The sequence below is a fragment of the Pseudobacillus sp. FSL P4-0506 genome (assembly GCF_038003025.1).
In the GTDB taxonomy this organism is placed as follows: Bacteria; Bacillota; Bacilli; order Bacillales; family Domibacillaceae; genus Pseudobacillus.
The window spans coordinates 57,672-115,342 of sequence record NZ_JBBOOI010000002.1 but is presented as its reverse complement, the minus strand read 5'-3'; the positions used below and the strand labels follow the sequence as shown (position 1 = coordinate 115,342).

Genomic DNA, 57,671 nt, shown 5'->3' with positions numbered 1-57,671 from the left:
TGAAGGTATTTTTGACAATTGGGGGATTTCTCATGGGTAAAGAAACAATACTTATAGTGGATGATGAAAAGGAAATCAGAGATCTTATAGAAATCTACTTAAAGAATGAAGGATACGAAGTATTACTGGCTAGCGATGGTGAAGAAGGCCTAGATATTTTGAGAAATAATGAAGTGCATTTAATTATACTTGATATAATGATGCCTAAAATAGATGGTATTCATATGTGTATAAAAGTAAGACAAATAGCTGAAATGCCGATTATTATGCTATCTGCGAAGACTCAGGATATGGATAAGATTATGGGATTAACAAAAGGAGCAGACGACTATGTAACGAAACCTTTTAATCCGCTAGAATTGGTAGCCCGAATTAAATCACAGCTTCGCAGGTATATGAAGATGAGTGGCGGCATGGCTCAGAAGGAAAATGAAATTGTAATTGGAGAGATGGTAATAAGTGTATCGACACATGAAGTAATGGTTGGGAATCAGGAAGTAAAACTAACGCCAAGAGAGTTCTCAATCCTAGAACTTCTTGCCCGGAATCGTGGCATCGTATTTAGTGTGGACCAAATTTATGAAACAGTGTGGAAAGAACCGTCTTTTCAATCAGACAATACAATCATGGTGCATATTCGAAAAATCCGTGAAAAGGTTGAAGAAAACCCAAGAAAACCAAGGTATATCAAAACGGTTTGGGGAGTGGGATATAAAATTGAAAAAGAAAATTAATCCCATTCATTTTATAAAACGCCTTACTGAAAAGCTGATAACCACTATAAGCCGGAGTATTAGGATTCAGTTAATAACTACGTTTATTGTTTGTGCATTATTGGGTTTTTTTGCATCAAGAATAGCAGCGCCAGTTTTTGAAAACATAAATAAAGAGGCCACGATTGATTATAGACGTGATATGCAAAGCATTAATTGGCAAGCCAAAATTACAGCAGAAACAACAGTTAAAGAAAATACAATGGGAGCCATAAAAAAATTTATCAATGAACAAAATGAATTATTACAACAAAATAGAAACGTTTTAAAAGTGCTTGTTACAGATGAGACTGGAAAAGTATTGTATAAAACACAACAAGCACAGGAAATTCAAATTAATCTGCATGATACCATTAGTAATGTTATGTCCTTTGCTATAAACCACCCAACGTATACAAGTGGGGAGGAACCAGTATGGGAATCGCGTAAAGAGTTCATTGCGTTTTACCCACTTACAATTAAGGATAAGAACTTATATATGTTTGTAAGCGGAATTCCAGAAGGAGAGGTAACCTATAGTACAAAAGAAGGCCCTTTTCCATTTTTTATTGGGATGCTTGTTTTTATTTTTTCTTTCTTTATTATAACGAAGAGAAAGATGAAACAGATTGAAGCAATGGCACATGGTGTAAAAGAGATTGCAAAAGGAAACTTGGCTTACCGTATTGAACAAAAAGGGCAAGATGAAATTGCCTCATTAACGGAACACATCAATCATATGGCTGAAGAACTTATGAACAAAATGGAAAAAGAACGGAGATTGGAGAAGCAAAAAAATGAATTGATTACAAATGTATCACATGATTTAAGAACACCGCTGACCTCCATCATGGGTTATCTGCGCTTGCTGCGTGATGGAAGATTTGAAAATAAAGAAAAAGGTAATGAATATATAAAAATTGCCTTTTCAAAATCGCAGCAATTGGAAAATTTAATCGAGGATTTGTTTGAGTACACAAAGCTTATAGATGGAAATATGTCCTTAGCTCGACATGATGTATGCATCAATAAACTCCTAGGCCAATTAATCGACGAGATCACACCGCAAGCGGAAAATCACGGCTTGTCAATTGTGAAAAGATTTCCTGATGAGCTTTTATATGCTGTTGTCGATTCCGAACAAACGGTACGACTGTTTGACAACTTACTAATGAATGCCATTAAATATAGCAAAGATAACGGAGATATTCAGGTTTTTCTTCAAAGACATCAGCATTATCTTGAAGTCTCCATCTCCAACCAAAGCGATGAATTTACCAAAGAAGAGTTAGAAAACTTATTTGAACGTTTTTACAAAAGAGATCATTCAAGAAGTAGAGTGGCTGAGGGTTCTGGACTTGGCCTTGCAATCGCAAAAAGCATTGTAGAACTGCAAGAAGGAGAGATTAAGGCGGAATATGAAAATGGAGTTGTCCAATTTATTATTTTATTGCCAATGTCACCTGAACAATAATTGTTACCTTAAAGTAGAATCATCCAAAACAAAGCATGTTTTTTCAAGGACCCTTACATTGCAAGGGTTCTTTTTTTTTTGCAAAAGAAATGGTTATTTCTTTCATTTGTTAAGAAAAGCTTAAGAAGTTTCTTCATCTTTTATTAAGGAATGCATTTTATACTTTGGATTATCTTATGTTGTTTCAAAGACAGCCCAAAATTTTAATAGGCAAAGAAAGGTGGAAATAAAAGATGAAGAAATGGTTACTTGGAGCACTCGTAGTGATTATTATGGGGATTGGCGTATTATCCCTTATTGGAGAGGAAAATCGGGATAGGTTTAATCCATTTATTAAAGAAAAAGATGTGTATGTACTTGTAAATAAAGAAGGAAAAACCGACCCTAATTTTAAGCATAGATATATGTTCATGTTAGATGGGGTTGATGAGTCAGGAGAGGTAGGAGAAATTAAAGTAACGTCTTCCGTTAAAGATTTCTCCCAAAATAGTTATTTGAAAGCTCATGTAAAAGGAAAATATGTTTATGAATACGAGATAGTAGCAGAGAAGGACGTGCCTGAAAAGGTAAGAGAAACGCTAAAGAAAAGATAACTTAGTGGAGGCAGGAAATATGAAGAAACCAATTGTTGAAGTTAAAAATGTACAAAAAGTATATGGCAAAAAAGGAGAAAACCAATCACATGCATTAAAAGGATTATCCTTCTCCATTCAAGATGGTGAATTCATTGGAATTATGGGACCATCTGGTTCTGGAAAAACAACATTACTAAATGTCATTTCAACACTGGATAAAGCTACAAATGGTACCGTTGAAATTGACGGCATGGATATCACGAAGATGAAACAAAGTGAACTCACTGACTTCCGATCTCAAAAGTTAGGGTTTATTTTTCAAGACTTCAACTTACTTGAAAATTTAACGATTTATGAAAATATTGCACTGCCACTCTCACTTCAAGGTGTCTCTTCAGGAAAGATTGGTCCGAAAGTGGAAAAGGTAGCGGGGGCATTAGGGATAGCAGCGATTCTTGCTAAATATCCAGCAGAGGTTTCCGGAGGACAAAAGCAACGTACAGCAGCAGCACGTGCAATTGTCCATGAGCCAGCCATTATTTTAGCAGATGAGCCAACTGGGGCGCTTGATTCAAAAAACGCAACAAGCCTTTTACGGTCGATGGAGAATTTAAATGAAGAACAAGGTGTATCAACCTTAATGGTTACCCATGACTCGTTTAGTGCAAGTTATTGTCGGCGTATTTTATTTATCCGTGATGGGGAATTATACAAAGAAATTCATCGCAGTGGTACACGTGAAGCGTTTTATAAAGAAATTTTAGATGTACTTGCAGACTTAGGTACTCAAACAGCGGAAGGTGGTTCATGATGTTATTTAAACTTTCCATATCAGGACTAAAAAGTAAGTTAAAAGATTACATTGTTTTACTTGTTGGTCTAGTTATGTCAATTGCCATTTTCTATATGTTTCAAACATTAGCTCTAAATAAAGCATTTCTTGAAGCAAACGCAACGATTAAGTCAATCGGCTATGTTTTTCAAACAGGCTCCGTCTTACTTGCCATTATAACATTTTTCTATATCTTTTATGCGAATTCTTTCTTGATGTCCCTTCGGCGGAAAGAGTTTGGAATGTACATGACATTAGGAGCGAAAAAAAATAAGATTACACTTCTAATGTTTATAGAAACAATCATTATCGGGACAGTATCACTGGTGATTGGGATTTCAGTCGGCTCAGGGCTTGCACAAGGAATTGGCAAGCTGCTTATGGAGCAGCTTGATTTTACTGCGAATGGTTATCAGGCAATATACGTTCCATCGATGACCGTTACTTGTATCTTCTTCTTTTTGTTATTTATTCTATCCGCCATTATGAATAGTATTAAATTATCGCGAATTTCAATTCTGCAGCTTGTTCACGGAGATACTTACGCTGATTCTATTATTATTAAAGGAAAAATGACTGGTATAGTTGCCCTTTTCTCGCTGATCTTATTAGTAATTGGCTATGCATCCATGGTCTATTTGGAAAATTTGAAGGAATCTGGAATTATGATCGCTATGCTTTCGACAACAGCAGGTACGTATTTGTTTTTTGAAGCCCTTTTTCCGCTGTTTGTTAAAAAGCTAAGAGCAAATAAAGCATGCAACGAAAAAGGTCTTAATGCCTTTACATTGGCACAATTAAATTTCAGAATCAACGGTTTAACAAAAGTATTGTCTACGGTAGCCATGCTAATTGCTCTTGGGGCAGGCGCCATTTCAGGTGGATGGGCTTTTAAAAATAATGTGATGACATCCGCTGATCGTTTCGAAATATATGATTCAGTAATTAACAACCCAACTCCTGAAGAAATGAAAATCCTAGATGATATTCCATTTAAAGAAAAAGGAGAATATCGTTATAAAGTGGACGATCAATTCTTTTATTATGTTAAAGAAGATCTGGAGAAATATCCGCCATTAATCCATGTTAGAAGCGGTGAGGAAAATATGGCTAAACTAAAACGTGTTTCTGAAGATCTTCCTGTGGGCTCTATTTCAGTTTACAGTCAAGAAAACAAGCAAAATACTAAGACAATTCCGGATGAATGGGAAGATGCTTTAACAAATATACAACCTATCTATATAGAGGATCTTAATAAGCCAATAAAAATTGTAGATCTAAAAATGTATCATGAATTAAAAGGCAAAACAGGTATCATTTTTACTGGCAAAACAGATGAGTTTATTGCACATACAAAAGAGTGGAAACAGCTTGATGAATTGCAGTTGGCAAAAAATAAGGATGTTAAAGCAGATGATATGCTAAGTAAATATAAAATCTATAATGAATTCTACACAGTCGCAAGTGGAACAGTATTTATGGGGTTCTTTTTAGGGTTTGCATTCTTAGCGATGATGGCGAGTTGTTTAATGTTTAAAATCCTATCTGGGGCAACATCAGATATTACCCGGTATGAAATGCTTCGTAAAATCGGAGTCCGTCGGGAGTTATTAATTAAGTCCATCTATAAAGAGTTATTCATCGTATTTTTAGTTCCAGCAATTATAGGCATGACTCATGTATTAATAGGAATGAACATTTTTGGATTTATCTTAATTGATCCTTATTATCGCATCTGGCTACCAATTGTTATTTTTTTGACCGTTTACACAGCTTATTATCTTATTACAGTTCATTTATATAAAGGACTTGTTATTCCGAAAAAAATATAACTTTTATAAATTAATTCAAGAACCGGGCACTTTATCGGAGAAAGAAAAAAGCCTAATTTCTCAATGTAAACGCTGAGAAATTGGGTTTTTTAATATAGAACTTTGTTAACGTTGTAAATTCGCATTTTTCTGGTGGTACCCCCTAAAGAACAATTGCTTTTACAGACAATCCATTTAGATTTATCAACTTCACATTCATAAATCACCCAGTTATCTGGACTATTCTCAAATAACTCCTTACATTTTGGACATCTAAAAAAGTATGGCCATAGCCTTTTTTAAGATTCCTACTTCCTGTTTTAACCGAAGGTTTTCTTTCTGAACATCTGCTAACTCTTTCGGTGTCGGGGCCTCTTTCTCCGAATTGATGGGGTTAAAGTCTTTCCCCATTTATAAATCGTTACTTCTGATACACCATATCCGCTGCTTAATTCTTTAACTGAGCTGCCGGAAGGATATAAATCCACAATTGTTTTCTTAAAGTCATCATTATATTTTTTGCCTGTAGGCTTACGTTCCCATTCGGACACATTCTCTCAAAATGATTGTAAGGGCTTAACTAAACTGTGACCACAAAACTATACTAACTCCAGCACTTAAACTAACGGGGGCTTTAGTTAAAGAAGGAATACTAGAAGGACTCTACAGGACAGGGTTCTTTTTGTTTGCCCAAAAATCAACACCATCGTTTAACAAATCTTTCGCTGTAAGGATAAGGTTACGTTCGTAAAAGTATACTTTTGCGCAAAAACCTTTCAGTATGCCTAAGCAACTGAGGCGAAAAGGCTCAGGTCTGTTGTGATGTGACTTTGACATAAAGTTCGATCATTTATAAAAAAGTCTGATCGTTTATAATAAAGTTTGATCAAAAATCCTGTATTGAAGTGCAGGTTTTTTTCTTATTCCGCAAATGGGCCATTTAATTGAATACAACTTAAGTGTATATTTGTAACAGAAGATTTTTCATGCCTTATTAAGCAAGAAAGGAAATGAAAATGCGAATTTTATCAGCCAGCCAGCTACAAGAAAACAAGGTCAATGATTTTTTTATTGAATATTGGGGAAGCCCGGAAATGGTCATTTCGAGCGGGATATTTGATTGTACAAAATTAAAAGGGTTTGCCGTAGTAAACGAAAAAGAAGTAATAGTTGGATACATAACATACGTTATTGGCTCGAATGAGTGTGAAATAATTTCTTTAGATAGCATTGAAGAAGGGAAAGGGATTGGATCGGCTTTACTTCAAAAGGTGGAACAGACGGCAAAAGAAGAAGGCTGCAATATGATAAAACTGATCACCACGAATGATAATTTACATGCGTTAAAATTTTATCAAAAACGAGGCTATTATTTAACAGAACTTTATAGAGGTGCTGTTGTTGAGGCGAGAAAACTAAAGCCTGAAATTCCTGACCTGGGTAATGACGGTATCCCGGTTCTCGATGAAATCCTTCTCACTAAACTGTTAGATTAACGAGCATAGTTAAAGTATTAGAAACAGCTATCTCAATGTCTACTAGAGTTCCAGCTGTTAGGAAAATCAATTACTTCCAGCTTTTTTCTTATCTCTAAACTCTGGTTTAATGCGTCCATAAGCTTCTGATCTCGAGCCTCTAGTTTATGGTCTATGTATTCTTGTTGCTTTTTCATCTGTTCAAGCAATTTCTCATTCATTTCTCTTTGTTTTCTCATCTCTTTTCGAAGTTGTACGAAGGCTTCTCCTTGCTTTTGTATGACTTCTGATAGATTTATGTTCACCTGTTTCTCATCCTCTTCTACAGTTATACTTATGGGTACTCTTAGACTCGACAAAGCATTATCTACTTCTTCAACATTCTTGCCCTCTGAATATAAGTTCCTAATCTTTTGGATAATCTCTATGGATTCATCTGAAACAAGGTAGGAGTTGTATTTTTTTCATGAGAAGATGAGGGGAATGCTTATTCATATACCGCCTGGTTGTTAACCAATTTTCCACTTTTTTATGTTGTTTTATTCTAGCAAATATAAGGGATAACCTCCACTTTTCTCATGAGAATTCTCGCTTGCTCATATATTTGGAAAATCAATAATCATTCGTGCAAGGGTAGAAAAGAGCTTCAATAATTAACTAAATGAGGGTATTGTGGTAATATATGGGTTGCGGTGATTGTGGGATAATTAGGAGGAATTCATTTGTCGAGGGATAATATAAAAGGGTTAATTTTTCTTTCAATTTTATTAGTAGTAGGAGGTTTCATTCTAATGTTTTCAAGTGTTTCCTTTGGAACCTCTTTAGGCGATTCATGGCTTATGAAGCAAAACGAAGGGATGGCTGATACTCATCAATACAACATGATTATTAAGACATATATAAATAACTTTGTCATTATTGGTAGTATATCGTTGTGCTTTGGCTTACTACTAGCTATGCTCACTTATTTTACACCTTTGTTTTTAAGGAAAAATAAGAGGAATTAAAAAAATATCCGGTTTCTATATACATAAACGGTTTTTAGTTAATGAAGAAGGGCATGGAGGGGTTTTTTGATAAAAAGAATGCTTTTGATTTTTATCGCAGTACTTGTTCTTTTATTTCTCATAAGTTCACCGATTATATTTCAGGAAGGAACCCCTGTTCCACTTGCTATTGGCATGGCAAAGTTACAAATCACTGATGAGAGTGTTGTAGGAATCCCAGGTGAGATCAAGCGGGAGCCTCTCTCTTTTTTACCAAAAACAATAAAAATTTGGTTGTCGAAAGTGCCATGTATACAACAAAATATAGAGTTTATACATTTGTGCAATAAGACCTAATGCCACATAATGATGATCGTGTTGTACTCGAAATGATAAAGTCTAAGCTATTTTACTATGTGTTTATTGAATTAACAGAGAAGATCAGTTCGTAAGAGGCAAGTCATAGATGTGCAGAGATAATAAAATTCTTTAATTTACAATAAAGTCATTTAAAAAATAATATAGTTATTTATACTTGTGTTCTACAACTGAGCCAGATTGTTTAAGAAATGAGGAATGATAATGTGAAAAAACGATGGGCTTCTTGGTGGATTGCCAACATTATTTGGGTTGTCCTTTTTGCAGCAGGAACAGTTGTTGTTTGGACAAGAGAGGTTGATGGCGCTGGTGTTACTCAAACACCTGAGCTAAAACTAGTTGCTTTTATAGTATTATTGATTGCGTTTATAATTCCACTGAGTATACAGATTGTATGGCTGGTTGTTAATTTGAAAAAGGTTAAAAAAAATTAAGCAAAAGGCGCAATCCTGAAAAAGGATAGGGGCTATTTTTTCAATCTCCTGTTTGGCTGTTCACAGTACAATTTATCTATATAAGAATAAGTAAAATATTGGAGGTAGTAGTTTGGATTCGATTACTCATACCTTATTCGGACTAACATTGTACGGAGCAGTTGATAAAAGAAACTTGGATAAAAATCATAAACGTGCTTATTTGGTGACAACGGTAGGAGCAAGCTTAATTCCCGATATAGATGTTATTTCTCGTTTGTGGGATACTTCAGGGCAATATCAGATGTGGCATAGAGGTATCACGCATTCTATTTTCCTAACACCGCTATGGGCAGTCTTATTCTTTTTGATTTGTGCTGCCATTTTCAAGATAAAAGATAAAAAGCTATTTTTACTTGGATGGTTGGCTGTGTTTATTCATGACACTAGTGATCTGTTTAATGCTTGGGGGACAGGTTATTTGGAACCTTTTTCAAATAATCGAATTACCTTCGGAACCATCCCCATTATTGATTTTGTATTCTGGATCATCATGGGGATTGCTTTTATTTTATCGAAAAAAAACAAACAAAAGTCGCCTTATTATTTTAAAATGGCTTGGGCATTTATGAGTCTTCATCTTATTATTCAAAGTACTCAAGGGTTCCTCATTTATAACCAATATGATGAAAAATATGATCAGGTCGCTCTTTCTGCTGATTTTGTCCCTTGGACATATTCAGTCATTGTTAAACAAAATGATACCGTGACTATTTTTCAGGATAATCTATTTCAGGAAGAGAAAGAACAATCTGTTTTATTTTCTAATAAAGATGCCGATCTTGACTATTTATTCTCTCAACGTCCTGAAGCCAAAACACTCTATGAATGGTCACCTTTTGTTGTTTTAGTAGATGATGGGAAGGTATTGGGATTATACGATCCACGTTTTTACCGTGATGGACAGTCGTTTCTATTTGAATATATTGAAAAATAAAACGGAGTAGGGTTAACTAATGATGATTCTACTTCTCTCAAGTCATTTATGAACAGCATTATATATAAAAAAATTAGTCTATATCATGAATAACATAGGTAGAAAGTGATCAATCTTTTTTATAAAAACCAATGTTAAATCTGCTGGATAAGAATCGATTTTTGATTCCTCTTTTTTCAAAATCGATTCTTTTTTATTTCTAGCAAAATGCTGGCTTATAGGGCAGTTTTGATCAAACTTACTTTAAAGCAACGCTTTCATTAGAGATTCCCTTTCTGTTAAGTGCTATTTTGCATATCCAACTTTGAAGCTTGAGTGCTAAATTATTTACATTCAATCATTTTTAGAACTATTTAGATCTACCTAGCAAAAAGGCGGCTGCTTATTGTTAAGTAATTACACTCCACTGTAGAAGATCAAAGGCCATTAAAGATGTGGTACATTTATTGAACTTCGGCAGCAGTACATTAAATAACAGAGAAGGATACTTTATGCTATGTAATTGTACATGCTAGAATTAAAGAAAGAAAAATAATTGAGGGACTTAAGATCGGAGTGGTAAAGAGAGTAGCCCAAATTAAAGTTTAGAAGGTGTTGTTTATGCCAGACTGGTCTTATCATCCATTGAAAAAATTTTTACTGGATAAAATAAGCCCGAAAACAAGCAGAGATTTTCTTCATAAATCTATGAGTGCAATAGCATCTACTCCTGGCGGTCGAGGTCTTATTGGGTTTTTAGGGCATATGAATCCCCCAAGGGAATTTCAGAAGGAAATTTATCATACTAGATTTCCTTCTCCTATTGGATTAAGTGGCCATATTGATCCTAATTTGTCAGGTGTTAAAGCCTTCCAAGAGTTAGGGTTTGGATTTGTGGAAATAGGGCCAATCGTATTAAACGAACCTAAAAATCAAATAAAACCAAGAAGAGAAAATAGTCATATTTTGTTTTCTAATCATCAAGAGAAGGTTCCTCTCAAACTGGCAATCAAAAAACTAACAAGATTGAATATTCGAATTCCCGTATTTGCCAAGATAGATGCACAAGTAAAAAGAAATGAATGGGACATAATTGTACAACATTTAACACCTTTTGTAGATGCTTTTGTCGGAACAAGTGAGCAGATTATCCCGTACGTAGAGGAAAGTTTAATATGTTTAGAGCGTTCTTTTTATGTATCTTTTTCTGCTGATGAAATGAGCGAAAAAAAAACAGAAATAGGGCCATTAATACAGCATACAAGTATTGGGGGTATTGTCATAGAGGCTCCTCGTCGAATCGAGGGCAGCTATTGGCATGAAGTTGCAAATGCAAATGAATGCCTAGCTAAATTGGTAAAACAGGTTAAAGATTTACACCCCAAGCTAATGATCATAACTTCTGGTGGAGTGGAGACACCGGAGGAGGCTTGTGCTTTAGTTGGTGCTGGTGCAGATCTGTTAATGTTAACAGATGGATATGTAAAAGCGGGGCCAGGGTTACCGAAGCGAATTCATGAACGATTATTATATGAAAAAGTCCAACCTATTAAAAATCCAAACTGGTACTGGTCATTTCTATTTGGTCTCTCCATATTAGTTGGAGGAATCATCGCCTTATATATTGCATTCACAAGTATTGTCCTCCCTTATGATGAATCGTTTATCGGACTGTCAAAAGCCGATATTTTTCAAATAAATCCTCTCATCTTATCATTTATGTCACATGACAGAATAGCGCTGGCTGGAACAATGATATCTGGAGGAATATTGTATATCCAGCTTGCCCGACACGGAATTAAATATAACATGCATTGGGCAAGGATTGCTTTTCATAGTGCAGCAATCGTAGGATTTCTTGGTATTTTTCTTTTTATCGGCTTCGGTTACTTTGATTGGTTACACGGTTTATTTTGGCTGTTCTTATTGCCGATATATTATTTTAGTTTTAGGGAAGGAAAAAGAGTCACAGGTACCCCGTCCTCCATTCATGGAAAGAATGATAAAGAGTGGCAATACGGCCTTTATGGACAACTCATGTTTATTACACTAGGATTTTTAATATTAGCAGGCGGTATAGTGATCTCTACAATAGGTGTATCCAGAGTTTTTGTGCTAACAGATCTAAGCTTCTTGTGCATGTCATCTCAGATGTTAGATCGTATTAGTAACAATTTGATTCCCCTTATTGCACATGACCGAGCAGGATTTGGCAGTGCCCTTGTAAGTGTTGGTTTGCTTGTTCTAATGATTTCCTTGTGGGGGTTCAGAAAAGGAGAACAATGGGTTTGGAATACCCTTGCTGCCGGGGCATTACCTGCGTTTATAGCGGGGATTGGAACCCATATATATATTGGATATACAACCTTTATACATTTACTTCCCGTTTACTTTTTAGTCATTTTATATGTATTCGGATTAGCATTATCTTATCCTTTCTTAAAAAGGAAATAAAGCCAGCTGTACTCAAAAATGGATACGGCTTTCACATAAGATAATGATAGATCTACAAGAAAATCCTCTCAGCATGCAATCACGTCCGTTTGCTGGAGATCAAAGATCTTTGAAGTTAGTTTTACTCATTGAACTTTTAGCCTCCGCTATTTCAAAAAGAACATCATGAAAGGATAAGCAACTAAACCGAGTACTTATTCAAGAATTCGGCTTGATCACTGAATAAATTAGGAGAGTTCTTTTCATTCATTTTATAAATAAGATTCCATAAAGCGTAAAAGCCCTGCTCCGTGTGAACAGGGCTTTTCGTAATTAAACAATATTCCTATCTTTCTTTATGATTTCAGAGATCAATGTTGATTAAACGAAGTTGTTTGCTGATTCTGTTGGTTTTGCTGAGATTGCTGGGAACTTAATTGTTTTAGTTGCTGCTGAGATTGGTCAATCTGTTGAGTCATTTGATTAAGGACATTAAATAAAAGTTTGTTATAGTCTTTCATTTAAAGGAACAATAAAGTTGTTTTTCGCTGATGAATCCTCATTTTAGGATTTTCTATAATCGTTCATTTATCTTCTATAAATTTTAAAAATCTATGGTTCCATATATTTTCATAAAAATCAATCGTCGCTTTTGCAGACATAAATGGGTTATTCAAAGTAGAGGTTGCTTTCTGTACCATGAAATTTTCGTATCCTAATCCATGAGCAAATTTAATCGTAGCATCCATACAGTATTCTGTTTGAGCACCACAAAATTCAATACTCTGTACAGTTAACTGGTCTAAAAGACTTTTTAAGTTTGTTTTGTAAAAAGAATTCGCATGTATTTTTCTTACAAAAAAATCTTGTTCTTGAACATCTAGATTGGCATGAATAGCCCATGGTTCTTCTTCAGGTACTAATTCTTCATCACAGTGTTGAACAAAAATGATTGGTTTATGTAATTTTCTATATGAAGTGATTCTATCATTTACTTTATTAAGCAAATTTTGTAAATCAAATAAATGATCTCCACTGTAACAAACACCATTTTGTATATCTATAACGATTAAAACATCAGCACAAGTCTCCATTATTTTACCTCTTTCATTTTGCAATATGTTAATGATTCTATCAATTAGGGATATACTATACAAGCAACATAAAAAGGCGATATGAATCTCTAATTTCATATTATTTTTTAAAATAACTATTTTATTTGTTAAATGACTTTATTATTCGTACACAGTTGAGAAGAAGAAATCTTTAGTTAATGCTCACTAATAAAGACTTTATTTATTATCTCCTCTACTTTGAGTAGTCGTTGTTAAAGTCTTTTCTTTATTAAGTCCTCTATATAAGGTTGCTGCGGGTACTCCCGTCGCTTCCTGTATTTCTTTGGTAAGCGGTAAACACAGCACACCTTCTTATCTATATGATCCTATGGCATAATCCTTCCTAAGAAAAACATAGGGAGGATTATAATGAAGAAAGAAGAATTGAGGAGCTTGTGGAAAGAACGGATTCAGGCATACAGGGAAAGCGGGCTGACCGCCAGGCAGTGGTGCGCGGAGAATGGTGTTTCCACTCATCGGCTCTATTACTGGCTAAGAAGGCAGAACTCGGCTGCCTCTGCACCGGCTTCTCCTTCGGAGTGGATGAGGTTTGATGTCACCGATGGACCCGAGGATAAAGCTTCCCTTACCATAAAAGTCGGCGTATGCGAAATTGAAATTAAGGAACCTCTCAATGAAAAGCTTCTGCTCGATGTAATCCGGGTACTAGAAAGCCGATGCTAAATGCGGCCAAAGTAGACTGTGTATATCTCGCCCGTGGAAGCACCGATTTGCGCAAATCGATTGATGGACTCGCTGCGATCGTACAGGAAGGATTCCAGCTCGATCCCTTTTCTCCATGTCTGTTTGTTTTCTGCAATCGGAAAAAGGATAAGCTGAAGATTCTGCACTGGGAGTACAACGGGTTTTGGCTTTATTACCGCAGGCTGGAGAAAGGAATCTTTCAATGGCCCGATCCTTCCTCCGCCCAGCCAATGGCGATCAGCCACCGCCAGCTGAACTGGCTGCTGGACGGCCTCACCCTTGAACAAACGCAGGCACATGGCAGAGTTTCTGCGAAAATAATCGTGTGAAAAAGAGGATTTTGGCGAAAAAAGCCGAATCCTTTTTATTATGAAAAAATTGACCCTTCCCTCTCAGACAATTGAAGAATTAGAAGCGAAAAACGCGGAGCTTCAAAAACAGAATGAAGCGCTCCAAGCCAAACTGAACTGGCTGGAGGAACAATTCCGCCTGAGCCAGCAGAAGAAGTTTGGCTCTTCGAGCGAAAAAACCAGTCCCGACCAGCTCGCCCTTTCTCTTTTCAACGAAGCCGAGGCAACGGCAGATGAGAAAATCGAGGAGCCGGATGTGGAACGAGTGGTTCTGCGGACTAAGAACCGCGAGGGCCAACGGAAAGAGAAACTGGAAAACCTGCCGACAGAAACGATCCACTATCGTTTAGCTGCCGATGAGCAAGTCTGTTTGTGCTGTGGCGGAGCTGTTCATGAAATGAGCACGGAAGTGCGCCGTGAATTGAAAATCATCCCTGCCCAGGTAAAAGTAGTAGAGCATGTGCGCCATGTTTATAGTTGCCGCCAATGTGAGCGCGAAGGAACGGAAACGCCTGTCGTGACCGCAGCTATGCCTGCGCCTATGTATCCAGGCAGCCTGGCCTCTCCTTCCGCCATGGCGTATATCATGAGCCAAAAATATGTAGACAGCCAGCCTCTTTACCGCCAAGAAAAGCAATTGGAGCGTTTGGGTGTCCGCCTGCCACGCCAGACACTGGCAAATTGGATGTTATATGGGGCAAACCATTGGCTCGTGCATCTCTATGACCGAATGCACGCCCATCTTTTGAAGAATGATATCCTGCATGCCGATGAGACGAGCCTGCAGGTTCTTTCCGAACCAGGGCGTCCAGCCAGTTCGAAATCCTATATGTGGCTATATCGGACAGGATCAGACGCTGCCCCGAACATTCTGTTTGATTATCGCCAGACTCGTGCAGGCAAACATCCGAAGGCTTTCCTTTCGGGCTTCCGAGGATATCTCCATGTCGATGGCTATCAAGGCTATAATGACCTGGCCCATGTAAAGCTTGCCGGGTGCTGGGCTCATGCGCGCCGCAAATTCGATGAAGCGATCACGGCTCTGCCTTCAGAAGCAAAAGGCAAAGAGACGCCGACGGCGGCTGAAGAAGGCCTGCAGTTCTGCAATCAATTATTTGCCATTGAACGTGACACCAAGGAAGTGACGCCCGATGAGCGTAAGCTCATCCGCCAAGAGCGCAGCCAGCCAGTGCTGGATGCTTTTTCAAGCTGGCTTCGAATGCAAAGCCAGCGGGTCACACCAAAAAGTGCTCTAGGAAAAGCAATCGCCTATTGCCGGAATCAATGGCCGCGGCTGACCACTTTCTTAGAAGACGGCCGTCTGGAGATCGATAATAACCGCAGCGAGCGCTCTATCAAACCATTTGTCATCGGACGAAAAAACTGGCTGTTCTCCCAATCGATGAAAGGGGCGAAAGCCAGCGCGGTGATCTACAGTATTGTTGAAACGGCAAAGGAGAATCATCTTAATCCATTTGCTTATTTGACGTACGTTCTGGAGCAACTCCCTTTGATCGATAGAACCGATGAACAAGCGATAGACAGCCTCCTCCCTTGGTCGAAGAGCATTCCAGGGGAATGCCGGATTCCTAAGAAAACAAAATAATGACAGCACAAAGGCCCAACCGTTGTCCAGGTGGGCCCTTTTTGACGCTTACTTTCTTTGACACTCATTCTTTGCGAACGATACAGGGCCATTGCTTGATGCAGCTTTTGCTGATTAACCTTTGGTCGTCCGTCTTTTCTTCCTCTAGCACGCGCTGCTTTCAATCCGGCCATCGTTCGTTCACGAATAATATCTCGTTCAAATTCCGCCAGAACTGATAACATTCCAAACATTGCTTTACCTGCAGCTGTACCGGTATCTATTTTATCTTGAATACTGACAAATTCTACTTCTTTCTCACATAGTTCATCTGCAATCTCAATCCGGCGTTTTGTGGACCTAGCCAGACGGTCTAATTTGTAGACCACAAACTTATCCCCGGCACGCAGCATCCTCAATGCCTGTTTTAATTCTTCTCGATTGTCTTGCACGCCCGATACTTTCTCTTTGAAAATTTCATCACAATCAAATTCATTCAAGGCGTCTAATTGTAAATCCAATGACTGATCAATTATACTAACCCTTGCGTACCCAATTATTATAAAACGTTCCCCTTTAAATCATTTTCCTTTCTTCTTTTCTATGAAAAACATCCCTTTTAGAAATATAGATTTTGATATAAGTTTTGATATGAAAATCCTTAAATTTTGAGGATATTTGTCACTTTTGGAGTTATTTTGCACCCGTTTTAAGTGCTATTTTGCACTATAAATCAATATAAAAAGTCCAATTTCTCAACATTAAAATTAAGAAATTGGACCAGTTGCTTACTTCACAAACGCGTCCGATAGTTGAATACCACGCTATTCTTTTAAGGTACTTCCTGAGACATTGACTCTCTTTGGTACAAAGAAATACACGAATACATAAACAAATAAACTTCCAATTAAAAGATAGCAAATTTTAGCAGTAGAAGTATGAATAAGCATAGTGAAATACAGAATAAATAATTGTGCATATAATATAACTAAGACAAACACTAAGAAAGAGTTATTTATCTGGGATTTAGAAATAGGGTAAAGTAATGCACTTTGTTTAATTTCATGTTGTAAAGGAATTACTTGAAGTCCAGTCATAAATAAAATTAGGAGATTAAAAATCCAACCACTTGTTGGTATAGCATAATTAACAAATATGCCAATTAAAGTAAGTCTCAAATAAAGGTAAAAGTAATCATTATATCTTACAAACAAGTGTGAGTATAAATATACGAATGTGCTACTTTGACTATATGGGATATACCTTTTCAGAATCAAAGTAAGCAAACGTCTATTCCTAAAAGAACGTTTAAGATTGGGGACATCCATAAAAAAATTAATAAATTTAAAGTTTTGTAATAATGCACTTTCTTCTTCATCTATTAGCCACTGCCAATTCAGATTTCTTTTTTTTTCTATAAAATAAATTAAATAAACGAAATTTATACTCATTAAAACAAGTGTAAAAATCCAGTCATTTTTTAACAAAAAATAACACATTAAATATATTGAAAAAAACCTATTTAACCTATGTAACACAAATTGTACATGGTTCTCTAACCATTGTTCATCCCACTTCATTAAAATGTTATAAGCAGCAATCCCCACTATAAAAAAAAGAAAGGGAAGATTTACATTAGTTGTGTGCAAAAATAAGGATAAAAAAACAGTTATGAAACTTACCAATTTAATAACATCAATAACAAAACTATATATAAGTGATTTAATAAAATACGACTTTAATCCCCATTCTAATGGCAACAAAAACATTATATCTGCCCTTTTAGTAAATGTACGAACTTTTGTCTGTATTAAAATGTAGGTTACAAATAGTGATAGGATTACTTCAACAGATATTTGAGGAGGTATCCACTGAAGAAATAAATTAAAATAATATATAAAGATACTGCTAATGATTAGAAAAAAATAAACAACATTCGCACCAATTATTGAATAGTACCTGAACATTTTTTTATAATATTCCTGAACCCTTAAACCCCATAATGTTTTTATATCCATAAATATACCTGTACTTTCATGAATTTTACTAAAAACATAGGATGCATCAACTATTTCATCTATCCTCATTGCAATGTATGAGTTGCTTTGCCCTGAATTCATTTCCTAATGTCACTCATATATATTAAAGTTCTTCCACAAACCTGCTTACATTAGCTGAAGTACATGTAACCTACACCAACATAAATTACCATTTTGTTTAGAAGTGTTATTCTATTAAAGGTAGCCTGATTGCGGAACAAAATTAAAAAGCGCCCTTTAAGCAAAATGATAACATGTTAATATTTTACAAGCTAGATATATGTAACAAAACTCGTAGTTTTTGAGCTGCTTTTACGAACATCTTCTTTTAACTGTTACTTTTCATTTGTTTTACCGCTTTTTTTGTCATCGAAAGTGATGTATAGAAGGGGAGCAAGAACGTCATGCGGTTATTTGTATACTAAGAAGATTTTCAACCTAAAAAAGCCGATTCCCCAATTTTTAAGGAATCGCTGATTTAAATTTTACTTTTCAATTGCGCCTATTTGTTAAGTACAAACCATAGAAAATAATATTTCATTATTTAGTATGTATTTATTTTTTCTCTATCAGCATTTTGTTCAATCATATCTGAAATAAAAGTATAAATATTCGGAGGATATTCAGCAATACGATGAACTAAATATAAATACCACTCACTACCATATGTTACATAAACTTTAACTTGGATATTATCCTCCTTTAAAGAGCTTAACAGGTCAGGTTGAACTCCATCCAACATCTCTACTTCAACATTTGGACTATAAAGAAATCCTTTTGTTTTTAGGTCCATCAATATATCCTCATCATGTGTAGCAACAGACAAGGGATGATTGTTATCTATGCACATAGATACAAATTCTATATATCGTTTATTTAACTCTTCGGACCTTGGAATGTATATACCTTCAGACTCTTGATAAGCCCCCTTTACTAAACGTATTTTACCCGAGGCTTTCAATAGATCCATTAGGTCAACAACTGAACGTTTTAAATGAACTTGTAATGTTATTCCAACATTTGAGAATGATTTTGATATCCTTTTATATAGTGATAAAATTTTATCTGTTTTTTGTGATTCTTCCATACTTATCATTAGTTGAATATTTTGCTTTTTCGCTTCTTTTGCTAATTCTTCTAGATTAGTAAATGCTACTTCATCAGAAATCATCATTCCGATATGAGAAAGATCAAATGATACTGTAGCCTTCAATTGATTCTTCCCGAGGTCCTTTATTAGTTCTTTAAACTCATTTTTGGCCAGCATGCATTCTTCTTCGGATGTTGTATTTTCGCCAATAAATTCTAATGAAACCTGATACCCTTTGTTATATAGATTTATAACACGATCGATTCCTTCTGTGCGTGTTTCTCCAGCTATAAATCGTTTAGCCCCTTTAATAAAAATCGGGAAAAGTTCTTTTGAATTACGAAAATAGGCTTTTAGTTCTTGATTTCTAGCAATCGATTTGAGAGATTTGGAAAAGCGACTTTCTTCATTAAGCATAAAATAATCACATCCTTATGTTGTATATATTATTTGGGATTACGTTTTTTTGATGAAGATTTTTTCACCTACAAAAATTAAATTCCTACATTTGAGTTGTATCCCACATAAAATGTGTAGCAATCTATTAAAGCAGATCATTTAGCATTCTTAATAAAAATATCCCTGTATTGTCGGGGGGTTAATCCAATAAATTCCACGAAGAAATTGCTAAAATGGCTTTGATCTGCAAAACCTGTCTCTATTGCTGCATCAAGGGGCTTTGCACCCTGTTCCAATCGTTTCTTTGCTTCATTAATACGTACCGTTTGTAAGTAACGATACGGGGTAATACCCCGTATTCGGGTAAATGAGCGCAACAAAGAATATTTGTTCATATTAGCCATCTTTGCTAAATCATCTAAAGCAATATGTTCTGCATAATGTACTTCTAGGTAGTGACAGACATTTTCGATTTCTTGTTTAATAACTCTCGGTTCTGTATTTTCGATGGTTTCTGTATATTTTTCAATAAGCTGTTGAATAAGAAAATAAAAAGTTTCTTCTTTCTCAAAATCTGATATTTCATCCATAACCATCTGGTGAAGATTATGCAACAATTGAGCTTTTTCACTACGATAGGCAACAGGAGAAGCAAAGGAAGGAAGATAATCTTGCCCTGTAATCTCTTTTGTAACTTTTCGCATGATTTCAGGCTTGATATTCAAACAGCGATAGTCTAATGTTTCATTGTCAATTGATTCGCAGGCATGATTGTCCAGAGGGTTAAAAAATATAATATCACCGGCACCTATTACATATTCTTTGTTTTTACAAGATAATCGTCTTTGTCCACTCTCTATAAACCCAATCACATAATATTCATGGAAGTGATTCGGAAACTTTTGCATGATACCTTCAAAACGGTAAGCTTCTATTTGTAAATCATGATCAAAACATACCGTTCTTTCTTCTTGTTCCATACGAACAACCTCCTTCAATTTCTGTTAATTAGTGTAGCACACTTAGATAAAGCCCTCTTGTAAGATATTGACTAATAAAGAGTGGCACGGCAGATTAAAAAACTGTCATATCATTCCCCATCTTGATTGATACCGGCTTTGGAAGTGATGTGAAAGAAACAGAACATTTAGTTAGAGAAGCAGGCGTTTTGCCAGAAGAATTATATCTTATTGTGAGCACGCACTATCATAGTGACCATGAGGAGGCAATCATATTAAGGCAATTAAGGTTAAGTAAAAATTGCGAAGAAATATACTTAAACTATTGGACCGCATTAGTTTAGCAAGGAGTAATCGAAAATGGAATAGTGCTCCTTCTTTGTTTTATACAAAAATCAATTATTAAAATGTAATAGGGTTTTGAATTTGAAATATTTTACATAGTAAATGAACAGTGGTTGGATGAAGAAAGAGGAGGAGAGCACTTTTCTAATATTTTAGTTGCTCGATCTTATATCAAGATTAAATCACTTTATTTTCTCTTTATATATGATATAGAATTTTTGTATAAATAGGTAAAAATGCTACAATGAATAATAATGCACATAGAGGGATTATAATGAAAAACTCGATTATAGAAGTAATCAAAGATTTGAAAAAAGTGAAAGGGGGGCATATTTGTTATTTCTATAATAATGAAATAACTTACATAAATAATGTCGTTTCCTTTATAGTTACAGGAATAAGGAACGGTAACCACATTTTGCTGGTCGAAAATGATAGAAATATTCTTCTTATAAATAAGCAGTTAGAAAAAGTGCTAAGTAAGAAAGAATGGACCTTCTTGCATGTTATAAATAATTATGACTTTTACTATTTTAATAAGAATTTTAATCCTCATACGATTGTCAATCATTTCTTAGAAAATATAGAACCGTTCCTAAAAAAAGGGGCTTCGATCTGTACTTGGGGACTTATCGAATGGGGGGAAGATAAAGAAATTCACCAATGTATAGAGGAATACGAAAAAGAAGTGGATAAAATAACAAATGAAAAAGGGATTATTTCAGTATGTGCGTATAATGCTGGGAGAACACCTCAATCATTAAAAGAACTGTTAATAAAATGCCACGGGGTAACATTGACAGATGATGAAGCAGTAAAATTGAGATAAAGACAATATAAAGTGAAGTTTTATCCAATCACTATTCTACAAGCAACACGGGACTCAATAAAGTTTCGACTGTTTTTAAAGTTCCATACATATTACAGAGAGTGCCTCCATTTTGATGAGTCTTTTTTCAAAATGGAGTTTTTCTAGTTGTTAAATACAGGTTTACGACCTCACCTCTATCAAACTTTATTTCAAAGCCGCATCTTGTAGGAGTCTTTTTAGATGTTATTCTGATTGTTTTGTCTTTTCGTTACGAAAGCCCCCTTATTGGGTTACTTCAAGTATAAAACCACTCTTAGCAGGTGTCCCAATTCATTAGGGGGCTAAATTTATAATGACTATCCGTAAGAGCTATGGAAAACGAGGGAGATGATTAAATGTATGTAAAATAATTTTGCTGATGAGGGTGTGAAATGTCCAAACTGCGACAATAATCAATGTCTGTCCAATTATTCACTACTGATTGTTTTGTATGCTTCTACTATCTTTATTGTTCTTGTGATATTGCTTTTGACAATATTTATTAACGGAAAGCATAGCAAACTTGTCATCTATCTATTCTTGTTCTACAGTGTATCTAACTTGTTTAAAAGTGGTAATGTCTCCCGATGATTTGTCATTATCCGTTTGTAGTAATTGTACTTTTGGTTTGTAATCTGTTCGGAGAGCGTCTTTGATATCACCAATGTCTAACGTATATACTTTATCATTCTCGATGGTATCTTCAAAAATTGTTTCGTTGGCCACAGAAATAAAGGTAGTTTTATTCTCATCAATGCCACTAACCTTAATTTCAATTGCATCATCTGCGGTAGTGATGGTTGGTGTAACTAATTCAAGTGCCCCTTGTCCCTTATCAACCAAAGAACAACCAATCAATGTTTGTAATGCCATAATTGTAAGTAAAATAAGACCCAGACGTTTCACTCATTTTCCTCCTTATACTCTATAAGTATTTATAGCCTCAAAGTTATGGAAATCCACACTTTATAGCTTTAGCAAAGAAGCTAAAAATAGTTAATCTTTATTTGATGAGTTTCATATTATTTATTTTTCATGGTCCATTCCTTCATACTGCTTGATTTGTTCTAATTCCATTTTAAACCATCTGTGTATTGTTTGCTAGTTATCAGCAATGATGAAATTAGGGGAAAATTGTATAATGAGGATATGATAAACTTATTAATAAAAGGAATAGGAGCATTAAAAATTAATCTAACTTTTTATGAAAAACAAAATAAAGCTATCGTTCTGACCAATCTTTTTTCAGAACGATAGCTATTTGTATATGATGAAATCAAGCTATCTATAAGTTATAAAGAGTTACTAAAATTTATTACATATGACTATTAAAAAGGAGATACTAGGTTTTAGAGAGTCTCTTCATTGCGTTGTTTAGAAAAGAATTGATCATTTTCATATTTAAGGAGTTTGCAGAAAAATATATTATCATAGAAATGAGGCTATATATTTATTGAGGTGATACCAACGGAACTGTTCTGTTATAGCAAAATTGATTATTTACAATAAAAGATGATTAAAAAATCCTGTTTCTGCAGGATTTTTTAAAACAATAGAGGCAGCATTCGCTAAAAAGCAAAACTTCTATATAGAATACTTTTTCTTTTCATCATAATTTGGTGAAGTACTGGAGTGTGCTAATATGCGGTCCAATACTTTTTTTGTAAATGACATAAAGCAATTAAGTATCAGACCCCCTAAACAAACGGTTAATAAAGTTCCAACACCAATTGGTCCGTTTAAAATTAAGGCCATGATCAGGAATATGAGGTAAATGAATGTTCTCGACCAAAATATATTTGTTCCAGTTAATTCTTGTATGATTAATGTTAATCGGTCAATTGGAATCGGTGCAAAATTTGTGTGTAGATATATTGCGGTTCCTAACCCTATAACAACTAGACCGGTTCCAAAACAAATAACCTTGCTGTACCAAAGGTCAGGAGTTATCAAATTGTGCAATAAAAAAAGCCACATATCAATACCAATACCTGTTATAAGGGCAGTTCCTAATCCTAAAACTTCTGGTCTTTGTCCTTTTAAAAGTGAATTGCAACATATCAATATTAAAGCTAGGATGACTTCCCAACTTCCCACAGTAAGCCCTACATTTATAGACAGACCTACTAACAGTGCATCAAAAGGGGAAGTTCCCAGGTCTGATTGTATAGTGAAAGAAATACCAAGAGTTAATATTAAAATTCCTAATACATAAAAAACATATTTCACTTTATACGACCTCTTTATCATTATTTTTTGTTGCAAATGCAACAAATTTAGATTAAATTTAATATATGCCATTTTTATTGCATTTGCAACAAAAATATATACTAAGGAGTTAATTATGAAGGAAGTTCTTCGTGAGATTGGAATGATAGCAAGGGCATTAGATTCTATAAGTAATATAGAATTTAAAGAATATGACCTTACAAAGGGGCAGTATTTATACCTTGTGAGAGTATGTGAAAACCCGGGAATCATTCAAGAAAAATTAGCTGAGATGATAAAAGTAGATCGAACAACAGCAGCGCGCGCTATAAAGAAACTGGAAATTAAGGGCTTTATTGAAAAGCGAGAAGACCAACAAAACAAAAAAATAAAAAAGCTCTTTCCGACAGAGAAAGGGAAAAGTGTTTATCCTTTTATAAAAAGAGAGCATGATTATTCTGATATCGTTGCATTAGAAGGGTTTTCCGAAACAGAAATAGAAACCATTTTCAACCTGCTTCAAAGAGTAAGAAAAAATATAGAAAAAGACTGGGAATTTGTAAAAAAGGGAAACAAGAGAAATTATTGATGATCTAAAGGAGAGACATATTTAAATGACTATAAAGATAAAAAAATGTAACCTAGAAGACTCACGTAAACTTCAAGAAATTAGTTATGAAACATTTGATGAGACATTTAAGCATCAGAATTCACCCGAAAATATGAACGCTTATTTGGAAAGGGCATTTAAGTTAGAACAACTAGAAAAAGAATTATCCAACATTTCTTCACAATTCTTTTTTGTTTACTTTAATGATGAAATCGCTGGATATTTAAAGGTCAACACGAATGATGCTCAGTCTGAAGAAATGGGGGATGAATCACTTGAAATCGAGAGGATTTATATAAAGAAAAAATTTCAGAAGCAAGGGATTGGTAAATATCTGCTAAATAAAGCTATAGAAATTGCCATGGAACATAATAAAAAGAAAATCTGGCTAGGTGTATGGGAAAAAAATGAAAATGCTATTGCTTTTTATAAGCAAATGGGATTTATCCAAACTGGATCCCACTCTTTTTATATGGGTGATGAAGAACAGATAGACTTTATAATGACTAAAACACTAAAATAACCTTCTTTTGAAGGTTATTTTAAGGTCACGAACGTAGAGGAAGTTTGGGGGCAAAAACACTCTTTTGGCACAATGGGCGCGGCAGGACAAACGAAACCCCATTGCCACTCATTTGCCTTTAGAGTTAAAAGGGTCTTTGAAATATTTAGTGGGAATAGATTAAGCAATAGCAACTACCTTTATAGGGGTTGCTATGTATGTTTCTTATAAAAAGGTCCTTATGACCTTCTTATCTGGAATTGCGTTATACCTGCTCTTCTGGGATTGATAACTGGAATAGGATTTCAAGGAGCAGCTAAACCGTTGCTGGACAAAGGATTAGGAGAATATTTGATAACAGAAAAAGGGGCAACACTCTATAGGAGCTGCCCTGGATTAATATTGATATTCAACGAAAAAACGATTGAATACATAGTGTACGCCTGATACCTTTCCCTGCTACATTGCTGTTTCGATACCGACTTTTTAACAGAGGGAAGTAAGCAAATTACATAATATTACTTTTCAATGACTTCAAAAATGTAAGGTATATTGCGGTAATGATGACCATAGTTCAGCCCATACCCTACTATAAACTTGTCTTCGATAACAAATCCTTTATAATCTACTTCAATATCAACTTGTCTACGTGATGGTTTGTCGAGGAATGTACAGGTCTTTAAACTTTTGGGGTTTTTTCTTTAAGAACATTATATACTGCTTTCATTGTATGTCCTGAATCCAATATATCATCTATAATAAGGACATCATATTCGGAAATATCCACAGAAAAGTCAGAGACCTTTACATTTCCATTGCTAGTTTTTCCAAAGCCATAGCTTGAAGTTTCCATAAATTCAATTCTAACGGGAACCGTTATGTGCCGAACTAGGTCTGCCGTGAAAATAAAACTTCCTCTTAATAATGAAATAATAAGGAGATTTTTATCTTCCTTTTGGTAGTCATTTGACACAAGTGCCCCTAACTCTTTTACCTTCCCATCAATTTCTTCTTTGCTAAATAATATATTTTCTTTCATTATTTTTCACCCTTCTAGTAATTATTTCATCGTTTTTGAGCCTTCACCTAAAATACGTACTGAATAACAAAATTACTAAAAAACAGAATGGCAATCATATAAAGAGCTGGGTGAATTTCCTTGCCCTTTCCTATTAATAGCTTTATCAGCGGATAGAGAATAAAGCCAATGGCCATGCCATCTGCAATGCTATATGTTAAAGGAATCAATACGATAATTAAAAGTGCTGGAATGCTCTCTGTTAAGTCATCCATTGGAATATGAACTACGTTTTGCAACATAAGAAGTCCAATCAATATCAGAATTGGAGAAACCGCACTTGCCGGAACAATTTTAATAACAGGTATAAACAAAATAGAAATGAGAAACATAAATCCTGTCACCATGCTCGTTAAACCTGTTCTCCCGCCTGCTGTGATTCCTGCGGCTGCCTCCACCGATACTACAGTGGGACTTGTGCCAAAGATACCCGAAGATAAAACTGAAACGGCTGTTGCCTGAAGCGATTTCTTGCTACTTTCAGGACGGTTAAGCATTTTGCTATGTCCATGTATCAGCCCAATATTTTCAAATACGATCACCATGGCAAAGGAAATAGAAGTGAGCCAGAAAACGTTATTTCCTGCTTGTCCCCACGATATTTGACCAAACACTCCAAAATATTCGTGAAAAGAGGGCATTGAAAGGGACATTCCCTTAAATGTATCTCCCTCTAACCAAATTGATAAAATCGAAGTAATGATAATACTTAATAAGAGATTTCCAGGTACATTTTTAATAAATAAGATAATCGTAATAATCAAACCAATAAACGTTATGATTACTGTGGGACTGCTTAAATCACCAATTGCAAGCAAGGTGTGCTCAGATTTCGAAATAATTCCCGCATTTTCGAAGCCAATAAAAATCAGTAAAATCCCAATTCCAATGGTAATGGCTTCTTTCAGGGAGTTAGGAATGGAGGAAGTAATCACTTTTGCCATTGGTGTAAAGGCAATAACAATAAAAATCAGTCCTGAAATGAAAACCATGGTTAAGGCTTCCTGCCAAGTAAATCCCCCAGATTGAACGATTGTATAGGTAAACATCGCATTTAGCCCCATACCTGGAATGATAAGAAGAGGAGTATTACTCCATAAGCCGAGGACTAAACAACCAAAAAAACTGGTTAATATAGTTGCAATAATTCCCGCCTCCATCGGGATTCCTGCCTCCACCAAAATCGTCGCATTGACAATAATAATATAGGCCACAGTTATATATGAAATCAGCCCTGCAGAAACTTCCTTTGCAATCGTCGTATCATATTGATTGAATTTGAAAAAGCGCTCCATATTAATCACCTTTCTAATTTCCTGTCAAATGAATATGAAAGTAATCTTAACATGGACTCAATTATATGGAAAATATATAATTTGAATAATAACTATATAGTTTTTAAATACAAGGAGACATTTATGGACCTTAAACAATTACGGTATTTTATTGCAATTGCTGAGGAAAAGAGTTTAACAGCTGCTGCGATTCGGCTACATATGTCTCAACCGCCACTAAGCATACAGTTGAAACAATTGGAGCAGGAGTTAGGGGTTAAATTATTTGAACGAAGCGGAAAGACCCTGGAATTAACTGATAAAGGCGATGTACTCTACAAAAGGGCTTTACATCTTGTGAATAGTGCAGAAGAAATAAAAAATGAAATACAGGAAACAGAGGAAGGAAAAAAGGGTGTACTTGCTATCGGGATCAACACTTTATCTCTATCAGGATTTTCAGAAATGCTCCGATCCTTCCACAAGAAGTTTCCCCTTGTTTCATTAAAAATAGTTCAAAATGATTCTTTTTATTTAGCAGAAATGATAAAAACAAGGGCCATTGAATTGGCATTTGTGCGTCTTCCGCTTGAACATCGGGGTTTGGCCTATCATCATCTAATGAATGAGCCCTTTTTTTTCGTAACAAATAAAGAAACACACATTATTTCATTGGAAGAGCTTTCAGATATCCCTCTCATCGTTCCAAGTACAGAGGGATTGGGTATCTATAGTACGATTCTTGAAGCATTTTCAAGGCAAAATCTTCAACTAAGTAAAATGGCGGAGTGCTCCGATATGCACACTTTAATGGAGATGGTTAAAGGAGGCATGGGAGCAACAATTGTTCCAAAATCAGTTTTGGATGTCTATAGGGATAAATGTCTCTATTCCATACCGATCAATGATGCTAACTTGGCATCTTCTTTAGGAGTTATTTTTCTTGAAAATCATTATGTCTCTACACCTGCAAAAAACTTTATGGAGCTAATAAAGGAATACTATAGACTTTCATAACTATAATAAAACCTTAACTGATTATCCCTTCCTTCAAATATGCATCCAGAAATCTGCCTAAACAAAAGACCCAGGATACACAAAAGGTTTTTTTACGAAGCCAGGGCCGGATTAGCAAGAAGAAATGAAACTTTTAAATATAAGCTTGGTTGATTGGATCCCCGCCGAATTTTGCATAAAAACCCTCGAAGGCAAGACCTGAAAATACACTGTATACCGAAGCCAAACCTTAATAATCGGGCGCTTTAATGGAGCAGCTAAAGCCTAAATTCTCACTTATAACACCGAGAATTTAGGCTTTTTATATCGGGGTTTCCTTAACGTTGCAAACCTGCATTTTTCTGACACTATCCTTTAATGAATCGATGATTCCCAGCGTATAAAACCGTCAAAAGGTTGATGGTCCATAAGAAAATTCATCCCTTGCTAAGCAAAAAAGCCCTTGATCATTCCATATTGGAAATGAACAGGCGATCAATCATATGATTTCTAAATTTTTTTCTATATTGCTCATATTTCATTGGTTCTGGTGCAAAACCTCTTCTCTCATAGCAGTTAGAAAGAGAGGGCGCGCGTAATGGCATAAAAATTGCATTTATGAGGGAGCCTCTCTATACATAAAATAAAAAGCCGTGGAGGTGTGCAGATGAAGGTAAATCTCTCATGGTTTCACCTTTAAGAAAATGGGCGTTCTTTCTTTTTATCCACACAAAACCATAAAAGGGTAATCTTGAATAAGGAGTGATCTTGTGAATTTGCTTTGGTTAAATCTTTTTGCTGCAGCCGGTGTCACAGCTTATGGAATCTATTTGTTTATGTATCTATTAAAGACCCGTTATGAATACATTAAGCTGGGCAAGAAACAAGAGTTTGACAACGATGTAAAGAAGCGGATGGAGAAAATCTGGGTATTTGTTTTTGGGCAGAAGAAGCTGCTCAAAGATAAAAAAAGCGGAGCCATCCACGTTATGTTTTTCTATGGCTTTCTGCTCGTGCAGCTAGGGGCTGTCGACTTTATTATTAAAGGCATCATATCGGGAGCGCATTTGCCGCTCGGTCCGCTATATGGAGGATTTAAATTCTTCCAGGAGCTCGTCACACTCATGATCCTTATGGCCGTCGTCTGGGCGTTTCATCGTCGTTACGTTGAAAAGTTGGTTCGCTTAAAGCGCGGCTGGAAGAACGGACTTGTTCTTATTTTTATTGGCCTTTTAATGTTGTCCGTCTTAATCGGCAATGGGATGGATTTAATCTGGCATGAAGGGACAGATGTCCACTGGACTGGCTTGGAACCGGTGGCTTCTGCTGCAGCCGTTGTGTTTTCAGGGATCGGCATAAAAGCCGCCATTGCGTTTTTTTACGTGTCCTGGTGGGTGCATCTATTGGTCTTGCTGACATTCCTCGTGTATGTGCCACAATCCAAGCACGCTCATTTGATTTTCGGGCCGGTCAACACGTATTTTTATCGCTTGGATCGACCGGGTACGTTGAAGCCGATTGACTTTGAGGATGAGACGCAGGAATCATTTGGTGTGGGGAAAATTCAAGATTTTAACCAGCTGCAAATGATTGATTTCTACGCTTGTGTGGAGTGCGGCCGCTGCACGAATATGTGTCCGGCAACCGGCACAGGGAAAATGCTCTCGCCCATGGATTTAATTGTTAAGCTGCGCGACCATTTAACAAATACCGGGGCAGCGGTAACATCCAAACAGCCATGGGTGCCGGCGTTTGCATTTGCCAATACAATAGGGAATCAATTGGCTCTTGCCGGTGGAGCGGAAGCAGCGGCTGAACTGCATCATCCGAGCTTGATTGGGGATGTGATCACCGAAGAAGAGATCTGGGCGTGTACAACATGCCGCAACTGTGAGGACCAGTGCCCGGTCATGAATGAGCATGTGGATAAAATCATTGATCTGCGCCGCTATCTCGTTTTAACAGAAGGAAAAATGGATCCTGATGCCCAGCGCGCGATGCAAAGCATTGAGCGCCAAGGCAATCCATGGGGACTGAACCGTAAGGAAAAAGAAAATTGGCGTGAGCTGCGCGATAATGTTTACGTACCGACAATAAAAGAAATGAAGAAAGCCGGAGAAAGATTTGAGTACCTGTTATGGGTTGGCTCGATGGGATCCTTTGATAACCGCAGCCAGAAAATTGCCCTTTCTTTTGCGAAGCTGTTAAATGAAGCAGGCGTAAAGTTCGCGATCCTTGGCAACAAAGAGAAAAACTCCGGTGATACCCCGCGTCGTCTCGGCAATGAGTTTTTATTTCAAGAGCTGGCAACTGCGAACATCGCAGAGTTCGAGAAAAACGGCGTGAAGAAGATCGTGACGATCGATCCGCATGCCTACAATGTTTTTAAAAACGAATATCCAGCCATGGGCTTCAAAGCGGAAGTGTATCATCATACCGAGCTGCTCGCTCAGCTGTTGAGAGAAGGCAGGCTGAACCCCAAACATGCGGTCAATGAAACGATCACGTTCCACGATTCGTGTTATCTCGGCCGCTATAATGATGTTTACAATCCGCCGAGGGAAATCTTGAAAGCGATACCGGGTGTAAGGATCGTAGAAATGGCCCGGAACCGGCAAGACGGCATGTGCTGCGGCGCCGGCGGCGGATTGATGTGGATGGAGGAAAATACCGGCCACCGCATTAACGCAGCACGGACGGAGCAGGCGCTGGCAGTCAGCCCATCTGTCATTAGCTCGGGCTGTCCGTACTGCTTGACGATGCTGTCGGACGGAGTGAAGGCGGTGGAGAGGGAGGACACCATTCGAACGCACGATATCGCAGAACTCTTGGAAAGAGCCTGTATTGGCGTACAGCCTGTACAGAAAGTGCTTTGAATATTTAGAAAACTCAGGTAACATGTAAGGGAAGGGGGAGGAGGATATGAGTGTGATTCTATCAACAGAGGCGCTTCCATTTCCTTACTTTATTACCTCAACACAAGGGGAGATTCTGTCGGTCAATGAGGAAATGAATAGGCAGCTTGTATCGAATATAGTATACAAGCGTGTAGAAGAAGCATTTGACGAATGGAAGGTTATACAAAATGATCGTCTTGTTCACGCAAGGGTAGGCCGCAAATACTGTCTGTTCCTCAAAGAGGTGATGGAACAGGGACAGATTTTATATGTAGGGGTATTCTCAGAAGAGCTGGCCTCCCTTTTGAACGAATTAGAAAAACTCAAAAAGGCAAATCGTCATCTTGATGCCGTTATTGAAAGCTCATACGATGGAATTTATATTACAGACCGGGACGGTATCACGTTAAAGACCAACTCGGCTATTGAGAGAATAACAGGTATTCCGAAAGAGTATTATATTCATAAAAGTGTGACAGCCCTTATGGAAAGAGGCATCCTTGAAAACTCTGTCACAGAGCAAGTTATGCGGAAAAAGAAAACCGTATCGGTCGTTCAATTAAATTATTCAGGGCGTGAGACATTGCTGACAGGCAGCCCAGTACTGAACGAAGAAGGAGAAATTGAAAGCGTTGTCACAAATATTCGCGACTTATCGGATTTAAACGACTTACAAACAGCTTTGCGAAAAGCAACGGAAATGAATAAGACCTATCAGAAAGAGATTGAACGATTAAAAGGAAATCTTGCTGCAACGGGCGAGGATGCAATCATCCAAAGTGAACAAATGAAGTTAATTTATGATACTGCTAGCCGGATTGTTAATGTAGAGGCGACGGTTCTTATTCTAGGAGAAACAGGTGTTGGGAAAGATGTGCTTGCGAAGCATATCTATAATCACAGCGAAAGAAGAAAGCAAGGCAAGTTTATTAAAGTGAATTGCGGGGCTATACCGCCGGATTTATTAGAGTCTGAGTTATTTGGCTATTCAGGAGGGGCCTTTACTGGAGCGAATAAACAGGGGAAGCCAGGGATGTTTGAACTGGCTGATAAGGGCATTTTATTTCTAGATGAAATTGGTGAAATGCCGCTGAATCTTCAAGTAAAGCTGCTTCGCGTTATACAAGAAAGGGAAATTCAACGTGTTGGCGGAATCGCAACAAAGAAAGTCGACGTTCGGCTGATTGCGGCAACAAACCGCAACTTGAAAGAGATGGTCCAGGCTGGAGAGTTTCGTGAAGATTTATTTTACCGGCTAAATGTCGTGCCGATTCACATTCCGTCTCTTCGTGAAAGAAAAGAAGAGATTTTGCCCCTTATGAATCTGTATCTGAAGAAAATCAATCAAAAGTATGGGACAACGAAGCAATTGAATGAGGAGCTGAAATCCTTCTTTTATGAGTATCATTGGCCTGGAAATGTGAGAGAACTTTCTAATTTACTGGAGCGTCTCGTCCTGTTGACTAGAGACCATATTATTGGCCTAGAAAACTTACCTGCAGAGTATAAAGCAGAAACCGTAGAAGGGGCCGCACAAGATGGACACATAGTCACGTTAAGAGAAGCCACAGAAGCAGCGGAGAAGAAAGTCTTGCTGTGGGCCGTTAAAAAATACAAAACGACTTATGAAATCGCGGAGGCTTTAGACACGAGCCAGCCGACGATTGTTAGGAAACTAAAAAAATATAAGATAAAGATTGAAGAATGAAGAAAAAAGCTATCCGAAAAGGTAGCTTTTTCTTTTTGACAACCACCTCCATTTCCTCGTTGAAGATTCAAAAATGTATTAAGGATACATTTTTGAATTGAGCTTTACAGCGATAATCTTTTTAGTCGGATTCAATTATGAATTATTTCTCTTTTTTGTCCCTCCTTTTTCTAGAATAAATTAGCTTTCCGCTTGGCATAAGGATTGCATTATAAAGGAGCAATAACAGAATAAAAGGAGGAATTGGCATGATTGAAACCATGACACCAGAATTGGAACAAATGAAGCAGATGATCAAAAACTTCGTAGATAAGGAGGTAGAACCGTTTGCTCAGCAAATTGAAGAGGAAGATGCCATTCCGCAGCACCTTGTTGAAAAAGCGAAGGAACTTGGCCTTTTTGGAATTAGCATTCCAGAAGAATACGGAGGCATTGGGTTAAATCAAGTCGGCAAAGCGACTGTTTTAGAGCAGCTCGGACGCACGCATAATGGATTTGTCAGCTTAATCAGTGCTCACACGGGAATTGGCAGTACAGGTTTAGTAAAACTCGCTTCCCCTTATTTAAAAGAAAAGTATCTCCCAGACATGGCTGCCGGAAACAAAATTGCCGCTTTTGCCCTATCAGAGCCCGGTGCCGGTTCAGATGCAACAAATTTAGCGACGAGAGCGGAAAAGCGCGGCAACAAATGGATTTTAAACGGAACGAAGCATTTTATTACAAATGCACCGGTAGCCGATGTCTTTACGGTATTCGCTTTAAATGATAAAGAAAAAGGGGCAAAAGGAGGCATTACAGCTTTTCTAGTGGAAAAAGACTTTTCAGGCTTTACAGTTGGAAAGAAGGATAAAAAAATGGGACTTCGCGGTTCTTATACAGCCCAGCTCATTTTTGAAGATTGTGAAGTGCCGGAAGAAAATGTGATTGGGGAAGTCGGCATGGGCTATGTCTCTGCTTTACGTATTTTGGGCGAAGGGCGTGTTGGTCTAGCAGCCCGCGCAGTCGGTTCATGTCAAAAGCTGATTGAATTATCGGCCTCTTACGCGAAAGAAAGGGTGCAATTTGGACAGCCGATTGCTGCTAATCAAGGAATTCAATGGATGCTGGCAGACATGGCAACTGAAACAGCAGCGGCCCGTGCATTGGCCATAAGTGCAGCTCAAATGATTGATGAAGGCAAAAAAGCCATTAAAGAGGCTTCGATGGCAAAATTATTTGCTTCTGATGTATTTAATAGAGTAGCTGATAAAGCAGTGCAGATTCACGGTGGCATGGGCTATGTGTCAGACTATCCTGTAGAACGGTTTTACCGGGACGCTCGAATTACAAAAATTTATGAGGGAACGAACGAAATTCAGCGGATGATTATTGCAAGAAAAGTACTGGAAGAAAATTAAGAAGTATCTACCTATTAATCATGAAATGAGGGTTTGCTATGCGTTGGGTTGTCCTCGTTCTTCTGTTCTTTGGCATGATTATTAATTTTGCAGACAAATCTATTATCGGGCTTGCTGCTGTTCCCATTATGAAAGATCTGAACCTTTCTTATGCGGAATGGGGCATCGTCGGAAGTAGTTATTACTGGCTCTATCCAGTGACAGGTGTGTTCGGCGCAGCTCTTGCGGACAGAATTGGGGCCAAAAAAGTGTTGGGGGTGCTAATGCTGACCTGGGCTGTTCTGCAGTTCGGCGTGTTGGCCATTACAGTATTGCCGCTTCTTGTAGTATACCGTGTTTTGCTTGGGGCATTTGAAGGGCCTTTCAGCCCGGTTGCCTATAGTCATGCCCATTCATGGTTTCCACCGAAGCTCCGCGGATTTGCCAACTCGGTCGTTGTTTCAGGAGCGACTGTCGGAGCTATGATTGTAGCTCCCTTGCTAGTTGCGCTTATTAATATGTTAGGTTGGAAAATGGCTTTTGCCTGGCTAGGGGCAGTGAGTATTATCTGGGCGATTGCCTTTCAATTCATGACAAAGGAAAGTCCTGTGGACGCGTATAAGAAAGCGAAGAGCCAAAAGAAGAAACCATTGGAAAAGCTGAATATCAAAGATTTTCTAAGGCTGCTGGCTTCTCCTTCCGCTTTATTTACAACACTTGCTTACTTCTCCACGTATTTTCTTGTCGTATGGATTGCCGTATGGCTTCCGATCTATCTTGTTGAAGTCGTCAAGATGAGCTCGGCCCAAATGGGATTTGGTGTCATGGTTATTGGAATCGCTTCCACCATTATTTATATCGGTGTTTCTGCTTTATCAGATTATTTATTTAAAAAGAACCAGAACTGGCGATTGTCAAGAGTGTATGTCGTAGGCATTTCCATGGCTATCGGTGCATTATGTATGGCTTCCATTACGATTTTTCAGCATCCGGTTTGGGTAGTGGCTGCCATGTGTTTGGCAAAAGGTTTAACCTATGCGATTTTGCCGATTGGACCGACCATCATGATCAACGAATTGCCTGAAAGAGGCAGCTTGATGACAAGCGTTTTAACTTCATCAGGAAATATTGCGGGAATTGTGGCGCCGCTTGTGACTGGTTTTATTGTGGGACTGACTAAATCGGATAAGTTGTTCGGTTATAACCTGTCGATTCTATTTATGGCCGTTCTTGTATTGGTATTTTCTATCTTATTCATCATGTTAGTGAGACCTGCTAATCAAAAAAATGTAGAAAAAGAACAGGAAGACAGCCTGCTTAAAACGTCGAATTGATTCATAGCGGCTGAAAAGCTCTTTAAAAAATGGGGGGATGACATTGCAGGAAGTTCAACAGCAGCCATGGCACAAATATTATCAGGATGACATCTTTCAGTTATCACTGCCCGAGGTTTCTCTTTATTCCCTGCTGGCAGACTCCGCTGAGAGATATAGTGAACAAACAGCCATAACCTATAACGGCGAGACAATCGATTATCGTGAATTGAAAAATAGAGTGGACCGGCTCGCTGGCAGTTGGAAAGCCATGAATTTTCAAAAGGGAGAACGTATCGGGCTCATGATGAGCAACCATCCCGATTACATTATCTCTTATTATGCTGCCCAGGCACTTGGACTGATTGTTGTACAGATTAACCCGGCATATACAACCAGAGAGTTGCTGCAAATTTTGGATGATGCCAATGTCTCTTACGTGATAGTGGACAACCGTTCCTTTGACACGATAGAGGAGATAAAAGAGATTTATAAGATTAGAGAAGTGATGGGTTCACAACTGAGTGAAATAAAAAACGGTTCTCTGTGGCATCTAGAAGACTTGATTAACGTGGGCTCCCCACTTCAAACTCCGGTTATCGTGGATCCAAAAGAAGACGTAGCGGTGATTCAGTATACCGGCGGCACGACAGGAAAAATAAAAGGAGCGATGCTGACGCATTATAACTTAACCACAAATGTTTATCAAAGTTTCACCATGTACCGGCAGAGAATTGAGCTAGGGCAAGAGACCGTCTTAGCTGCGACGCCTTTATATCACGTATACGGCATGACGAGTGCAATGAATCTTGGGCTGTACATTGGTGCTAATATTTTACTGATTAAAAAATTTAATACAGAGGAAGTGCTGGAAAAAATTAAACAGTATAAGCCGACGATGTTCCCAGGTGTGCCGAAAATGTATATTTCATTCGCTAATCATCCACGAGCTCATGAGTATGGGCTAGATTCCTTAAAGGTTTGTTCATCCGGTTCGGCCCCTCTTCCGATAGAGGTGATTAAAAGGTTTGAGAAAATTTCAAAGTCAAAAATTTTAGAGGGCTTTGGGATGTCCGAAACATCACCAACGACACACCGCACACCAATCCATGGAGAGAGAAAAGCAGGAAGTATCGGCATTCCGGTACCAGGTACAGATTGCCTGATTATCGACCGTAACAATAATGTCCTCGGAACGAGCTATGTGGGTGAATTGCTCATTAAAGGACCTCAGGTGATGAAAGGGTACTGGAACAATGAAGCAGAAACGAAACAAGCACTGCAAAACGGTTGGCTATACACTGGCGATCTCGCCACGATGGATGAAGACGGTTACTTTTATATCGTGGGCCGAAAAAAAGAAATGATTATTTTCGGGGGATTCAATATTTATCCACAGGAAATTGAAGGGGTGTTATTTGAGCACGAGGCTGTGAAAGAAGCAGCGGTCGTGGGATTGCCTCATGAGATACACGGTGAAATCATTAAAGCCTACATTGTTCCAAAAGAAGGCAAAGAGGTAGACAGTGAGGAACTACGAAACTATTGTTACACAAAACTGACCCCTTACAAGGTGCCGAAAGAAATAGAAGTGAGAGAAAGTTTGCCGAGAAACGGCGTGGGAAAGCTGCTCAAGAGATTGTTAGTGAAAGAGGAAATGGAAAGAAGGGAGCAAAAACATGACAAGCCAGTCAATTAAACAAGTAGCGGTCATTGGTTCCGGAGCAATGGGCTCGCAGATTGCGATGGTTTGCGCACTAGCCGGCTACCCCGTTATTTTACATGATATTCAGCAGGAAAGCCTGGAGAAAGCAAAGCGATCTTTAGAGGAACAAATGGAGAAGCGGGTGAAGAAGGGCCGTTTCACTGAAGAAGAAGCGAAGAAGGCCTTTGCCAGACTTATGTTTACAACGGCCCTGGAGCAGCTGAAGGAAGCGGACATGGTGATTGAAGCCATTGTGGAGAAACTAGAGGCCAAAAAAGAGCTGTTTGCTAAACTGGAAGACATTGTCCAGCCGCACACCATTTTAGCAACGAATAGTTCAACCATCGTCAGTTCAAAAATAGCGGAGGCGGTCAGCCGGCCAGAAAATGTTTGCAATATTCACTTTTTTAATCCGGCGCTTGTAATGGAGCTCGTGGAAGTGGTCAAAGGGCCTCATACATCAGAGGAAACAGCTGAAATCAGCATGGCGTTCATCCGTTCCATTCATAAAACGCCGGTTTTGTTAAAAAAGGAGATTTCAGGTTTCATTGCAAACCGCCTGCTCGGAAAATTAGTAGATGAAGCACTTTTCCTATTAGAGAACGGCTATGCCACACATGAAGAGATTGATTTGGTCTGCACAAAAGCTTTAAATCATCCGATCGGTCCGTTTTCACTCATGGATTTGACAGGCTTGGATGTAAATTATTTTGTTCGCATGCAGCGCTTTCAAGAAAGCGGTGATAAAAGAGACAGACCATCTAAAATTGTCCAGGAAAAAGTCGAAAAAGGAGAGCTCGGCAGAAAAGCAGGCAAAGGTTTTTATGAATACAATGAGCAAGGCCAAAAAGTGGGGGTGACAACATGAACATTTATGTATTGCTAAAAAGAGCGTTTGATACAGAAGAAAAAATCAGCGTGGCAAATGGCCGAATTCAGGAGGAAGGCGCTGAATTTATTATCAATCCATACGATGAATATGCCGTGGAGGAAGCGATTCAAATCCGTGATGAGAAAGGCGGTGAGGTAACGGCTGTTTCCGTTGGCAGCGAAGAAGCGGAGAAGCAGCTCCGTACGGCGCTCGCCATGGGAGCGGACAAAGCTGTGCTCATCAATACAGAAGACGATGTCGAAAACGGTGATCAATACACAACGGCCAAGATTCTTGCTGAGTTTTTAAAAGACAAGGAAGCAGACTTAATTATCGCTGGAAATGTCGCCATTGACGGCGGAAGCGGACAGGTTGGCCCGCGTGTAGCCGATCAGCTCGGCATCCCGTATGTAACAACAATTACGGATATTAAAATCGAAGGTGAAAGCGTTCACATTGTGCGAGATGTAGAAGGGGACTCGGAAAAAATCGGGACTTCATTGCCGTTGCTTGTCACAGCTCAGCAAGGCTTGAATGATCCGCGCTATCCTTCTCTGCCGGGCATCATGAAAGCGAAGAAGAAGCCGCTTGAAGAATTAGAGCTGGATGATTTAGGTCTCGATGAAGATGATGTAGAAGCAAAGACTGAAACAATCGATGTGTTTCTGCTGCCGAAAAAAGAAGCGGGCCGCGTTTTAGAAGGCGATGTAAGCGACCAGGTCAAAGAGCTTGTGAGCTTGCTGCATAACGAAGCAAAGGTTGTTTAAAGGACAAACAGGACAGGAGGGGATTCAGGTGTCAAAAAAGGTATTAGTAATGGGAGAAGCACGGGATGGGGCACTAAGAAATGTTTCGTTTGAAGCGATGGCAGCTGGCAAAAAAGTCGCCCAGGGCGGAGAAGTAGCGGGGGTGCTGATTGGAGAATCTATCAGCGGCCTAGCAGAGCAGCTTATTCATTACGGAGCCGATCGTGTGGCGGTTGTGGAGCATGAAAAGTTAGCGCAATATACATCTGACGGTTATTCACAGGCATTGCTTGCTGTTGTAGACCGCGAAAATCCAGATGCGATTATTTTCTGCCATACAGCGCTCGGAAAGGATTTGTCTCCAAAGATCGCCTCTAGACTGCAAGCTGGGCTCATTTCGGATGCAACAGCGTTAGAAGAAGAGGACGGCGAAGTGATTTTCACTCGTCCGATTTATTCGGGAAAAGCCTTTGAAAAGAAAAAAGTGAGCGAAGGGCTTCTGCTGGCATCAGTACGTCCAAATAACATTGTGCCGCTTGAAAAAGATGAATCCCGCAGAGGTGATGTCTATTCTGTAAACACGGATATTAAAGATATTCGGACAATTATTCAGGAAGTGGTTCGCAAAACAGCGGAAGGCGTTGATTTATCAGAGGCGAAAGTGATTGTTGCAGGCGGCCGTGGTGTGAAAAGTGCAGATGGCTTTAAGCCGCTGCAAGAGCTCGCTGCCGCACTTGGCGGCGCAGTCGGCGCTTCCCGCGGAGCGTGTGATGCAGACTACTGCGACTACTCGCTGCAAATTGGCCAGACAGGGAAAGTCGTCACACCAGACTTATATATTGCCTGTGGAATTTCGGGAGCGATTCAGCATTTAGCCGGTATGTCTAACTCTAAAATTATTGTGGCCATCAATAAAGATCCGGAAGCGAGTATTTTCGGCGTAGCGGATTATGGGATTGTCGGCGACTTGTTTGAAGTCGTGCCGATGCTGACAGAGGAATTTGAGAAGCTGAAGGCGACGGTTTAAATAGGATATTTTATCGTTCCGGTTCGCTATAAAAGATGGATCGGAATGATCAACCTTATCAATATGGGCAGGGAAAAGCTGGAGGAGGGGCGGTCATGAACTTTGAATTTGACGAAGATATTCAATTTCTAAAGAGAAACGTGCGCGATTTTATTCAAAATGAAGTAGAAACAGTGGCTATGCAAATAGAAGAAACGGATGAAATTCCAAAGCGCATTGTGGACATGTCCAAAGCGCTTGGCTTGTTCGGGTTAAGCATTCCAGAGAAGTATGGAGGCCTCGGCATCGGAATGGTTGGCAAGTGTGCTCTTTATGAGGAGATCGGAGCGACACATAACGGCTATACAACGTTAATTGGAGCGCATACCGGCATTGGCACGGTGGGAATCGTGGAGATGGGCAGCAAAGAACAAAAGAAAAAATATTTGCCGGATATGGCTGCAGGCCATCGTATCGGAGCCTTTGCCCTGACGGAGCCTGCTGCCGGATCGAATGCAACAAATTTAAAAACCACTGCGGTCAAAAAAGGGGATAAATATATACTAAACGGCACGAAGCATTACATAACCAATGCCACAGAAGCAGATATTTTTACAGTGATGGCGGTGACTGATCCATCCAAAGGGGCAAAAGGCATTACTTCTTTTATTGTAGAAAAAGACTTTCCAGGATTTCACGTGGGGGCTGTGGAGCCAAAAATGGGTCTGCGCGGTTCTCACTCTGCGGAAATTATTCTCGAAGACTGCGAGGTGCCGGCAGAAAATGTGCTGAGCGAAGAAGGGCAAGGCTATGTCAATGCTTTGAAGATTCTCGCAAACGGGCGAGCTGGTTTAGCCGCTAGAAACCTCGGTTCCAGTCAGAAGCTGCTCGATTTGTCCGTCAGCTATGCGAAAGAGCGGTTTCAATTCGGCGTTCCAATTATCGAACACCAGGCAGTAGCTCATATGCTGTCTGAAATGGCAGTAGACATTGAAGCCCTGCGGTCATTTACCTACCGTGTTGCTTGGATGGTGGATGAGCGGAAGAAGATTATTAAGGAAGCAGCGATGCTGAAGTTGTTCGGTTCTGAAGTGTATAACCGTGTGGCGGATAAAGCCGTACAGGTACACGGAGGCATTGGCTATATTTCCGATTATCCCATTGAGCGTTTTTATCGGGATGCCCGCATTACTCGCATTTATGAAGGGACCTCAGAAATCCAGAAAAACATTATTGCTGGGCAATTGAATAAAGAATACAGCTGACGGGAGGAGAAGCAATGGAGACGAAGAGGATCGTTATTGCAGAAGGTGTTCGCACACCAATCGGCCGGTACGGCGGTTCCCTAAAAGAGGTCAACTCTGGTTTTCTAGGCGCTCATGTGATCAAAAAAGTTCTCGAGAGAGCAAACATGCCGGCAGACCAGGTAAGCGAAGTAATATTAGGTGAAGTAAGGCAGTCCACCGAATCTTCTAACGTCGCCCGTGTAGCTGCGCTGCGAGCCGGTATTCCGGTAGAAGCTCCTGCTTTCACCATCAACCGTTTGTGTGCATCTGGCATGCAGGCGATTGCCTCTGGAGTGCAGCAAATCCAATCGGGACAGGCGAACATTGTAGTGGCTGGCGGAACAGAGAGCATGAGCTGTTCGCCAATCTACTTGCGAGGAGCGCGTTTTGGCGGAGACAAGACCTATCTCGTTGATTCTAATCTCGAAGCGGGCCAGCAGCCGAAAGAAATGTATGGAGATCAGCTGGGAATGGGCATAACAGCAGAAAATGTAGCGGAAAAATATAATATTTCCCGAGCTGATCAGGACCGTTTTGCTTTTGAAAGCCAGTGCCGAGCAGCTACAGCAATGAAACAAGGAATCTTTAAAGAGGAAATAGTCCCATTCCATGTCACTACGAAGAAGAAAACCATACTCTTCGATCAAGATGAGCATCCGCGGCCCGAAACAACGATGGAAAAGCTTGCTACTCTCAAGCCCGTTTTTAAAGAAGGAGGATCGGTTACAGCTGGAAATGCATGCGGACGAAATGACGGATCGGCTGCACTCCTTCTTTTATCAGAGGAGGAGGCTGAAAATCGGCAGTTACAGCCGAAAGCAGCGATTGTCGACTGGGCGGCAGTCGGAGTAGCACCGGAAATAATGGGAATCGGGCCTGTCCCTGCCATTAAAGGATTGCTTGACCGTACCGGAATGTCAATAGACGACATTGATTTATTTGAAATCAATGAAGCATTTGCGTCACAGGCGCTAGCCGTTCAAAGAGAGTTAGGCATCAGCTCCGATAAACTGAATGTAAATGGAGGAGCCATTGCGCTTGGCCACCCTGTGGGAGCGACTGGTGCACGGCTTGTCGTCACATTGATGCACGAGCTTGGCAGAAGAGGAGGCCGATATGGGATTGCCTCATTATGTGTTGGCGGCGGACAGGGGATGGCGATCATGATTGAAAATATAAGACGGCAGGAGAAGGAATATGGAAGCAGCCAAAAAGGTTGACCATTCTTTCTTTTTTTCCTATTTAGGCTTGGAGCGGCAGGAGGATGAAGCGGGGGCCGCTGTTCTTAGTGTGAAGCTGGTTGACAGCCATTTGTCGGAAACAGGAAAAGTAGCGGGAGGCCTCTTTTACACAATGCTCGATGCTGCGATGGGAACGGCAGTGTCAGAGGCAGGCGGAGCATTTGGTGTGACAACAGATTTGCATGTTCAGATTTTACGCAATGAAGCAAGCCGCTTATTTGTTTGCAAAGGCTATTGTTCTGGAATAGAAGGAAAAAACGCAAGCGGGCGGGGAGAAATCTTCGATGAGAGCGGGCGCCTTGTCGCTTCAGGCATGGCTGCCTTCAAACTGCTAACAGCAGAAGCAAAGCAATCCTATAAAGAATGAGGTGGGATCATGGAGAAATTTGAGGCTATTTTAGTAGAAAGAAAGGGAAACATTGCTTTTATCATAATTAACCGTCCAGATCAGCGAAACGCCCTCAGCAAGCAAGTATTAGAGGAAATAACAGCAACGCTTGAGGAATTCAAGCATGATGAAAGGATTGGCTGTATTGTATTCACCGGCCGCGGAGAAAATTCCTTTGCTGCGGGCGCTGATATCAGCCAATTAAAAACGCGCACGCCTCTTGATGTATTTAAGCCAGGCAGTATGCAAGAGGTATACAGCTATATTGAAGCGTATGACAAACCGACCATTGCGATGGTCAATGGCTATGCCCTTGGAGGAGGCTGTGAACTCGCGATGGCATGCGACATCCGGATCGCTTCAGAACATGCAAAATTTGGTTTACCCGAATTGAATCTTGCGATTATTCCAAGTGCAGGGGGCACACAGCGTCTTGCTCGTCTGGTCGGAAAGGGCAAAGCGATTGAGCTGATTTTAACCGGGAAAATGCTCAGTGCATCAGAAGCCCAGCATATCGGTCTAATCTCAGAAACCGTGCCGGCAGCTAAATTAAAGGAGAAAGTACTAGAGGTGGCGGAGCAAATTTTAGCGAAGGGCCCGCTCGCGGTCAAAATGGCCAAACTAGCCATTCATCTTGGGTTTGATGCGGACATGAAGACAGGCTTAACCGTAGAGAGGCTCGCTCAAGCGGTTCTGTTCGCAACGGAAGATAAAAACGAAGGGACAAGTGCATTTCTTGAGAAAAGAAAACCACAGTTTACGGCGAACTAAGGAGGGATGAGGATTGTTGCTTGAAGATATTATAAAGGAGTTTGAGGAATGTCCTTTTTTACAGCACCTTGGATTGGATATTCTGAAATTTGAAGAAGGCGATGTAAGGATTAAGCTAACCATACAAGAGCACTTGCTGAACACAAATTATACTCTGCACGGTGGTGTATATGCGTCTGTTCTAGATTTTATTCAAAGCATGTATCTGCGCTCGGTGACAAAAACACGTTGTGTGACAACAAATTTAACGATTCACTACACAGCGCCTGTATCGGCTGGAGAAATGTTTGCTGAAGCCTCCATTATCTCTAAAGGATATAAAACAGCGTTTGTTGAGGGAATTCTAAAAGATCAAGAAGGGAGGCTGTTAGCAAAAGGAACAGGGACATTTAAACTGATCCAACCTGCTGAAACAGCTGAGGAAGGGAAGAAGCGTCAGGAGGATTTAGAGAAAGGGCAGCCTATATAACTAGTAATTAAGGAGACTGGAGCCAGACCGGAGATCGTTCCCTGCTTATGCAAAATTGGCCGGCTTCATAGGTCGAAACAGATAGAGTCAGCAATAAGGGCGATTTAGAAAGAAGCTTGTCTTCTTAAGATCCTCATTAACGTGAAGCAACATAGTGAAGCAGAGGTAAAAGATAAGATGATTTTTAAGATAGAAGCAAGGAGAGGATCAATAAGTGAAGAGAGACGCAGTCATCGTATCGGCGGTGCGCACGGCAATTGGAAAGCAAGGGGGAGCGCTTGCAAAAGTACCAGCCCATTTGTTTGGGGCAGAAATTATAAAAGAAGCATTAAAGCGGGCGAATGTGAAAGCAGAATGGGTGGAAGATGTCATTTTAGGAAATGTCCTAAGCGGAGGCGGCAATATCGCGAGATTGGCCGCTTTACAGACTGGAATGGGCATGGAACTTCCAGGGCTCACTGTAGACCGCCAGTGCGGATCCGGTATAAATGCCATTATTCTAGCCGCTCAAGCAATAAGAGCTGGAGAGGGTGATGTGTATATTGCTGGTGGAGTAGAAAGTATGAGCAGAGCCCCCTATTTGATGGATCGGCCAGAAGTACCTTACAGCGCTACCCCACCAAAGTTTAGGAAATCTCAGTTATCCCCAATCGAAATTGGGAATCCTCCAATGGGAATAACCGCTGAAAACTTAGCAGAAAAATATCAAATAAGCCGGGAAGAACAAGATGAATTCTCTTTAAAAAGTCAGCAAAAAATGGCTAAGGCAATGGAAGAAGGGCGTTTTGAAGGACAGATTGTGCCGATACATATACCTGTCCGAAAAGGAGACCCCATTGTATTTAAGAAGGATGAACATCCAAGACCTCAAACAACAAAAGAAGCTTTGGCTAAACTTTCACCAGCATTCCTGGAAGGGGGGACAGTGACCGCAGGAAATAGTTCCGGATTGAATGATGCGGCGTCCGCTCTAGTTGTAATGTCAAGAGAAAAGGCAGAGCAGCTTGGCATTCAACCACTAGCGGTCATTAAAGCACACGCTATTGCTGGTGTAGACCCAAATCTAATGGGAATCGGTCCTGTTCCGGCTACACAAAAGGTTCTGGAAAAAACCGGTCTCTCTATAGGTGATATGGATATTATTGAAATTAACGAGGCATTTGCTGCACAAGTGATTGCTTGTAACAGGGAACTAAAAATGGACCCTACTAAAGTGAACGTCAACGGCGGCGCTATTTCACACGGTCATCCACTTGGTGCTACAGGAGCCATTCTCTTTACGAAAGCTGTTTATGAACTGAAGAGATCCGATAGAAGGTATGGTCTTATTACAGCTTGTATTGGCGGAGGCCAAGGAATTGCGGCAATTATTGAAAGGGAGGAGTAACCTTGCTTTTCTCGAATAATATGTTGTTCCAGGTTGACAAACAAGGATAAAAGTAATTTTTAGTGTGGGCATATTTCTTGCGTTAACAATATAGCTAATTATCATGATAAAGCTTTTGCTTTCCAGGCAGCGGCTATTATTTGGGAATTGTGGCTTGATATTAACAAGGGCAATGCGAATGGGGAGGGACATCCGGTTGGGTCGGCTGGTGCCCGCATGGTCATCACTTTAATTCCTGAAATAATTTGCTGGCAAGAAAGATACGGGATCGCAACCCTCTGTGGCGGTGGCGGCCAAGGAGTGGCTAGGATGATTGAAGTGACTAAAAAAAGAAAAGGGGTTTATTGGAAATCTATTTATAATATTTTAGAGGGTTTCTTTGACATCACTTACAATACTAAAAAAAGAAGAATCCTATTAGGAACTAGGCATTGAGTTTGTTCAACAAAATCAACAACATAAACTACTATAAATGATTGCATATTCGGAAAGTGTAAAATCGCTCCAGCTGATTAGCAGACGGTTTAAGTTCCTTCATTAAGAAATAGGAACTGCCATATAATTTCTTTTGAAAAATTAGAAACAGAGTGAATGAACTTGGTGTTGCCTTCAAACGAAATTTTTTCCTACAAAAGGTTGCTTTAAAAGGGACACCGCTGGAACTGCAATGATAAATGGCCAGACCATTTTACGAGATCGAAGATAAACAAAAAGTTCAGTAGAGACAATATTTGCAAATGAAAGACAGATGAACGTTCCACTTACATAACCTTACGTAGAGAGGAATAAAAATTATGAGTAAAGTTCCGTCAATATTTCAAGGGTTACGAATGCCTGTAATCGGTTCACCACTGTTCATTATTAGTAATCCCAAATTAGTAATCGAACAATGTAAGGCCGGCATTATCGGATCAATGCCTGCGCTCAATGCTCGGCCAGTCTCGCAACTCGACGAATGGCTGGCAGAAATCACAGAGGAACTCGACTCGTATAACGCACGTAATCCAGACCGTCTTGCCGCGCCATTTGCAATTAATCAGAATGTGCACAAGACTAATCAACGCCTGGAAAAGGATATGGAAATTTGTGAGAAGTATAAAGTTCCTATTATTATTACATCTTTAGGCGCACGGGAAGATGTAAATGACGCGGTACACAGTTATGGGGGAGTTGTTTTACATGATGTGATTAATAACACTTTCGCACATAAAGCAATAGAAAAGGGCGCGGATGGGTTGATTGCTGTTGCTGCAGGGGCAGGAGGGCATGCTGGTGTAAAAAGTCCTTTTGCATTAATTCAGGAAATTAGACAGTGGTTCGATGGTCCACTTGCTTTAGCAGGTTCCATTGCAAGCGGAAGAGCGATACTTGCTGCTCAAGTAATGGGGGCGGACTTTGCTTATATTGGAACACCTTTTATTGCCACTTACGAAGCCAATGCTTCTGATGTATATAAGCAAGCCATTTTGGATAGTACGTCTGACGACATTGTGTATAGTAATCTCTTTACAGGTGTACATGGGAATTATCTGGCCCCATCCATTCGTGCTGCCGGTTTGGATGTTAATAATCTTCCTGAAAGTGATCCTTCTAAGATGAATTTTGCTAGAGAGACAAAACCGTGGAAAGATATCTGGGGAGCTGGTCAAGGCATTGGGACCATTAATGAGATCACAACTACAGCGGCATTTATAGACAAGCTCTATCAAGAGTATATTCAAACAAAGCAAAGTTTACTGAAACAAATGAATTCTTTTGATGCTGCAAGCAGGTTGAGGGAGCAAAGTTATTAAAGGAAGATGGAGAAACGGCTGCATTACCTATAAAATACCCTTTTCAAAAAGCTGAAATAAGAATAAAAGAGAAATTGGAGAGTTCTGTCCTTAATACCTGAAGCGGGGATTTTTTTGCTGATGGGCTGTGGCAACATAAATCCATCCTTTTAGCATGAAAACAGAAGAATATAAATTGAATGTTCGTATCTAAATAAGTACTAGACTTATATAATGCGGAATATGAGGCGGATTTTTCAGAATAGCTTCGATTTTGGGATAAACATGAGCTTATTAAAGAACTTAATATAGACTATTTAGAATTTATACCTGACCGTATGATTATAACGATGCCAGTAGAACCTCAAACTTGATAGCCTACTGGACTATTGCATGGAGGGGCATCTATTTTTTAGCGAAAATCACGGCGACCATAACAGCTGCTATTAATATACTAGCCCTAATAAATTGAATTCAATTAGCTCGGGGATTAATGGAAATCATATCGGCGGCAAAAGGGATGGCATTGTCATTACGGATGAAAGTGGAAAGTAATTGTATTCCTCGATGTACAGTAGCGATGACTAGTAAAAAAATAAAAAAGACCTTAATACATATGTATATTTCAACAATAGTTTAAGGAGGAATAAATATATGGAGCATATTATCGTGGATACACAAAATGGGGTTCGCACACTGACCTTAAACAGACCTGAGCGTCTCAATGCCGTAAATGATAAGCTTAGTATGGAGATAATCGAGACTATTGAGGAGGCTTCAGCTGATGATGAAGTCCGTGTCCTTGTAATAACCGGGAGTGGACGAGGCTTTTGTGCAGGCCTTGACCTGTCTGATTATTCAAAGAGAAATCCATCCATTTATTCCCGTCATAAAAGATTAGATGACTTGGGTTGGGTTGGTCATCAAGCATTAGGCATTGTTCATTGTGATAAACCGGTTATCGCCGCGATCAATGGTATAGCTGCTGGTGCAGGACTCGCCCTGGCTCTGGCCTGCGACATGCGCTTTATGTCTGCTGGAGCAAGTGTAACAACCGGATACATTCGTCGTGGTCTAAGCCCCGATGCGGGAATGACCTATTTTTTACCGCGTTTAGTGGGACAGGCCAAAGCAGCCGAATTGATCTATACAGGTCGAGACATCTATCCTGAAGAAGCCGAGCAGATCGGTTTGATTAACGGGATATTCCCTGATATAGAATTTCAGGATCGGGTTATGAATTTTGCTAGGGAACTAGCGGCAGGACCACCGGTTGCGATGACGTTATCCAAAAGAATGCTTGCCGTAAGCCCTGACACGGATCTTACGACCATTCTAAAACAAGAGTACGCCTCTATCAAAATTTGTTTTGAGACCAAAGATGTACAGGAAGGAGTTCGAGCCTTTACCGAGAAAAGGAAACCTGTATTCCGGGGTGAGTAATTATATATTGAAATAATCACCTTAAAGAAAATCATAAATAGGACAGTGCCTACAGAAGCCTTGTTTCGGACCTTTACAAACTATGGTGGAAGTTTATCATGTAGTAAAGAATTGACTCACGTGATAGCCCTGGTGAAAAGATAAATAATAACACAAATAAACAAATATCCAAGTATATAAGTGTAATTTTATTCAAGTGCACAGGGCTTTTTAGGAAAAACCATGTATTAATATAATGCTGTAATCATTATTCTACTTCTAAAGTTAAACGACTTTAACAATCGCCTATCAAATTTATAGATAGGCGATTGTTGGGTTTGTAAGAACACAATTCATCTAGTTTTTATAGGTTCATTGAAAATTAATTCATTGTGCGTTGATGCAAAGAGCATAAGTATGTGTAATTATGGTTAAAAAAGACGCGAGGCTTTAAAGAAAGTGGCATGCTTACAAAAAAGATACGATGTGTTATCCCTTCAAGCAAAGAATTCTAAGTGATTTTGATTAAACTTTTTATAAAAATGTCATACGTCTCTAAAAAGAGTGTCTCCATTTTGATCAGCTTTTTTAAAAAGGATTCTTCTTATTTATTGTGAAATCTAGGATTGCGATGTGCTTTTAATCAAACTTAATTTTACAGCGACATCTAGACTTCAGTTTTTCTTATTGAACGAACGGAGCAAGGTAGTGAAAGAAGAAGCCTAAAATAATGGGATACGAACTAAAGCATATAAAAAGAAACGATTAAAGCCCTGATAGTATTAATAGAAAAATGGCTGAAAAGAAAGTAAGTAAGGAGAGGTTGGAGTTTAAAAGCAGTGGAATAACATGTGTTGGATATCTATATAGGATAAAGTCTGATTTAGCAAGACCATGTATCATTATGGGCGCAGGATTTGGGGGTACACAGGACACTCCTATATATACCTGCAATTGGCAAGACTGGAGAATTGGCCGTTATGGTGGGTGATGAAGCGATAAAAGCAATAGCAGGTGTGCAGTCAAAAACATGGCGTAATGAGATTGCTCCAAGAGCGCTCATAGAAATGATGAAATATAAGCCAAGCAATGTTGCGAATAAAATAAAGGGAATTGTTATGGTGAGTATGATAAGGAAACACAAGGGCCACAGACGATAGAACTCATCAGAAACTTGTCTAAAGTAATGGTGAAACAGTATCCGGTTTCTCACTTCGCTTTTTATGAATCGGGAGTGCGTGAGGGAATTATCGCCGATCAAATTGATTTTCTAAAGAAAAGTTTTTTATTGAACAACTAGTTCATAGTTGGATTTACTCTTTCTTTGCCTGTGTAGAAGCTGTCAGGCGTAAAATACACCCTCTGGATGCCTATGTTATTGAAATGGTCGATGGAGTAGCGATGAGACTTCGTTCATACCACGTAGCAGACGGGAAAATCGCTCTTGCTATTAGCAGAGGGAATTAAACATCAAACGCAGCTGCCTAGATAGGCAAACTGCACGAAAGGCTTCGATTTCATAGCCTTTCTAAAGCTATCTAGGGGCTTGGTTAGCCATTCGGGCTACATGAAGCTTATCTACAACAACTTTAGCATGAGGCGATACCGTATTAACTGCATTTTTGTAAGACTTCCACATATCGATTGTGGCATATTCAATGCCATATCTATCATCTATTTCAGTTAGGCGCTGGATAACTGTTTCTTTATTACGGTTATAGCTTAATATCAAAGATAGTTTTATGCTCAACATTAGTCAGTGCAAGACGGGGCTTACGGATCATGTGTATTTCATCAATCCCTAGCCATTTACGAGTCTCAAACTGGTATTCGCGTTCTTTGAATGCCACACGATTCTTAAAGACATTTCTAACGGCCTTTTCGTTTACACCAATGTTTTCAGCTACTTCCATAGTAGAATCACATTTACGACACTTATACCTTCTTCGATTTAATTGTGAACCCACTCGTTTTAAACGAATGGGTAAGTCCATAATTAGTTGCTTTCTTGAATCATGTCAGTTTCATTTTCTTGTGGCGATTTTATTGCTCTAAGGTCTGGGAGGAATAATAGGTCTGTCAAGTTGTTCATCCTGTTCGACTCTGTGAGATTAGGGTAGGGGATTACTATATTTAACGAGTTATATTCAAATTTGTAATCAACCAGTGCTTTATCAATGACAGTACCGTTACAGGCTGCATAGCTTTGGTGTGATCCATATCATTTCCTTCTATGATTTCTACATCCCATCCAAGATGCTCTAACTCTTGTTTATTTTTTTGAAGTATACCGATAATATCTACTGTTACACTGCCAAAGTTTTCTCCATAAACAATAGTGTCTTTTTCCCCAGCAAACGCCAATCTTGGAATAACTAATTTATACTGAATCTCTCGATCATCAAACTCCATCAAATTTTTGTACATTGTAACAAATTGTTTAATTTGATTCGTGTCGATTTTTACCTGTATGTTATCCCACTCAACATTTTCTGGATTAACATGATTCTGTTCGTTACTAACAGGAGAGTTTTGATTATACAAAGCTTGTTCGTATGTTTTATTTGTTACCACCATCATTTCTTTATACGGACCATCTATTGGCGGAAAACCACCCATGATTAAACTTTCTAATCTATCTGTCCGAATGGCTAATTGTAATCCAACTAAAGCTAACCAAGAATATCCATAGTAGCTAAATTTCTTAACGTTCATTTCATCAGCAATTGTTAGCAAATCTTTTACTATATTTTCAGGTGTGAGATTCTCAGGGGTCGGATGTTGCAAACGGTGTCCTTCGTAGTCGAAATATAGAATCTGAAACTTGTCCGCGAGGCCCTCAATAAAATGTTTCCCTAATTCGGGGTCTACTCCCCACAACTTTAGGTTTTCAGCTGCTTGTCCATATACAGATTCTTTAGCAATTGGAAGCATGATGGCTGGAGAGTCGGGATTCCCAACTAAACCAACTTTTAATTCTGATTCATCCATAAGTTTTATGTTATTCTCCATATTTATCACTCCTAAAATGTTTATACTATTATCGTATAACATTCATGCAATATTTCGGTTTTTCGTCTTTCTCCCTATATATATTGGGATTTTATTTGAAATATATTATTGTAGCACTTGAAGGTTTTACTTTAAAAAAGGAGACAATAAATGGATTCATATACCCCTAAACAAATTGCAAACGCCTTAAATGTTAGCACAACAACTTTGAGAAGATATGAAGAACAAGATCTCATTCCTGCTGTACCAAGAACGAATAGTAATCACCGTCTTTATAAATCGATTCACTTCCAAGCTTTTACTACCATTAAAGCCTTGTTAAAAGGATATGACATACCCATTGTTTACGAAGTTATGAGAATGATTAAAAGTTCAAGGTTTGAAGAAGCCCTGTGGCTAGTGAATGAACAGCAATTCCATATACAAGTGGAGAAACAGCGAGTGGAAGAAATCCTGACCATGATTCAAAGTGCTGAATTTATTCAATATAAAAACGTGGAATTAAATGAGTGTATGAGTATTGGAGAGGCGGCAAAAATAGCGGGAGTAAATACTTCAGCTATCCGCCATTGGGAAAATGAAGGGTTAGTCCATTCAGAAAGAAATAAAGAAAACGGTTATAGAATGTTTTCGATACCTGAACTTCGAAAAATACTGATCATAAGCAGTTTAAGAAAAACCGTTTATTATATAGAAAATATGAAAAAATTATTAAACGATTTAGACACACAAAACTATGATAAAATTGAATATTCCTTTCAGTTAGCATTGGAAAATCTGAACAATCAACTATTACTTCAATTGAAAGGAATCACAGAACTGATGAAATATATACACTTTTATCAAGAAATAAATTCTTAAAAAAGAGATAAGTTCAAGCAAATCTTGTATAGTTTTACCGGAACAATGGATCACTAACGCGGTATTTAATCAGATTTGAAAACAGCCCAATCAAAAGGGCTGTTTTTGTGTTTTGTCCAGAAGCCTAATCAAATAGTTGTACATTTGTAAGATCAGAAAATGTCAATTTAATCATGTCATAAGATAGGCTTGGTAGCCCCTAACACCATGACGGTGTATATACATCTATGTTCTACAATTCTCTTTTATAAGGTAGCAGGGGAGCCATATAGGAATTTAATATTCAACTATGCGTATAATCTAAGTTTTTACGACCTACATAAGTTTCAATAAAGCTTTCTTTAATAGGATTGTGGATTATGTATGTAAGCAAAGACTAGTTTAAAAAGGTTCAATGATCATTGTTTTATAAAGGGAGCAATCATATAATTGTTTGAAAAAGGATGCGTATCATGCCAATTAACTCTTTTGAAAACTACCCGATGAGCTGGAAGCCATCGATTGATAAAACTAAAAAGCCTATTTATCAAGCACTCGCAGGGCAATTGGAGCAGGATATTTTAAACGGAGTTCTATTACCAGGAACAAAACTGCCTCCACAGCGAGAACTGGCCGATTATTTAGATTTAAATTTGAGTACCATTTCAAAAGCGTTTAAAGTGTGTGAGTTAAAGGGATTGTTAAGTGCAACTGTTGGAAGCGGCACATTTGTATCGTATGACGCGTTATCGAATGCGTATTTACTTGAAGATACAAAGCCGAAACATTTAATTGAAATGGGAGCAACCCTCCCAGATCATGCTTCTTACGAGCCGCTGTTACTCCAACTAAAAAGTATGCTGCAAGAGACAGATTATGAAAAATGGTTTGGTTATGGTCGGGCAGGCGAAAGCCTATGGCAAAAGGATGCAGCTATAAAGCTAATCCGAAGAAGTGGATTTGAAACAACTGTTGATCACATTTTATTTGCAAATGGCGGGCAAAATGCGATTGCTGCCACACTGGCGAGTCTTTGTAAGCCCGGAGATCGAATTGGTGTTGATCAGCATACATACCCTGGCTTAAAAACTGTGGCAGCAATGCTTAATGTGCAAATAGTGCCGATCAAATCAGATAACTACGAAATGAGCCCAACTTCTTTTGAATATGCATGTAAAAATGAAAATATTAAAGGCGTTTACTTGATTCCAGATTATCATAATCCGACAGCTTCCTTTATGTCGGTTGAGAACCGAAAAGTGATTGCAGCCATTGCCAAAAAGTATAATCAGTTCATTATTGAAGATGGATCGTACCATCTTCTCAATAAAAAACCACTGCCAGCAGTCGCATCATTTGCACCAGAACAAGTTATTTATATTGCAAGTTTATCTAAATCATTAGCACCGGGGTTACGACTAGCCTATGTAGCAGTGCCAAGTCAATTTAAGGAGCCAATTTCAAAGGCACTTTATAACTTAAATATAACTGTGTCTCCGTTATTAGCAGAACTGACAGCACGTACGATCGTATCAAATCAATTTGAATGCTTAATTGAGAGTCATCGGGAACAAACCATTCGCAGAAACCAAGTTGTACATCAATATTTGGGTGACTATATGTGTTTAGGTGCTGAAACAGGCATCTTTCGTTGGCTGCTATTACCAGGTAAAATTACCGGTGCTGAATTTGAAACGTTAGCTGTACAGCAGGGAGTACAAGTGTATGCGGCCGAACGTTTTGTAGTTGGGAATAGTTGTCCAGAAAGAGCAGTAAGGGTCTCTATCTGTGCGCCCAATACGATCGAAGAGCTTGAGAAAGGATTGATGATCCTTCAACGTTTACTAATCAATCTTACCTAATATTGTTTGCCATACAATTATAATATTGTATGGCATTTTTGTGCGTGTTATGATGATTCAAATTTAGTTGGAGGATGATAAGAAATAGAATTCATTTTTTAGAAAGGGAGGATAGACTGTGCTACATAAAGAAAATGTAAAAGTGTTAGATCGGCAATCAGATTGGTTACCAAGCTACGTTAGTTCACCAGAAAAACAGCAACAACTATATAAGAGAACATTAATCATTATTGTTCTATCTCAAGTTTTTGGAGGAGCAGGACTTGCAGCAGGAGTAACAGTAGGGGCACTTCTAGCCCAAGACATGTTAGGTACAGATAGTGTAACTGGAATTCCTACGGCATTATTTACTTTAGGATCAGCAGGGGCCGCATTGCTTGTGGGCCGACTTTCTCAAGTGCATGGGCGCCGTTCTGGACTTGCGGCAGGATTTTTGGCTGGAGGTCTTGGTGCCATTGGAGTAGTCATTTCAGCATTAACAAATAGCATTCTGCTTTTATTTATTTCACTGCTTATCTATGGGTCTGGATCAGCTACAAATCTACAAGCACGCTACGCGGGAACTGACTTGGCAAATTCAAGGCAAAGAGCAAAGGCTGTTAGTATGGCCATGGTCTCCACCACATTCGGTGCTGTTGCAGGTCCAAACTTGGTCGATGTAATGGGCAAGTTTGCAATGTCTGTAGGAATCCCTGCTTTAGCTGGTCCATTTATATTAGCTGCCGCAGCTTATACACTGGCTGGTTTGATTCTCTTCATTTTACTTCGTCCTGATCCCTTTATCGTTGCAAAAGCAATATCAGATGCTCAGAGAACAACCAGTCATTTAATTTCAGAGGAAAATTCTAATTTGTTATCGATAAACAGGCGAGGAATTTTTGCAGGGGCTGCAGTCATGGTTCTTACTCAATTTGTGATGACGGCTGTTATGACGATGACGCCCATACATATGGGACACCATGGTCATGGTTTGAATGAAGTAGGGATTGTCATTGGATTTCATATAGGTGCTATGTTTTTGCCTTCATTAGTAACGGGTTTTCTTGTTGATAAGATGGGGCGTGCTGTTATGGCTATTGCTTCTGCCATTACGCTGCTTGCTTCTGGCTTTTTAGCCGCTATGGGGCCTGCTGATTCGATGGTAGTACTCATTACTGCACTTGTTTTACTTGGGCTTGGCTGGAATTTCGGTTTAATTAGTGGAACAGCCATCCTTGTAGACGCAACCCCACCAGCTGCTCGGGCTAAGATACAAGGTTCTGTAGATGTTTGGATTGCTTTGTTAGGAGCATTAGGAGGAGGTTTATCTGGAATGGTTGTAGCCCATTCTAGTTATGCAGTTCTTTCAATTAGTGGCGCTATGCTTTCATTACTGCTTATTCCCGTTATTATTTGGGCACGTATCAATAAACAGAGTAATGTCTAATCAAATAACTGAATATTCATAATGCTATTGAAGTAGAGGTAGAGGGAGCTATTAAACTTTTAAAATAATTGTTAAACGTAATCAATTACAAAAAATATAAAGGGATGATTATAAATGGAAAATAAATTTGCTAAGAGAACGCATTTAGTAAAATCTTCTGAGACACGTGAAATATTGAAAGTGACAGAAAGACCAGAAGTCATCTCTTTTGCGGGAGGTCTGCCAGCTCCAGAGTTGTTTCCTATAGAAGCCCTTAAAGATGTGTGCAATGCCATATTGAATGAAGAAGGTGCCGATTCTCTTCAATATAGTACGACTGAAGGGTATATTCCTTTAAGAGAAGCTATTTGTCAAAGGATGAAAGTGATTGGAATCAACTCGACTATTGAAAATGTTCTTATTACACCAGGATCCCAGCAAGCTATTGATCTTACCGGAAGATTATTTATCGATGAGGGAGATACAATTATTTGTGAAAGCCCAACCTACCTTGCAGCCATTAATGCATTCAAGTCATACAATGCCAAATTTGTTGAAGTAGCTATGGATGATAATGGCATGGTTATGGAAGAGCTAGAGAAAAAGCTGCAAGAGCATCCTAAGACAAAATTCATCTATACTATTCCAGATTTTCAAAATCCTACCGGACGTACATTAACACTCGAAAGACGAAAAAGAATGATTGAGCTTGCTAATCAATATGATGTGCTGATTATAGAGGATAATCCTTATGGAGCTATAAGATTTGCTGGAGAGGAAATCCCGCCTGTGAAACATTTTGACACGGAGGGGAGGGTCATTTATTTAAGTACTTTCTCTAAGATTTTTACTCCCGGTCTTCGACTTGGATGGATTTGTGCAGACAAATCTTTCATTGATAAGTACATTGCTTTTAAGCAAACAGCTGACTTACATACTGATAGTTTTGCACAAAGAATTACAGCGAAGTATATGGAACTTTATGATATTGAAGAGCACATTAATAAAATCAGAGAGGTTTACAAAGAAAGATGCACAGCGATGTTATTTTGTATTGAAGAATTTTTCCCAAAGAATTTGTCTTACAGTAAACCAGAAGGTGGATTATTTATTTGGATTGAGCTTCCAGAGGGCATTGATTCAACACATATATTTACCGAGTGTTTAAAAAACAATGTTGCTTGTGTACCTGGTGTGCCATTTTTTCCAAATGGTACACAAAAAAATACATTGCGTTTAAATTACTCAAATATGTCTATAGAGAAAATCATGGAAGGCATGAGGCGTATGGGAGAGGTATTACATCGTGAATTGGAAAGAGAAGCAACTCTTTCATGATTCAGAGTTAACAGTCTGACTAGGAAAGATAAGCAAAGAAACAAGGTCTTGTGCCCAACTCTATATATTGTATACCTTTCCTTAAGTTGATGGTTATATACGGGGGTATTTATTCTACAATCAGCAGTCTCTCTTGAATTTTTTAGTTTAACAATATCGTACTAAAAACAGGCGGGATGTTGATGGAAATTTAAATTTAGCTGAATAATAAGAAGATATTTTGTGACACAGGGAAAACTCTTTTAAAAGAGACCTATATAAAAGGAATCATTCTTTCGCAAGTACATTTAGATAGTATGCACATGGTCGAAAAGAGGAAAGAATATGAAAAAATCTATAGTCTAGCAAGAAACTCGGCAGGAGGAGAAGAGAATGAGACCCCATCCTCACTCTCCTCTGGCATCAAAATATATTAATACTCCTAAAAAGCGACGGGAAGAGAAGTTAACCCTTGTGAGGATAGCTTGAATTGCCAGCTCACCTTCTCCCGGGGAATGCTTAGATGAAGATTTGGCATGCGTCTAAGCAGGGTGGTAAACGCAATGTCTCCTTCAACACGGGCGAGAGGGGCGCCCAAACACATATGAATGCCGTGGCCAAAGGCGAGATGACGCTTAATTTTGCGCGTGATATCTAATTCTTCCGG

Annotated in this window: 52 protein-coding genes and 3 pseudogenes (1 of these 55 only partly in view); 41 read left to right on the top strand and 14 right to left on the bottom strand. The window is 38.8% G+C overall.

The window, feature by feature from the left end; translation table 11 throughout:
• Positions 1 to 32 precede the first annotated feature (32 nt).
• The 5 genes from MKZ02_RS22460 to MKZ02_RS22440 all read left to right on the top strand — a co-directional run bounded on the left by MKZ02_RS22460 (position 33) and on the right by MKZ02_RS22440 (position 5,465).
• Positions 33 to 734 carry a response regulator transcription factor gene (locus tag MKZ02_RS22460; protein WP_340856650.1) on the top strand — a complete coding sequence of 234 codons (702 nt, stop codon included), beginning with the start codon at positions 33 to 35 and terminating at the stop codon, positions 732 to 734.
• The gene (locus MKZ02_RS22455; protein WP_340856648.1) at positions 718 to 2,226 is read left to right on the top strand and encodes a HAMP domain-containing sensor histidine kinase; all 1,509 of its coding nucleotides are present in this window, start codon (positions 718 to 720) and stop codon (positions 2,224 to 2,226) included. Before MKZ02_RS22460 ends, MKZ02_RS22455 begins: the two co-directional genes overlap by 17 nt.
• A gap of 233 nt (positions 2,227 to 2,459) precedes the next feature.
• On the top strand, positions 2,460 to 2,819 hold the full coding sequence (locus MKZ02_RS22450) for a YxeA family protein (protein WP_340856647.1): 360 nt from the start codon (positions 2,460 to 2,462) through the stop codon (positions 2,817 to 2,819).
• Positions 2,820 to 2,838: 19 nt separating this feature from the next.
• A complete protein-coding gene (locus MKZ02_RS22445) occupies positions 2,839 to 3,612 on the top strand; it encodes an ABC transporter ATP-binding protein (RefSeq protein ID WP_340856645.1) in 774 nt (257 codons plus the stop codon).
• Positions 3,612 to 5,465, top strand: a complete 1,854-nt coding sequence (locus MKZ02_RS22440; protein ID WP_340856930.1) for an ABC transporter permease — start codon at positions 3,612 to 3,614, stop codon at positions 5,463 to 5,465. Before MKZ02_RS22445 ends, MKZ02_RS22440 begins: the two co-directional genes overlap by 1 nt.
• 262 nt (positions 5,466 to 5,727) lie before the next feature.
• Here the strand turns inward: MKZ02_RS22440 and MKZ02_RS22435 are convergent.
• Positions 5,728 to 5,995, bottom strand: a pseudogene (locus MKZ02_RS22435) (transposase); the annotation flags it as partial.
• A gap of 465 nt (positions 5,996 to 6,460) precedes the next feature.
• Between MKZ02_RS22435 and MKZ02_RS22430 the strand changes: the two are divergent.
• Complete coding sequence (locus tag MKZ02_RS22430; protein WP_340856928.1) at positions 6,461 to 6,940, top strand: GNAT family N-acetyltransferase; 480 nt, start codon at positions 6,461 to 6,463, stop codon at positions 6,938 to 6,940.
• 32 nt (positions 6,941 to 6,972) lie between these two features.
• Here the strand turns inward: MKZ02_RS22430 and MKZ02_RS22425 are convergent, their stop codons facing one another.
• The gene (locus MKZ02_RS22425; RefSeq protein ID WP_340856643.1) at positions 6,973 to 7,224 is read right to left on the bottom strand and encodes a hypothetical protein; all 252 of its coding nucleotides are present in this window, start codon (positions 7,222 to 7,224) and stop codon (positions 6,973 to 6,975) included.
• A 417-nt stretch (positions 7,225 to 7,641) separates the two neighbouring features.
• On the opposite strand from MKZ02_RS22425, the gene MKZ02_RS22420 reads away from it, so the two are divergent.
• The 5 genes from MKZ02_RS22420 to MKZ02_RS22400 all read left to right on the top strand — a co-directional run bounded on the left by MKZ02_RS22420 (position 7,642) and on the right by MKZ02_RS22400 (position 12,126).
• Entirely contained in the window at positions 7,642 to 7,926 is a 285-nt protein-coding gene (locus MKZ02_RS22420) for a hypothetical protein (protein ID WP_340856641.1), read from the top strand.
• A 66-nt stretch (positions 7,927 to 7,992) separates the two neighbouring features.
• Positions 7,993 to 8,262: a hypothetical protein gene (locus tag MKZ02_RS22415; RefSeq protein ID WP_340856640.1), complete on the top strand. Its 270-nt coding sequence runs from the start codon at positions 7,993 to 7,995 to the stop codon at positions 8,260 to 8,262.
• 227 nt (positions 8,263 to 8,489) lie between these two features.
• Entirely contained in the window at positions 8,490 to 8,717 is a 228-nt protein-coding gene (locus tag MKZ02_RS22410; protein ID WP_340856639.1) for a DUF3923 family protein, read from the top strand.
• A 112-nt stretch (positions 8,718 to 8,829) separates the two neighbouring features.
• Positions 8,830 to 9,693, top strand: coding sequence for a metal-dependent hydrolase (locus MKZ02_RS22405; RefSeq protein ID WP_340856638.1), 864 nt, complete (start codon positions 8,830 to 8,832; stop codon positions 9,691 to 9,693).
• A 594-nt stretch (positions 9,694 to 10,287) separates the two neighbouring features.
• Positions 10,288 to 12,126, top strand: a complete 1,839-nt coding sequence (locus tag MKZ02_RS22400) for a dihydroorotate dehydrogenase (RefSeq protein WP_340856637.1) — start codon at positions 10,288 to 10,290, stop codon at positions 12,124 to 12,126.
• 563 nt (positions 12,127 to 12,689) lie between these two features.
• Here the strand turns inward: MKZ02_RS22400 and MKZ02_RS22395 are convergent.
• On the bottom strand, positions 12,690 to 13,199 hold the full coding sequence (locus MKZ02_RS22395; RefSeq protein WP_340856636.1) for a cysteine hydrolase family protein: 510 nt from the start codon (positions 13,197 to 13,199) through the stop codon (positions 12,690 to 12,692).
• A 390-nt stretch (positions 13,200 to 13,589) separates the two neighbouring features.
• On the opposite strand from MKZ02_RS22395, the gene tnpA reads away from it, so the two are divergent.
• The 3 genes from tnpA to tnpC are packed head-to-tail and all read left to right on the top strand — an operon-like array spanning position 13,590 to position 15,881.
• A complete protein-coding gene (gene tnpA / locus MKZ02_RS22390) occupies positions 13,590 to 13,904 on the top strand; it encodes an IS66 family insertion sequence element accessory protein TnpA (RefSeq protein WP_039238169.1) in 315 nt (104 codons plus the stop codon).
• Positions 13,898 to 14,254: an IS66 family insertion sequence element accessory protein TnpB gene (gene tnpB, locus MKZ02_RS22385; protein ID WP_082090092.1), complete on the top strand. Its 357-nt coding sequence runs from the start codon at positions 13,898 to 13,900 to the stop codon at positions 14,252 to 14,254. Before tnpA ends, tnpB begins: the two co-directional genes overlap by 7 nt.
• Positions 14,255 to 14,294: 40 nt before the next feature.
• Entirely contained in the window at positions 14,295 to 15,881 is a 1,587-nt protein-coding gene (gene tnpC / locus MKZ02_RS22380; protein ID WP_340853857.1) for an IS66 family transposase, read from the top strand.
• Positions 15,882 to 15,898: 17 nt separating this feature from the next.
• Here the strand turns inward: tnpC and MKZ02_RS22375 are convergent.
• The 4 genes and pseudogenes from MKZ02_RS22375 to MKZ02_RS22360 form a co-directional block, all read right to left on the bottom strand.
• Positions 15,899 to 16,423 (bottom strand): annotated as a pseudogene (locus MKZ02_RS22375) (recombinase family protein); the annotation flags it as partial.
• 261 nt (positions 16,424 to 16,684) lie between these two features.
• Positions 16,685 to 17,980 carry an ABC transporter permease gene (locus MKZ02_RS22370; protein WP_340856635.1) on the bottom strand — a complete coding sequence of 432 codons (1,296 nt, stop codon included), beginning with the start codon at positions 17,978 to 17,980 and terminating at the stop codon, positions 16,685 to 16,687.
• A 463-nt stretch (positions 17,981 to 18,443) separates the two neighbouring features.
• A complete protein-coding gene (locus MKZ02_RS22365; protein WP_340856634.1) occupies positions 18,444 to 19,406 on the bottom strand; it encodes a proline dehydrogenase family protein in 963 nt (320 codons plus the stop codon).
• Positions 19,407 to 19,543: 137 nt separating this feature from the next.
• Positions 19,544 to 20,368 (bottom strand): AraC family transcriptional regulator, encoded by an 825-nt coding sequence (locus tag MKZ02_RS22360; protein ID WP_340856633.1) that lies wholly within the window; start codon positions 20,366 to 20,368, stop codon positions 19,544 to 19,546.
• A gap of 149 nt (positions 20,369 to 20,517) precedes the next feature.
• Here MKZ02_RS22360 and MKZ02_RS22355 point away from each other — a divergent pair, with 149 nt between their 5' ends.
• Together MKZ02_RS22355 and MKZ02_RS22350 are read left to right on the top strand one after the other, a co-directional pair.
• Entirely contained in the window at positions 20,518 to 20,691 is a 174-nt protein-coding gene (locus MKZ02_RS22355; RefSeq protein ID WP_445324343.1) for a hypothetical protein, read from the top strand.
• Positions 20,692 to 20,966: 275 nt separating this feature from the next.
• Positions 20,967 to 21,521, top strand: coding sequence for an MEDS domain-containing protein (locus MKZ02_RS22350; protein ID WP_340856631.1), 555 nt, complete (start codon positions 20,967 to 20,969; stop codon positions 21,519 to 21,521).
• Between the two features lie 555 nt (positions 21,522 to 22,076).
• Here the strand turns inward: MKZ02_RS22350 and MKZ02_RS22345 are convergent.
• Together MKZ02_RS22345 and MKZ02_RS22340 are read right to left on the bottom strand one after the other, a co-directional pair.
• Entirely contained in the window at positions 22,077 to 22,448 is a 372-nt protein-coding gene (locus tag MKZ02_RS22345) for a hypothetical protein (RefSeq protein ID WP_406909934.1), read from the bottom strand.
• Between the two features lie 678 nt (positions 22,449 to 23,126).
• Positions 23,127 to 23,771: a YczE/YyaS/YitT family protein gene (locus tag MKZ02_RS22340; protein WP_340856630.1), complete on the bottom strand. Its 645-nt coding sequence runs from the start codon at positions 23,769 to 23,771 to the stop codon at positions 23,127 to 23,129.
• Between the two features lie 115 nt (positions 23,772 to 23,886).
• Between MKZ02_RS22340 and MKZ02_RS22335 the strand changes: the two genes are divergently transcribed.
• Together MKZ02_RS22335 and MKZ02_RS22330 are read left to right on the top strand one after the other, a co-directional pair.
• Positions 23,887 to 24,339, top strand: a complete 453-nt coding sequence (locus tag MKZ02_RS22335; protein WP_340856629.1) for a MarR family winged helix-turn-helix transcriptional regulator — start codon at positions 23,887 to 23,889, stop codon at positions 24,337 to 24,339.
• Positions 24,340 to 24,364: 25 nt separating this feature from the next.
• A complete protein-coding gene (locus tag MKZ02_RS22330; RefSeq protein ID WP_340856628.1) occupies positions 24,365 to 24,883 on the top strand; it encodes a GNAT family N-acetyltransferase in 519 nt (172 codons plus the stop codon).
• Between the two features lie 658 nt (positions 24,884 to 25,541).
• Here MKZ02_RS22330 and MKZ02_RS22325 read toward each other — a convergent pair.
• Both MKZ02_RS22325 and MKZ02_RS22320 read right to left on the bottom strand, forming a co-directional pair.
• Positions 25,542 to 25,901: a phosphoribosyltransferase gene (locus tag MKZ02_RS22325; RefSeq protein ID WP_340856627.1), complete on the bottom strand. Its 360-nt coding sequence runs from the start codon at positions 25,899 to 25,901 to the stop codon at positions 25,542 to 25,544.
• A gap of 47 nt (positions 25,902 to 25,948) precedes the next feature.
• A complete protein-coding gene (locus MKZ02_RS22320) occupies positions 25,949 to 27,235 on the bottom strand; it encodes an NCS2 family permease (protein ID WP_340856626.1) in 1,287 nt (428 codons plus the stop codon).
• Here MKZ02_RS22320 and MKZ02_RS22315 point away from each other — a divergent pair.
• The 19 genes from MKZ02_RS22315 to MKZ02_RS22225 all read left to right on the top strand — a co-directional run bounded on the left by MKZ02_RS22315 (position 27,209) and on the right by MKZ02_RS22225 (position 49,728).
• Positions 27,209 to 28,231: a LysR family transcriptional regulator gene (locus tag MKZ02_RS22315; RefSeq protein WP_340856625.1), complete on the top strand. Its 1,023-nt coding sequence runs from the start codon at positions 27,209 to 27,211 to the stop codon at positions 28,229 to 28,231. The two genes, MKZ02_RS22320 and MKZ02_RS22315, sit on opposite strands and share 27 nt — an antisense overlap.
• A gap of 749 nt (positions 28,232 to 28,980) precedes the next feature.
• Positions 28,981 to 31,086, top strand: coding sequence for a (Fe-S)-binding protein (locus MKZ02_RS22310; RefSeq protein WP_340856624.1), 2,106 nt, complete (start codon positions 28,981 to 28,983; stop codon positions 31,084 to 31,086).
• A gap of 46 nt (positions 31,087 to 31,132) precedes the next feature.
• Positions 31,133 to 32,815 carry a sigma-54 interaction domain-containing protein gene (locus MKZ02_RS22305; RefSeq protein ID WP_340856623.1) on the top strand — a complete coding sequence of 561 codons (1,683 nt, stop codon included), beginning with the start codon at positions 31,133 to 31,135 and terminating at the stop codon, positions 32,813 to 32,815.
• A 248-nt stretch (positions 32,816 to 33,063) separates the two neighbouring features.
• Positions 33,064 to 34,212, top strand: a complete 1,149-nt coding sequence (locus tag MKZ02_RS22300) for an acyl-CoA dehydrogenase family protein (protein WP_340856622.1) — start codon at positions 33,064 to 33,066, stop codon at positions 34,210 to 34,212.
• A gap of 38 nt (positions 34,213 to 34,250) precedes the next feature.
• On the top strand, positions 34,251 to 35,525 hold the full coding sequence (locus MKZ02_RS22295) for an MFS transporter (protein WP_340856621.1): 1,275 nt from the start codon (positions 34,251 to 34,253) through the stop codon (positions 35,523 to 35,525).
• Positions 35,526 to 35,568: 43 nt separating this feature from the next.
• Positions 35,569 to 37,203 carry a long-chain-fatty-acid--CoA ligase gene (locus MKZ02_RS22290; protein ID WP_340856620.1) on the top strand — a complete coding sequence of 545 codons (1,635 nt, stop codon included), beginning with the start codon at positions 35,569 to 35,571 and terminating at the stop codon, positions 37,201 to 37,203.
• Positions 37,184 to 38,077 (top strand): 3-hydroxyacyl-CoA dehydrogenase family protein, encoded by an 894-nt coding sequence (locus MKZ02_RS22285; protein ID WP_340856619.1) that lies wholly within the window; start codon positions 37,184 to 37,186, stop codon positions 38,075 to 38,077. Before MKZ02_RS22290 ends, MKZ02_RS22285 begins: the two co-directional genes overlap by 20 nt.
• Positions 38,074 to 38,847, top strand: coding sequence for an electron transfer flavoprotein subunit beta/FixA family protein (locus tag MKZ02_RS22280; protein WP_340856618.1), 774 nt, complete (start codon positions 38,074 to 38,076; stop codon positions 38,845 to 38,847). The genes MKZ02_RS22285 and MKZ02_RS22280 overlap by 4 nt, the downstream gene beginning before the upstream one ends.
• Positions 38,848 to 38,875: 28 nt before the next feature.
• Entirely contained in the window at positions 38,876 to 39,853 is a 978-nt protein-coding gene (locus MKZ02_RS22275) for an electron transfer flavoprotein subunit alpha/FixB family protein (RefSeq protein WP_340856617.1), read from the top strand.
• Between the two features lie 95 nt (positions 39,854 to 39,948).
• Entirely contained in the window at positions 39,949 to 41,097 is a 1,149-nt protein-coding gene (locus MKZ02_RS22270; protein ID WP_340856616.1) for an acyl-CoA dehydrogenase family protein, read from the top strand.
• 14 nt (positions 41,098 to 41,111) lie between these two features.
• A complete protein-coding gene (locus MKZ02_RS22265; RefSeq protein WP_340856614.1) occupies positions 41,112 to 42,338 on the top strand; it encodes a thiolase family protein in 1,227 nt (408 codons plus the stop codon).
• Positions 42,316 to 42,726, top strand: coding sequence for a PaaI family thioesterase (locus tag MKZ02_RS22260; RefSeq protein ID WP_340856612.1), 411 nt, complete (start codon positions 42,316 to 42,318; stop codon positions 42,724 to 42,726). Before MKZ02_RS22265 ends, MKZ02_RS22260 begins: the two co-directional genes overlap by 23 nt.
• Positions 42,727 to 42,735: 9 nt before the next feature.
• On the top strand, positions 42,736 to 43,518 hold the full coding sequence (locus MKZ02_RS22255; RefSeq protein ID WP_340856611.1) for an enoyl-CoA hydratase/isomerase family protein: 783 nt from the start codon (positions 42,736 to 42,738) through the stop codon (positions 43,516 to 43,518).
• 13 nt (positions 43,519 to 43,531) lie between these two features.
• Positions 43,532 to 43,987, top strand: a complete 456-nt coding sequence (locus MKZ02_RS22250) for a PaaI family thioesterase (RefSeq protein WP_340856610.1) — start codon at positions 43,532 to 43,534, stop codon at positions 43,985 to 43,987.
• A gap of 214 nt (positions 43,988 to 44,201) precedes the next feature.
• On the top strand, positions 44,202 to 45,374 hold the full coding sequence (locus tag MKZ02_RS22245) for a thiolase family protein (RefSeq protein WP_340856609.1): 1,173 nt from the start codon (positions 44,202 to 44,204) through the stop codon (positions 45,372 to 45,374).
• Positions 45,375 to 45,446: 72 nt separating this feature from the next.
• Positions 45,447 to 45,809, top strand: coding sequence for a hypothetical protein (locus MKZ02_RS22240; RefSeq protein ID WP_340856926.1), 363 nt, complete (start codon positions 45,447 to 45,449; stop codon positions 45,807 to 45,809).
• A gap of 359 nt (positions 45,810 to 46,168) precedes the next feature.
• Positions 46,169 to 47,167 (top strand): NAD(P)H-dependent flavin oxidoreductase, encoded by a 999-nt coding sequence (locus MKZ02_RS22235; protein WP_340856608.1) that lies wholly within the window; start codon positions 46,169 to 46,171, stop codon positions 47,165 to 47,167.
• Positions 47,168 to 47,800: 633 nt separating this feature from the next.
• Positions 47,801 to 48,589 carry an enoyl-CoA hydratase/isomerase family protein gene (locus MKZ02_RS22230; RefSeq protein WP_340856607.1) on the top strand — a complete coding sequence of 263 codons (789 nt, stop codon included), beginning with the start codon at positions 47,801 to 47,803 and terminating at the stop codon, positions 48,587 to 48,589.
• Between the two features lie 896 nt (positions 48,590 to 49,485).
• Complete coding sequence (locus tag MKZ02_RS22225) at positions 49,486 to 49,728, top strand: hypothetical protein (protein WP_340856605.1); 243 nt, start codon at positions 49,486 to 49,488, stop codon at positions 49,726 to 49,728.
• 352 nt (positions 49,729 to 50,080) lie between these two features.
• Here MKZ02_RS22225 and MKZ02_RS22220 read toward each other — a convergent pair.
• Together MKZ02_RS22220 and MKZ02_RS22215 are read right to left on the bottom strand one after the other, a co-directional pair.
• A pseudogene (locus MKZ02_RS22220) lies at positions 50,081 to 50,651 on the bottom strand (transposase); the annotation flags it as partial.
• Between the two features lie 50 nt (positions 50,652 to 50,701).
• On the bottom strand, positions 50,702 to 51,580 hold the full coding sequence (locus MKZ02_RS22215) for an alpha/beta fold hydrolase (protein WP_340856604.1): 879 nt from the start codon (positions 51,578 to 51,580) through the stop codon (positions 50,702 to 50,704).
• Positions 51,581 to 51,730: 150 nt separating this feature from the next.
• Between MKZ02_RS22215 and MKZ02_RS22210 the strand changes: the two genes are divergently transcribed.
• The 4 genes from MKZ02_RS22210 to MKZ02_RS22195 all read left to right on the top strand — a co-directional run bounded on the left by MKZ02_RS22210 (position 51,731) and on the right by MKZ02_RS22195 (position 57,025).
• Positions 51,731 to 52,441: a MerR family DNA-binding transcriptional regulator gene (locus MKZ02_RS22210; protein WP_340856603.1), complete on the top strand. Its 711-nt coding sequence runs from the start codon at positions 51,731 to 51,733 to the stop codon at positions 52,439 to 52,441.
• Positions 52,442 to 52,893: 452 nt separating this feature from the next.
• Positions 52,894 to 54,282 (top strand): aminotransferase-like domain-containing protein, encoded by a 1,389-nt coding sequence (locus MKZ02_RS22205; RefSeq protein WP_340856602.1) that lies wholly within the window; start codon positions 52,894 to 52,896, stop codon positions 54,280 to 54,282.
• A 118-nt stretch (positions 54,283 to 54,400) separates the two neighbouring features.
• A complete protein-coding gene (locus MKZ02_RS22200) occupies positions 54,401 to 55,708 on the top strand; it encodes an MFS transporter (RefSeq protein ID WP_340856601.1) in 1,308 nt (435 codons plus the stop codon).
• A 114-nt stretch (positions 55,709 to 55,822) separates the two neighbouring features.
• Positions 55,823 to 57,025 carry an aminotransferase-like domain-containing protein gene (locus MKZ02_RS22195; RefSeq protein WP_340856600.1) on the top strand — a complete coding sequence of 401 codons (1,203 nt, stop codon included), beginning with the start codon at positions 55,823 to 55,825 and terminating at the stop codon, positions 57,023 to 57,025.
• A gap of 421 nt (positions 57,026 to 57,446) precedes the next feature.
• Here MKZ02_RS22195 and MKZ02_RS22190 read toward each other — a convergent pair whose 3' ends face one another.
• On the bottom strand, positions 57,447 to 57,671 hold the 3' end of the coding sequence (locus MKZ02_RS22190) for a cytochrome P450 family protein (protein WP_340856599.1). It continues 1,035 nt past the right edge of the window; 225 of the gene's 1,260 nt are visible here — the last part of the coding sequence; its start codon lies off the right edge, out of view; its stop codon occupies positions 57,447 to 57,449.

What these genes read in the sequence shown, in the direction of transcription:
- tnpA (WP_039238169.1), top strand. Translation starts at nt 13,590, where the DNA reads ATGAAGAAAGAAGAATTGAGGAGCTTGTGGAAAGAACGGATTCAGGCA.
- MKZ02_RS22365 (WP_340856634.1), bottom strand. Translation starts at nt 19,406, where the DNA reads ATGCTTAATGAAGAAAGTCGCTTTTCCAAATCTCTCAAATCGATTGCT.
- MKZ02_RS22330 (WP_340856628.1), top strand. Translation starts at nt 24,365, where the DNA reads ATGACTATAAAGATAAAAAAATGTAACCTAGAAGACTCACGTAAACTT.
- MKZ02_RS22445 (WP_340856645.1), top strand. Translation starts at nt 2,839, where the DNA reads ATGAAGAAACCAATTGTTGAAGTTAAAAATGTACAAAAAGTATATGGC.
- tnpC (WP_340853857.1), top strand. Translation starts at nt 14,295, where the DNA reads ATGAAAAAATTGACCCTTCCCTCTCAGACAATTGAAGAATTAGAAGCG.
- MKZ02_RS22300 (WP_340856622.1), top strand. Translation starts at nt 33,064, where the DNA reads ATGATTGAAACCATGACACCAGAATTGGAACAAATGAAGCAGATGATC.
- MKZ02_RS22205 (WP_340856602.1), top strand. Translation starts at nt 52,894, where the DNA reads ATGCCAATTAACTCTTTTGAAAACTACCCGATGAGCTGGAAGCCATCG.
- MKZ02_RS22350 (WP_340856631.1), top strand. Translation starts at nt 20,967, where the DNA reads ATGAAAAACTCGATTATAGAAGTAATCAAAGATTTGAAAAAAGTGAAA.
- MKZ02_RS22235 (WP_340856608.1), top strand. Translation starts at nt 46,169, where the DNA reads ATGAGTAAAGTTCCGTCAATATTTCAAGGGTTACGAATGCCTGTAATC.
- MKZ02_RS22295 (WP_340856621.1), top strand. Translation starts at nt 34,251, where the DNA reads ATGCGTTGGGTTGTCCTCGTTCTTCTGTTCTTTGGCATGATTATTAAT.
- MKZ02_RS22335 (WP_340856629.1), top strand. Translation starts at nt 23,887, where the DNA reads ATGAAGGAAGTTCTTCGTGAGATTGGAATGATAGCAAGGGCATTAGAT.
- MKZ02_RS22440 (WP_340856930.1), top strand. Translation starts at nt 3,612, where the DNA reads ATGTTATTTAAACTTTCCATATCAGGACTAAAAAGTAAGTTAAAAGAT.
- MKZ02_RS22370 (WP_340856635.1), bottom strand. Translation starts at nt 17,980, where the DNA reads ATGAATTCAGGGCAAAGCAACTCATACATTGCAATGAGGATAGATGAA.
- MKZ02_RS22195 (WP_340856600.1), top strand. Translation starts at nt 55,823, where the DNA reads ATGGAAAATAAATTTGCTAAGAGAACGCATTTAGTAAAATCTTCTGAG.
- MKZ02_RS22210 (WP_340856603.1), top strand. Translation starts at nt 51,731, where the DNA reads ATGGATTCATATACCCCTAAACAAATTGCAAACGCCTTAAATGTTAGC.
- tnpB (WP_082090092.1), top strand. Translation starts at nt 13,898, where the DNA reads ATGCTAAATGCGGCCAAAGTAGACTGTGTATATCTCGCCCGTGGAAGC.
- MKZ02_RS22285 (WP_340856619.1), top strand. Translation starts at nt 37,184, where the DNA reads ATGACAAGCCAGTCAATTAAACAAGTAGCGGTCATTGGTTCCGGAGCA.
- MKZ02_RS22430 (WP_340856928.1), top strand. Translation starts at nt 6,461, where the DNA reads ATGCGAATTTTATCAGCCAGCCAGCTACAAGAAAACAAGGTCAATGAT.
- MKZ02_RS22255 (WP_340856611.1), top strand. Translation starts at nt 42,736, where the DNA reads ATGGAGAAATTTGAGGCTATTTTAGTAGAAAGAAAGGGAAACATTGCT.
- MKZ02_RS22325 (WP_340856627.1), bottom strand. Translation starts at nt 25,901, where the DNA reads ATGAAAGAAAATATATTATTTAGCAAAGAAGAAATTGATGGGAAGGTA.
- MKZ02_RS22320 (WP_340856626.1), bottom strand. Translation starts at nt 27,235, where the DNA reads ATGGAGCGCTTTTTCAAATTCAATCAATATGATACGACGATTGCAAAG.
- MKZ02_RS22360 (WP_340856633.1), bottom strand. Translation starts at nt 20,368, where the DNA reads ATGGAACAAGAAGAAAGAACGGTATGTTTTGATCATGATTTACAAATA.
- MKZ02_RS22305 (WP_340856623.1), top strand. Translation starts at nt 31,133, where the DNA reads ATGAGTGTGATTCTATCAACAGAGGCGCTTCCATTTCCTTACTTTATT.
- MKZ02_RS22460 (WP_340856650.1), top strand. Translation starts at nt 33, where the DNA reads ATGGGTAAAGAAACAATACTTATAGTGGATGATGAAAAGGAAATCAGA.
- MKZ02_RS22260 (WP_340856612.1), top strand. Translation starts at nt 42,316, where the DNA reads ATGGAAGCAGCCAAAAAGGTTGACCATTCTTTCTTTTTTTCCTATTTA.
- MKZ02_RS22265 (WP_340856614.1), top strand. Translation starts at nt 41,112, where the DNA reads ATGGAGACGAAGAGGATCGTTATTGCAGAAGGTGTTCGCACACCAATC.
- MKZ02_RS22215 (WP_340856604.1), bottom strand. Translation starts at nt 51,580, where the DNA reads ATGGAGAATAACATAAAACTTATGGATGAATCAGAATTAAAAGTTGGT.
- MKZ02_RS22450 (WP_340856647.1), top strand. Translation starts at nt 2,460, where the DNA reads ATGAAGAAATGGTTACTTGGAGCACTCGTAGTGATTATTATGGGGATT.
- MKZ02_RS22395 (WP_340856636.1), bottom strand. Translation starts at nt 13,199, where the DNA reads ATGGAGACTTGTGCTGATGTTTTAATCGTTATAGATATACAAAATGGT.
- MKZ02_RS22230 (WP_340856607.1), top strand. Translation starts at nt 47,801, where the DNA reads ATGGAGCATATTATCGTGGATACACAAAATGGGGTTCGCACACTGACC.
- MKZ02_RS22280 (WP_340856618.1), top strand. Translation starts at nt 38,074, where the DNA reads ATGAACATTTATGTATTGCTAAAAAGAGCGTTTGATACAGAAGAAAAA.
- MKZ02_RS22270 (WP_340856616.1), top strand. Translation starts at nt 39,949, where the DNA reads ATGAACTTTGAATTTGACGAAGATATTCAATTTCTAAAGAGAAACGTG.